This window comes from Bartonella taylorii, assembly GCF_023920105.1.
Taxonomy (GTDB): domain Bacteria; phylum Pseudomonadota; class Alphaproteobacteria; order Rhizobiales; family Rhizobiaceae; genus Bartonella; species Bartonella taylorii.
In genome coordinates this window covers 1,879,802-1,937,472 of the sequence record NZ_CP083693.1, presented here as the reverse complement: position 1 = coordinate 1,937,472, position 57,671 = coordinate 1,879,802, and the positions used below count along the sequence as shown (strand labels likewise).

General features: G+C 40.4%; 58 protein-coding genes (2 of these 58 running past the window's edge). 18 read left to right on the top strand and 40 right to left on the bottom strand.

Annotated features, from left to right (window positions below):
• From tolB to LBE40_RS08300, 11 genes are all read right to left on the bottom strand, one after another.
• Window positions 1-489, bottom strand: the 5' end (the start) of a protein-coding gene (gene tolB, locus LBE40_RS08350) for a Tol-Pal system beta propeller repeat protein TolB (RefSeq protein ID WP_420829878.1). It extends 834 nt beyond the left edge of the window; the window shows 489 of its 1,323 coding nt (coding positions 1-489); it begins with the start codon at window positions 487-489; its stop codon lies beyond the left edge, outside the window.
• 54 nt (window positions 490-543) lie between these two features.
• Entirely contained in the window at window positions 544-1,749 is a 1,206-nt protein-coding gene (locus tag LBE40_RS08345) for a hypothetical protein (RefSeq protein WP_004857716.1), read from the bottom strand.
• A 77-nt stretch (window positions 1,750-1,826) separates the two neighbouring features.
• Window positions 1,827-2,279 carry a protein TolR gene (gene tolR, locus LBE40_RS08340; RefSeq protein WP_004857717.1) on the bottom strand — a complete coding sequence of 151 codons (453 nt, stop codon included), beginning with the start codon at window positions 2,277-2,279 and terminating at the stop codon, window positions 1,827-1,829.
• 12 nt (window positions 2,280-2,291) lie between these two features.
• Window positions 2,292-3,011: a protein TolQ gene (tolQ, locus tag LBE40_RS08335; protein WP_004857718.1), complete on the bottom strand. Its 720-nt coding sequence runs from the start codon at window positions 3,009-3,011 to the stop codon at window positions 2,292-2,294.
• Window positions 3,012-3,154: 143 nt separating this feature from the next.
• The gene (ybgC, locus tag LBE40_RS08330) at window positions 3,155-3,595 is read right to left on the bottom strand and encodes a tol-pal system-associated acyl-CoA thioesterase (RefSeq protein ID WP_004857720.1); all 441 of its coding nucleotides are present in this window, start codon (window positions 3,593-3,595) and stop codon (window positions 3,155-3,157) included.
• A gap of 250 nt (window positions 3,596-3,845) precedes the next feature.
• Window positions 3,846-4,937, bottom strand: a complete 1,092-nt coding sequence (gene ruvB / locus LBE40_RS08325) for a Holliday junction branch migration DNA helicase RuvB (RefSeq protein ID WP_208432987.1) — start codon at window positions 4,935-4,937, stop codon at window positions 3,846-3,848.
• Window positions 4,938-4,949: 12 nt separating this feature from the next.
• Window positions 4,950-5,567 carry a Holliday junction branch migration protein RuvA gene (gene ruvA / locus LBE40_RS08320; protein WP_004857724.1) on the bottom strand — a complete coding sequence of 206 codons (618 nt, stop codon included), beginning with the start codon at window positions 5,565-5,567 and terminating at the stop codon, window positions 4,950-4,952.
• Between the two features lie 9 nt (window positions 5,568-5,576).
• Window positions 5,577-5,741, bottom strand: a complete 165-nt coding sequence (locus LBE40_RS08315; RefSeq protein ID WP_004857726.1) for a hypothetical protein — start codon at window positions 5,739-5,741, stop codon at window positions 5,577-5,579.
• Window positions 5,738-6,247 carry a crossover junction endodeoxyribonuclease RuvC gene (ruvC, locus tag LBE40_RS08310; protein WP_004857728.1) on the bottom strand — a complete coding sequence of 170 codons (510 nt, stop codon included), beginning with the start codon at window positions 6,245-6,247 and terminating at the stop codon, window positions 5,738-5,740. Before ruvC ends, LBE40_RS08315 begins: the two co-directional genes overlap by 4 nt.
• A gap of 287 nt (window positions 6,248-6,534) precedes the next feature.
• Window positions 6,535-7,053 carry a DUF1465 family protein gene (locus LBE40_RS08305; RefSeq protein ID WP_004857730.1) on the bottom strand — a complete coding sequence of 173 codons (519 nt, stop codon included), beginning with the start codon at window positions 7,051-7,053 and terminating at the stop codon, window positions 6,535-6,537.
• Between the two features lie 168 nt (window positions 7,054-7,221).
• Complete coding sequence (locus tag LBE40_RS08300; protein WP_040296777.1) at window positions 7,222-8,364, bottom strand: OpgC family protein; 1,143 nt, start codon at window positions 8,362-8,364, stop codon at window positions 7,222-7,224.
• Window positions 8,365-8,477: 113 nt separating this feature from the next.
• Here LBE40_RS08300 and LBE40_RS08295 point away from each other — a divergent pair, with 113 nt between their 5' ends.
• The 7 genes from LBE40_RS08295 to LBE40_RS08265 all read left to right on the top strand — a co-directional run bounded on the left by LBE40_RS08295 (window position 8,478) and on the right by LBE40_RS08265 (window position 15,141).
• Window positions 8,478-9,161 (top strand): thiamine phosphate synthase, encoded by a 684-nt coding sequence (locus LBE40_RS08295; protein ID WP_004857733.1) that lies wholly within the window; start codon window positions 8,478-8,480, stop codon window positions 9,159-9,161.
• 448 nt (window positions 9,162-9,609) lie between these two features.
• On the top strand, window positions 9,610-10,245 hold the full coding sequence (locus tag LBE40_RS08290; protein ID WP_004857734.1) for a hypothetical protein: 636 nt from the start codon (window positions 9,610-9,612) through the stop codon (window positions 10,243-10,245).
• Window positions 10,246-10,965: 720 nt separating this feature from the next.
• Window positions 10,966-11,367, top strand: a complete 402-nt coding sequence (locus LBE40_RS08285) for a helix-turn-helix domain-containing protein (protein ID WP_004857737.1) — start codon at window positions 10,966-10,968, stop codon at window positions 11,365-11,367.
• A 191-nt stretch (window positions 11,368-11,558) separates the two neighbouring features.
• Window positions 11,559-11,957 (top strand): hypothetical protein, encoded by a 399-nt coding sequence (locus LBE40_RS08280; protein WP_004857739.1) that lies wholly within the window; start codon window positions 11,559-11,561, stop codon window positions 11,955-11,957.
• A 371-nt stretch (window positions 11,958-12,328) separates the two neighbouring features.
• Entirely contained in the window at window positions 12,329-13,372 is a 1,044-nt protein-coding gene (locus tag LBE40_RS08275) for a tetratricopeptide repeat protein (RefSeq protein WP_040296848.1), read from the top strand.
• Between the two features lie 396 nt (window positions 13,373-13,768).
• Window positions 13,769-14,338, top strand: a complete 570-nt coding sequence (gene efp, locus LBE40_RS08270) for an elongation factor P (protein WP_004857743.1) — start codon at window positions 13,769-13,771, stop codon at window positions 14,336-14,338.
• An 11-nt stretch (window positions 14,339-14,349) separates the two neighbouring features.
• Window positions 14,350-15,141 (top strand): inositol monophosphatase family protein, encoded by a 792-nt coding sequence (locus LBE40_RS08265; protein ID WP_004857745.1) that lies wholly within the window; start codon window positions 14,350-14,352, stop codon window positions 15,139-15,141.
• A gap of 229 nt (window positions 15,142-15,370) precedes the next feature.
• Here LBE40_RS08265 and LBE40_RS08260 read toward each other — a convergent pair whose 3' ends face one another.
• Together LBE40_RS08260 and LBE40_RS08255 are read right to left on the bottom strand one after the other, a co-directional pair.
• The gene (locus LBE40_RS08260; protein WP_004857746.1) at window positions 15,371-16,807 is read right to left on the bottom strand and encodes a hypothetical protein; all 1,437 of its coding nucleotides are present in this window, start codon (window positions 16,805-16,807) and stop codon (window positions 15,371-15,373) included.
• Window positions 16,808-17,136: 329 nt separating this feature from the next.
• Window positions 17,137-18,927 (bottom strand): ABC transporter transmembrane domain-containing protein, encoded by a 1,791-nt coding sequence (locus LBE40_RS08255; protein WP_004857748.1) that lies wholly within the window; start codon window positions 18,925-18,927, stop codon window positions 17,137-17,139.
• 189 nt (window positions 18,928-19,116) lie between these two features.
• Here LBE40_RS08255 and rpmE point away from each other — a divergent pair, with 189 nt between their 5' ends.
• Window positions 19,117-19,338 carry a 50S ribosomal protein L31 gene (rpmE, locus tag LBE40_RS08250; protein WP_004856429.1) on the top strand — a complete coding sequence of 74 codons (222 nt, stop codon included), beginning with the start codon at window positions 19,117-19,119 and terminating at the stop codon, window positions 19,336-19,338.
• Between the two features lie 259 nt (window positions 19,339-19,597).
• On the opposite strand, the gene LBE40_RS08245 is transcribed toward rpmE, so the two are convergent.
• From LBE40_RS08245 to tkt, 5 genes are all read right to left on the bottom strand, one after another.
• Window positions 19,598-20,629: a class I fructose-bisphosphate aldolase gene (locus LBE40_RS08245; protein WP_004857751.1), complete on the bottom strand. Its 1,032-nt coding sequence runs from the start codon at window positions 20,627-20,629 to the stop codon at window positions 19,598-19,600.
• Window positions 20,630-20,736: 107 nt separating this feature from the next.
• On the bottom strand, window positions 20,737-21,930 hold the full coding sequence (locus tag LBE40_RS08240) for a phosphoglycerate kinase (RefSeq protein ID WP_004857754.1): 1,194 nt from the start codon (window positions 21,928-21,930) through the stop codon (window positions 20,737-20,739).
• Window positions 21,931-22,271: 341 nt separating this feature from the next.
• Window positions 22,272-23,279: a type I glyceraldehyde-3-phosphate dehydrogenase gene (gene gap, locus LBE40_RS08235; protein ID WP_208432974.1), complete on the bottom strand. Its 1,008-nt coding sequence runs from the start codon at window positions 23,277-23,279 to the stop codon at window positions 22,272-22,274.
• A gap of 15 nt (window positions 23,280-23,294) precedes the next feature.
• Window positions 23,295-23,453 carry a hypothetical protein gene (locus LBE40_RS08230; RefSeq protein WP_004857758.1) on the bottom strand — a complete coding sequence of 53 codons (159 nt, stop codon included), beginning with the start codon at window positions 23,451-23,453 and terminating at the stop codon, window positions 23,295-23,297.
• Window positions 23,450-25,456 (bottom strand): transketolase, encoded by a 2,007-nt coding sequence (tkt, locus tag LBE40_RS08225; RefSeq protein WP_004857759.1) that lies wholly within the window; start codon window positions 25,454-25,456, stop codon window positions 23,450-23,452. Before tkt ends, LBE40_RS08230 begins: the two co-directional genes overlap by 4 nt.
• A 335-nt stretch (window positions 25,457-25,791) precedes the next feature.
• Here tkt and LBE40_RS08220 point away from each other — a divergent pair, with 335 nt between their 5' ends.
• Both LBE40_RS08220 and LBE40_RS08215 read left to right on the top strand, forming a co-directional pair.
• Window positions 25,792-26,067, top strand: a complete 276-nt coding sequence (locus LBE40_RS08220; protein ID WP_004857761.1) for a DUF4164 domain-containing protein — start codon at window positions 25,792-25,794, stop codon at window positions 26,065-26,067.
• A gap of 12 nt (window positions 26,068-26,079) precedes the next feature.
• Window positions 26,080-26,457: a cell division protein ZapA gene (locus LBE40_RS08215; protein WP_252615200.1), complete on the top strand. Its 378-nt coding sequence runs from the start codon at window positions 26,080-26,082 to the stop codon at window positions 26,455-26,457.
• A 177-nt stretch (window positions 26,458-26,634) separates the two neighbouring features.
• Here the strand turns inward: LBE40_RS08215 and pyk are convergent, their stop codons facing one another.
• On the bottom strand, window positions 26,635-28,071 hold the full coding sequence (pyk, locus tag LBE40_RS08210) for a pyruvate kinase (protein ID WP_004857764.1): 1,437 nt from the start codon (window positions 28,069-28,071) through the stop codon (window positions 26,635-26,637).
• Entirely contained in the window at window positions 28,068-28,613 is a 546-nt protein-coding gene (locus LBE40_RS08205) for a DUF1036 domain-containing protein (RefSeq protein WP_004857766.1), read from the bottom strand. The genes pyk and LBE40_RS08205 overlap by 4 nt, the downstream gene beginning before the upstream one ends.
• Before the next feature lie 239 nt (window positions 28,614-28,852).
• Here LBE40_RS08205 and LBE40_RS08200 point away from each other — a divergent pair, with 239 nt between their 5' ends.
• Both LBE40_RS08200 and rimJ read left to right on the top strand, forming a co-directional pair.
• The gene (locus LBE40_RS08200; protein WP_004857768.1) at window positions 28,853-29,110 is read left to right on the top strand and encodes a DUF2312 domain-containing protein; all 258 of its coding nucleotides are present in this window, start codon (window positions 28,853-28,855) and stop codon (window positions 29,108-29,110) included.
• A gap of 641 nt (window positions 29,111-29,751) precedes the next feature.
• Window positions 29,752-30,306: a ribosomal protein S5-alanine N-acetyltransferase gene (gene rimJ / locus LBE40_RS08195; protein WP_252615199.1), complete on the top strand. Its 555-nt coding sequence runs from the start codon at window positions 29,752-29,754 to the stop codon at window positions 30,304-30,306.
• Between the two features lie 43 nt (window positions 30,307-30,349).
• On the opposite strand, the gene LBE40_RS08190 is transcribed toward rimJ, so the two are convergent.
• The 3 genes from LBE40_RS08190 to LBE40_RS08180 form a co-directional block, all read right to left on the bottom strand.
• Window positions 30,350-32,182, bottom strand: a complete 1,833-nt coding sequence (locus LBE40_RS08190) for an ABC-F family ATP-binding cassette domain-containing protein (RefSeq protein WP_252615198.1) — start codon at window positions 32,180-32,182, stop codon at window positions 30,350-30,352.
• The gene (locus tag LBE40_RS08185) at window positions 32,182-32,589 is read right to left on the bottom strand and encodes a glycine zipper domain-containing protein (protein ID WP_208432971.1); all 408 of its coding nucleotides are present in this window, start codon (window positions 32,587-32,589) and stop codon (window positions 32,182-32,184) included. The genes LBE40_RS08190 and LBE40_RS08185 overlap by 1 nt, the downstream gene beginning before the upstream one ends.
• A 103-nt stretch (window positions 32,590-32,692) precedes the next feature.
• Window positions 32,693-33,328, bottom strand: a complete 636-nt coding sequence (locus LBE40_RS08180) for a thiamine diphosphokinase (RefSeq protein ID WP_208432970.1) — start codon at window positions 33,326-33,328, stop codon at window positions 32,693-32,695.
• A 161-nt stretch (window positions 33,329-33,489) separates the two neighbouring features.
• On the opposite strand from LBE40_RS08180, the gene LBE40_RS08175 reads away from it, so the two are divergent.
• A complete protein-coding gene (locus LBE40_RS08175; protein ID WP_004857779.1) occupies window positions 33,490-35,028 on the top strand; it encodes a M48 family metalloprotease in 1,539 nt (512 codons plus the stop codon).
• 168 nt (window positions 35,029-35,196) lie between these two features.
• Here LBE40_RS08175 and LBE40_RS08170 read toward each other — a convergent pair whose 3' ends face one another.
• Window positions 35,197-36,108, bottom strand: a complete 912-nt coding sequence (locus LBE40_RS08170) for an RNA polymerase factor sigma-32 (RefSeq protein ID WP_004857781.1) — start codon at window positions 36,106-36,108, stop codon at window positions 35,197-35,199.
• Between the two features lie 566 nt (window positions 36,109-36,674).
• Between LBE40_RS08170 and LBE40_RS08165 the strand changes: the two genes are divergently transcribed.
• The 3 genes from LBE40_RS08165 to LBE40_RS08155 all read left to right on the top strand — a co-directional run bounded on the left by LBE40_RS08165 (window position 36,675) and on the right by LBE40_RS08155 (window position 39,508).
• Entirely contained in the window at window positions 36,675-38,255 is a 1,581-nt protein-coding gene (locus LBE40_RS08165) for a hypothetical protein (protein WP_040296778.1), read from the top strand.
• Window positions 38,256-38,276: 21 nt separating this feature from the next.
• Complete coding sequence (fdxA, locus tag LBE40_RS08160) at window positions 38,277-38,615, top strand: ferredoxin FdxA (protein ID WP_004857785.1); 339 nt, start codon at window positions 38,277-38,279, stop codon at window positions 38,613-38,615.
• 308 nt (window positions 38,616-38,923) lie between these two features.
• Complete coding sequence (locus LBE40_RS08155) at window positions 38,924-39,508, top strand: CarD family transcriptional regulator (RefSeq protein ID WP_004857787.1); 585 nt, start codon at window positions 38,924-38,926, stop codon at window positions 39,506-39,508.
• A 602-nt stretch (window positions 39,509-40,110) separates the two neighbouring features.
• On the opposite strand, the gene rpmF is transcribed toward LBE40_RS08155, so the two are convergent.
• The gene (gene rpmF / locus LBE40_RS08150) at window positions 40,111-40,290 is read right to left on the bottom strand and encodes a 50S ribosomal protein L32 (protein ID WP_004857790.1); all 180 of its coding nucleotides are present in this window, start codon (window positions 40,288-40,290) and stop codon (window positions 40,111-40,113) included.
• Between the two features lie 304 nt (window positions 40,291-40,594).
• Between rpmF and LBE40_RS08145 the strand changes: the two genes are divergently transcribed.
• A complete protein-coding gene (locus LBE40_RS08145) occupies window positions 40,595-41,497 on the top strand; it encodes a polyprenyl synthetase family protein (protein WP_004857792.1) in 903 nt (300 codons plus the stop codon).
• A gap of 337 nt (window positions 41,498-41,834) precedes the next feature.
• On the opposite strand, the gene LBE40_RS08140 is transcribed toward LBE40_RS08145, so the two are convergent.
• The 7 genes from LBE40_RS08140 to ispG all read right to left on the bottom strand — a co-directional run bounded on the left by LBE40_RS08140 (window position 41,835) and on the right by ispG (window position 46,984).
• The gene (locus tag LBE40_RS08140) at window positions 41,835-42,584 is read right to left on the bottom strand and encodes a hypothetical protein (RefSeq protein WP_338070533.1); all 750 of its coding nucleotides are present in this window, start codon (window positions 42,582-42,584) and stop codon (window positions 41,835-41,837) included.
• Window positions 42,566-42,994, bottom strand: a complete 429-nt coding sequence (locus LBE40_RS08135; RefSeq protein WP_004858402.1) for a hypothetical protein — start codon at window positions 42,992-42,994, stop codon at window positions 42,566-42,568. Before LBE40_RS08135 ends, LBE40_RS08140 begins: the two co-directional genes overlap by 19 nt.
• A 59-nt stretch (window positions 42,995-43,053) precedes the next feature.
• Window positions 43,054-43,761, bottom strand: coding sequence for a HesA/MoeB/ThiF family protein (locus LBE40_RS08130; protein WP_252615196.1), 708 nt, complete (start codon window positions 43,759-43,761; stop codon window positions 43,054-43,056).
• A 140-nt stretch (window positions 43,762-43,901) separates the two neighbouring features.
• Window positions 43,902-44,171, bottom strand: coding sequence for a hypothetical protein (locus tag LBE40_RS08125; protein ID WP_252615195.1), 270 nt, complete (start codon window positions 44,169-44,171; stop codon window positions 43,902-43,904).
• A complete protein-coding gene (locus LBE40_RS08120) occupies window positions 44,155-44,469 on the bottom strand; it encodes a hypothetical protein (protein WP_252615194.1) in 315 nt (104 codons plus the stop codon). Before LBE40_RS08120 ends, LBE40_RS08125 begins: the two co-directional genes overlap by 17 nt.
• Window positions 44,470-44,561: 92 nt before the next feature.
• Window positions 44,562-44,738, bottom strand: a complete 177-nt coding sequence (locus LBE40_RS08115; RefSeq protein WP_252615193.1) for a hypothetical protein — start codon at window positions 44,736-44,738, stop codon at window positions 44,562-44,564.
• Window positions 44,739-45,742: 1,004 nt separating this feature from the next.
• Window positions 45,743-46,984: a flavodoxin-dependent (E)-4-hydroxy-3-methylbut-2-enyl-diphosphate synthase gene (gene ispG, locus LBE40_RS08110; RefSeq protein WP_208432964.1), complete on the bottom strand. Its 1,242-nt coding sequence runs from the start codon at window positions 46,982-46,984 to the stop codon at window positions 45,743-45,745.
• A gap of 240 nt (window positions 46,985-47,224) precedes the next feature.
• On the opposite strand from ispG, the gene LBE40_RS08105 reads away from it, so the two are divergent.
• Window positions 47,225-47,509, top strand: coding sequence for a hypothetical protein (locus LBE40_RS08105; RefSeq protein ID WP_208432963.1), 285 nt, complete (start codon window positions 47,225-47,227; stop codon window positions 47,507-47,509).
• Window positions 47,510-47,755: 246 nt separating this feature from the next.
• On the opposite strand, the gene LBE40_RS08100 is transcribed toward LBE40_RS08105, so the two are convergent.
• From LBE40_RS08100 to LBE40_RS08065, 8 genes are all read right to left on the bottom strand, one after another.
• On the bottom strand, window positions 47,756-48,757 hold the full coding sequence (locus LBE40_RS08100) for an HlyD family secretion protein (RefSeq protein WP_004857804.1): 1,002 nt from the start codon (window positions 48,755-48,757) through the stop codon (window positions 47,756-47,758).
• A complete protein-coding gene (locus tag LBE40_RS08095) occupies window positions 48,754-50,415 on the bottom strand; it encodes an MFS transporter (protein WP_004857805.1) in 1,662 nt (553 codons plus the stop codon). The genes LBE40_RS08100 and LBE40_RS08095 overlap by 4 nt, the downstream gene beginning before the upstream one ends.
• Before the next feature lie 23 nt (window positions 50,416-50,438).
• Window positions 50,439-50,855 carry an ATP synthase F1 subunit epsilon gene (gene atpC / locus LBE40_RS08090; protein ID WP_040296852.1) on the bottom strand — a complete coding sequence of 139 codons (417 nt, stop codon included), beginning with the start codon at window positions 50,853-50,855 and terminating at the stop codon, window positions 50,439-50,441.
• Between the two features lie 72 nt (window positions 50,856-50,927).
• Window positions 50,928-52,538, bottom strand: coding sequence for a F0F1 ATP synthase subunit beta (gene atpD / locus LBE40_RS08085; RefSeq protein ID WP_004857810.1), 1,611 nt, complete (start codon window positions 52,536-52,538; stop codon window positions 50,928-50,930).
• A gap of 19 nt (window positions 52,539-52,557) precedes the next feature.
• Complete coding sequence (locus LBE40_RS08080; protein WP_004857812.1) at window positions 52,558-53,469, bottom strand: F0F1 ATP synthase subunit gamma; 912 nt, start codon at window positions 53,467-53,469, stop codon at window positions 52,558-52,560.
• A 20-nt stretch (window positions 53,470-53,489) separates the two neighbouring features.
• Window positions 53,490-55,025 carry a F0F1 ATP synthase subunit alpha gene (gene atpA, locus LBE40_RS08075; protein ID WP_004857814.1) on the bottom strand — a complete coding sequence of 512 codons (1,536 nt, stop codon included), beginning with the start codon at window positions 55,023-55,025 and terminating at the stop codon, window positions 53,490-53,492.
• Window positions 55,025-55,609: an ATP synthase F1 subunit delta gene (atpH, locus tag LBE40_RS08070; protein WP_004857816.1), complete on the bottom strand. Its 585-nt coding sequence runs from the start codon at window positions 55,607-55,609 to the stop codon at window positions 55,025-55,027. The genes atpA and atpH overlap by 1 nt, the downstream gene beginning before the upstream one ends.
• A gap of 539 nt (window positions 55,610-56,148) precedes the next feature.
• Window positions 56,149-57,671: the 3' portion of a primosomal protein N' gene (locus LBE40_RS08065; protein ID WP_004857821.1), read on the bottom strand. The gene runs 709 nt beyond the window's last position; 1,523 of the gene's 2,232 nt are visible here — the last part of the coding sequence; its start codon lies beyond the right edge, outside the window; it ends in the stop codon at window positions 56,149-56,151.

Sequence of the window (57,671 nt, the reverse complement as noted above, 5' to 3'; positions counted from 1 at the left end):
TTCCCCTGTCATCTCACTATAGATCTCATCTGCGATCATATGCGCAACACGTCGCCAACGTTCCGTAGCTGTATAAAAACGCCGTCCTTTGAGTTGTCGCTGTCCAAAAACATCCCACAAACGAAAATCAACCCTCAAGCGCCCATCATTTTCTCGTAAAACTTGCCCAGTAACCAAACCTTGCGCTTTTATTTGTTTCCAATGAGAAAAATGCGGTTGCCTGTTGGGATTGGCAATTTTTTCAGAAAAAGATGCCTTATCAAGCGGTAAAAAAAGGCCCGACCGTTCAAGATCAGCTGTAATTACAGCCGCTATTTTCAACCCAATAGAATCATTAGAAATAAAATCCGTGATTGCAATGGGAATGGGATTAAAGTCAGCACTAGAAATAGTGCCTTTCAGCTGTGCATAAGCAGATGAAAAAACTGAAAGCCACAAACCGCAAGTGATAATAAACCAAGAAAAAAATTTATGTCTCGTCTTAGTCATCATGGAATCTATCCTTTGCATTGAACGCATTGAGCGAAAAAATATATCTGTATCTCATCGTGTTATTTCTTGAAGGGGATCAACATTAAAATCGAACCCCTGCCCCCACAAATCATATTGATCGCGTGGAAGGTCTGTATAAGGTTGGCATGAAAAAACAGCCGCATACACCTGTCTTATCATAATGGCTTGCTGGCTTTCAGCGCCGCTTAAAGGCTCAACGATTGGATCTCCTATAACCATTCCCTCACGGTTGAGATAAAACCGCAACCGCACTATCGGACGGTTTTTTAAATCGCCACCAAGAGCCACAAGTTTAAGCTTCTGTTGAATACACCCCCCAGCAATACTGACCAAAGTTTGTGCCATTTTTGTGGTATCGTCAAGATTTTTTCTTGCTCCCAAAGCTTCTGGTTTACTAGAGCGTTTTGCCCCGCCTCCTTGGCTACGTGCACGATTGAGCAGATTATTTTCTTCCATTGCCAAAATATCTTCAATGTCCTGATCAGTCGTTGGGTGATTTTTCTTTTTCTCAATCTGCGCATTTTGGGATGCGGATTTTTTAGCAGATTTTGGTTTCAACTGCGGAAAAGGAGATTTATCTGGTAGCGCAATTTGGGGCATTTGTTTGTGTGCTAGTGTTGGCTCTATAGGCGCTTTTTTTATCGTTGGAGTAAATTTTTGCGGTAATATTATTTCTTCATTTTTCTGTAACTCTAAAGGCGCCTCAGGCACAACCTTGGAAGCAACCTCTTGAGGACTCTCTAAAGGCACCTCGGGCACAACCTTGGGAGTAACCTCTTGAGGAATCTCTAAAGGCGCCTCGGACACAACCTTGGGAGTAACCTCTGTCTTTGCTTCTGTTAATTCTTGTTGTGTAAGTTCTGGTGAAGGTTTTTCTAAAGCGCTCTCTTCTCCTGATGGCGGAGGTGTTGTTTCAATGGGCCGCGGTTTTTCGTCTCGTTTAAAGGGTGCAGGACTATCTATTTGTCCTTCTCCAAAATGATGCGCATCTTCTTTTTCTTGTGGTTTGGTTGTTGGTTTCACCGCTGGAATTTCATGCACAGGGGCATTCAATGCACCTTGTTGAGAAAAAAGCTCTTGGGACACAGGAGCAAGAGTAACCGGAACAGCTTCCAATTTTTGTGGCAAAGAGATGGGATTGATGAGATGAACAACCCCCAAACCAAGAAAAATCACGTGTGCTGCAAGGGATAAAACCAAGCCTCGTTTCATACTATGATAAGAGTCTTTATTCATATTCATGCCTTGCGTTTTTTATCTTCAATCGCTCTGCGCTGTTTTTACAGACATCGTGCGATAATTTATGATAAATCTTATTGAGCTAGACTTGCTAAAGCAACTTGTGAAAAGCCTGCCTTTTGAATATCAGCAAGCAGCCGTAACACTTGTTGATATTCAACGGTTTTAGCCGCACGCACAAAAATACGTTGGTCTTTTTGCGCAGGATCAGTTTCTAATTGGGCTTTGAGTTGTGCAATCAGAGCTTCAGGTGTATCGTAATAGTCTTGGTTAATGGCTAAGCGCCCTTGCGCATCAAGTGAAACCGTGAGTGGAGTGTGCTGCGTTTGCACAGGACCGGCTTGACTACGTGGCAAATCAAGAGGAACACCATTAACCAAAAGTGGAGCAGAGACCATAAAAATAATCAACAACACCAGCATGACGTCAACAAAAGGTGTAACGTTGATCTCACTCATCAGTTGGCTATGTGAATGATGCCGCCTGCGTGTGTTTTTTCGAGAAGAAGAAGCAACAGAAACGCCCATGGAGTACTCCTCTTATAATGGTGAATGAGATGTAGATGTACGTGTCTCATCAATACGCCGTGATATAATTGTTGAAAATTCATCGGCGAAGTTTTCTATTTGTGCGATGATCCGAGCACTTTCATGAACCAATTTATTATAGGCAATAACGGCTGGAATTGCTGCAAACAAACCAATAGCGGTAGCCAAAAGTGCTTCTGCAATGCCTGGCGCAACAATTGCAAGCGAAGTATTTTGAGAGGCTGAAATAGAAAGAAACGAACTCATAATACCAATAACCGTTCCAAAGAGGCCGATAAAAGGACCAGCCGATCCAAGTGTTGCGAGAAAAATTAGTTTTGATTCTATTTTTGCACTTTCGCGTCCCAAAGTAAGATCCATAGCCTTATCAATCCTACTTTGTAGGCTTATTGAGGTATGAATGCCTTTTTCGAGAGATTTTTTCCATTCCACCATTGCCGCCATAAAAACAGCTGATATACTATTGGTACGCTGAATTTTACACTCTGCATAAAGATCTTCAAGTGCTTTTCCTGACCAAAATGTACGTTCAAATTTTTTTATTTCACGCCGTATTCTCCGATAGGTCAAAATTTTATCAAAAATAATTGCCCAACTCCATACAGAAGCTAAAAGCAAACCAATCATAACAGCCTTAACGACGAAACCCGCTTGCATAAATAAACGCAATATTCCAATCACTTCTGGATTCGTTAATTCTACATACGGCATAATTTCTATCCCTCTAAATGAAAGGTGCATTTGTTAAAATTGAATAAAGCAGATTGTTTTATAGTTTCTAAATTTAAGAAAAAATTTTTACTCTCTCATCAATCAAAGAGCCAACACAATACCACTTTAAAGTGAGTATACTTTTAAACAAGAACTGTCGAAAAAAGACCTTTTGGTAAACGGCGCGGCTTTCCTATCTCATTAATAAGAGCAATTTCAACTTTTGCTGTTACCAACACCTCATCCTCACGCAGAATATATTGTTCCATGAAAAAGCGCGCCCCTTGAATACGATTAATGCGTGTTTTTATGGTTAAAAAATTATCGATTTGTGCTGATCGTGAAAATTTAATTTCCATATGGCGTACAACAAAAAATAGCTTTTCCCCCTCTACACCTGATGCTAACATTTTGTTATTAAAACCTGTATCCCGTAAAAACTCTGAACGTCCCCGTTCAAAAAATTCTAGATAGCGGGCATGGTAAACCACACCAGAAAAATCTGTATCAGCAACATAAACCCGCGCTTGAAAATCATGAAAAGCGTTTGTATGATTGCCCTTTAAAGAGGATGTTTCAGTCATCTACTGTGTTCCATAAAGCCGTTTGTATTGGCGAATACTCTTAAATGTCAAGCAGTTGAACGCATTTTTGTGTTGAAATCGTGAAAGCCGGCCTATAAAGCTTCCAAAAGCTCCAAATTTTTTCTGTAAAAATGGGCCCGCGAGCGGTTTATTTACTGTACATGCACTTAAGTTCGTACAGACAAAGCTTTTTTATGATTGCTCTTGCAAAGAAATATTTCACCAGGAAGTATTTTACAAGGGAGATATTTCAGTCATCTGCTTCATCCCATAAAGTTGTTTGGAGTGATGAATGCTCCTGATCAAGCAATTGAACGCTCCTTTGTGTTGAAACCTGAGACACTGGAGCACAAAGACCTAAATGGCTCCAAGCTTTTTCTGTAAGAATTCGTCCACGAGCCGTGCGTTGAATAAAGCCTTGTTGGAGAAGATAGGGCTCAACAATATCTTCAATAGCATCACGTGGTTCTGAAAGGGCAGCAGAAATGGTTTCAATTCCCACCGGCCCCCCTAAAAAAGTTTCCGCAATTAACCGCAAATAGCGATGGTCAAGTGGATCAAGACCAAGGTGATCAACTTCAAGACGCGAAAGTGCTTCATCAGCAACTTTGCGGTCAATTTTTTCCGCCCGTTTGACAAGAGCAAAATCACAAACCCGCCGTAAAAGCCGCCCTGCAATCCGTGGGGTTCCTCGTGCACGGCGTGCAATTTCATGGGCACCATCATCACTAATCTGCACCGAAAACAGACGTGCATTGCGCCGAACGATATATTCCAATTCCTCTATGGTATAAAAATTGAGACGGATTGGTATGCCAAAACGGTCCCGCAATGGTGTCGTTAACAACCCCAAACGCGTGGTTGCGGCCACCAAGGTGAATTTAGCAAGGTCAATTTTAACCGAACGTGCTGCGGGTCCTTCACCAATGATAAGGTCCAGCTGATAATCTTCCATAGCTGGATAAAGAATTTCTTCAATTGCCGGACTTAAACGATGAATTTCATCAATAAAAAGAACATCGCGTTCTTCTAGATTTGTTAAAAGAGCCGCCAAATCCCCTGCTTTAGCAATGACCGGACCTGAGGTAGAACGAAAATTAACCCCTAATTCTTTTGCCATAATCTGTGAAAGCGTTGTTTTTCCCAAACCAGGGGGCCCTACAAATAAAACATGGTCGAGTGCTTCTTGACGTGCTTTTGCCGCTTCAATAAATATTTTTAAATTTGCCCGTGCTGCTTCTTGACCAATAAAATCGTCGAGTACTTGTGGTCTTAAAGAACGATCTGGATCATTGGGAAGGGGGACACTACCAAGAAGGCGTTGATCTTCATCTTTATGCATTGTTACCTTGTACTAATTAGGAGGAGAAAGCAATTTGAGGCTATGGCGAATAAGCAGTGCAGAGGAAACAGTTTCCCCTTCAAGATCCTTCATCGCTAAAGCAAGAGCACGGGCTGCTTGATCACGCTCAAAACCAAGCTTAATGAGGGCGGAAAGAGCATCATTTGTTGGTTGATTGGTGACTTCCAGATGAGGGAGCGGAACAAAATGGACCGCATGTTCGTTAAAGGGCGGTGCTTTACTTTTCAGTTCGCCAACAATTCTTTCACTGACTTTTTTACCAACACCCGGAGCACGACTAATCATTGCAATATCATTTAAAGCAATCGCTTGCGCCAACTCATCAGGCGATAAAGTGCCCAAAATTGCTAAGGCAACCTTTGCACCCACACCTGGAACATTTTGCAAAAGACAAAACCACTCTTGTTCAGCTCTTGTAGCAAAACCAAAAAGGCGAATAGCTTCTTCCCGAACATGTGTTTCAATAAAGAGGCTTATACTCTCACCAAGAGCTGGTAAAGAAGGACGTAACCGGTTTGACACAAAAACCACATAACCGACCCCTTGAACATCCACAAGGATATGATCATCAAAGATATGCTCAAGGATACCTTTTAATTTACCAATCATACCATACCCTTAAACGATGAAAGATGTTGCTACAGTGCGTAGGGTGGCAAAGACAAGAGCAAGCTCATCAACAGCAATATTGCTATCAAATTCAGCACTAGGAAGCAGAACTTTTACCAACATAATATAAGCATCAAAAATGTATTCGGAAATATCTTTTAACTTACCAATCATGCCATAATCCTTGAACGATGAGAAATACTACTACGATGCGTGCTATGACAAAGAGCAAGAGCAAGTGCATCAGCCGCATCACTGCTGTCAAATTCCGCACGGGGAAGAAGAACTTTTACCATCATATGAATTTGTTCTTTAGCGCCATGGCCAACACCAATAACCGATTTTTTTACTTTATTTGGAGCATATTCAAAAACGGGCAGATTTGCTTGCGCTGGAGCAAGAAGCGCAATGGCACGCGCTTGACCAAGCTTTAAAGTTGCCGTAGCATCTTTGTTGACAAAGACATGTTCCACAGCAGCTTCATGGGGCATAAATTGATGCAAAATCTCGGAAAGTCCTTTGTAAAGTTGGCATAATCTGGAAGCAAGATCACACCGTACATCAGAACAAATCGTTCCTGCTGCAATAAATTGAAGGCGATTACCGGAGAGATCAATAACACCCCATCCTGTACGACGTAGTCCGGGATCAATGCCTATAATACGAATCGTCTCTGCCATAAATTTGAAGTCTATACACTTTTTCTCCCCTTGAACAGAGGTTAACAGCCAAGACAACAAAGGAAAAATATATCTTCCTCAACGGTGCACATAGATTCCATACGGGCTTCCAAATGCAGCAAATTACCACATTTCAATATCAACCATCTCTGCCATAAGTCTCATATACACTTTTCTACCCTTGAACAAACTAAGCAGCAAAAAGTACAGAAGAATATTGATCGAAATCTGTTTTGAAAGAGGAGGCACACCAATAGAAATGAAGAAGAAGCGAGGTACAAAAGCTCCTAAGAACGCCCAAATGCTGTCTTAATCAATTCGATTTGCTTGCCCACTGGATTGTCTTCTTCCAAGATATCAGAAGATCCACTTTCTCTACCAGCACGCATATATTGCATACGTGCTTCAAGACGCAATGAACGGGTGACAAAGTGGCGGAAGACCTCTGGTAACTCTTGCCAATGAGGACTTTCTAGTTTCAGCGTCGGTGTATGAAGCGATACTTTTGCAATCTCTTTTTGTATTTGTTCTGGTGTCATTTCCCCTTCGCGCTCTGCACGAAAAAGGAGGAGTTGAGAGGCGATTTGCATAAGCCGTGTGCTCAGATACATCGCCTCTTTGGCATACATTGCAGACATTTCTGCTGAAAGGGAACGTGCAGCTAATTTCCCTTCCGTATCAATATAAGTTGCAGTTTCTTCAATGAGTTTCATTGTCTCTTCATAGAGACGATTGAAAGCATTATCAAAAGCATTATGCTCAATCATGATAATGGGTTCATCATGGGGAAGTTTATGTGCACTCACGCTTTTATACTCCAATATCAGCACAAAAATTATGACACTCAACGATTAGAGAGTTAAAAAGTTTCTTTTCCTGCTGCGGTGAATGTCTTTTTTTAATTGAGTACCTCTTTTCAAATTTTTGCGCAATGTGCTTCTTAAGCTAAGGTTAACGCGTTAGCGCGCGCAGCGTTACAAACTGATAGGTTTCCTTGAAGAAAACCAGCGCAGAGATCGGCGTTTTTCATAATAATAGGCGACCCCAAACTGCAGAGCAATACCGCTTATAATGAGTAAGGTATCGGAAAAAAACGTTCCTGTCACCACTGTTTTGAAAACTTGTCCAAACATAGCAAAAACAGTTCCCATTACAAAGACAGGTAAACTGTGTTTTCCTAAAATTGCCAAAGGATTTTGAGGTGAGACACAAAACCACTTGTGCAAACGGGGTAAACAAAGAACAAGTACTGATAAAGCAACAATATGGAGCAGACGTGGCAAACTTAAAAAGGTTTTATTAAAATTAATCAATGGGGAAGACCAGCCAAGCCAGCCTAAAATACCCCACCAGTTGAAGCGCACCCATAAAAATGCCAACAAAAGATAGCCCGCAGAAAGAACAATCCAAAAAGGTTTAAAGGTGATTGTTTTCCCTTGTTTAAGAGATAAAGTAGCAGTCAATCCTATAATAAACAAGAATTGCCAAGACAAAGGGTTCAAAAACCATTTCCCCTCTAAAGGATAAGAATGGGGAGCAATTTCATAAAAACCGCAAACCAAGTACAGTATGAACGAGCTCAAAAGCAAAAGCCCTTTGTGTTTACAACTTAAATAAAGCGCAAAGGGTGCAAAAAGCATCAGAACAATATAAAGCGGAAGAATATTATTATATCCTAATTGGTGCCCAAAACTTAAGGTGCTAAAAAACGCGACAAAAGGCTGTGTGAGAAAGAGACCCACATTATTCATTGATAAAAGTTTTTCTGAACGCCACAATAAAAAGCCTGCAAAAAAAAGGCTGAGAGTTACAAAACTAGTAAAAAGATACGCCCCATAAAGCTGAAAAGCTCTCTGCCAAAGTTTGCGAACAATGAAAGTAAAAGACTTCTGATGTAACCGCACATGAAAACTTAATCCCAGAGAAATTCCTGAAAGCAGAACAAAGACTTCCGCTGCATCAGAAAAACCGAAGTTTCTATGTGTGAAAGACTCATAAAGAGTTCCAGGAATATGGTTGATGAAAATCGTCAATAAGGCTAAAGAACGAAAAACATCAATGCGTGTATCACGATGAGAAGGATGTGTATTATGATTAAGAACACCTTGGTATCCCATAAGTGGACCCCCATAAGCAATAAAAGTGATAATCACCTTTTAGCAAAGCGCGATTGTAAGATGTAATTTTATTTTTAAAAGTCAAGTTTATTTTTAAAAATCAAGGACTTTGTATGACAAAAGAAAAGAATAAACCGATTGATCCCCATCCTTGTCCTCAATTGGTTTTGACATTGGATGTTCGACGGACCATAGAGCCTAGCTTTTTGCGCCAAATCTTGCAAATCCAAACCCCGCAACCCCAAACCTCACAAAAAAAATCTTTTGCATGCGCTATTCTCTATGACTCTCAGGGTGATGAAGCTTTTTTACAAAAACAAGCACAACTTTACGCAGAGGATATTCAACAAAATGACACCGCCCTTCTCATCGCTGGTGACAGCCGAATTGCGGGACGAATAAAGGCTGATGGCGTGCATATAGAAGGTGACCTTAACGCTCTCGAAAGCCTCGAAAGCCATAAAAGAGAACAAAAAATCATAGGTTTTGGAAATTTACGCAATCGCCATAGCGCTATGGTTGCTGGAGAAGCCGGCGTCGATTACCTATTCTTTGGAAAACTCGGTGCTGATAAAAAACCCGACGCTCACCCCCGCAATGTCCAACTAGCAGAGTGGTGGGCAGAGATTATGGAAATCCCTGCTATCCTTCAGGCAGGAAGCGATTTTGCAACTTTTGATGAAGTCTTAAAAACCGCCTGTGAATTCATTGCTGTTGAGGAAGTCATTTTGGGGAATGACAACCCTTTGATAATACTCGAAAGAATAAAAGAAAAATGTGAAACCACCCCCTTGTAATGCGGGAAACATTCATACAAGCACCGACAAAAATCCTCACACTCACTGCTGCAATATCCAGTGAACACAGCGATAAGCAAAGGCTACGAAAATCCCTGCCATTGTTCAAGCAAGAAGCGATTTTGCACTCTTTGATAAAATCTTAAAAGCCACATATGAATTCATTACTGTGGAAAAATCACTTTGGCATACGATCCCCCCTCACTTTTACTTAAAATTATAAAAACAAGGGAGAAACCAAAGCAGTTTCAAAAAAACAGTACACTGCCTCAAATCAAATTAGAGATTTTAGTTACTATTATACTACTACTACTACTACTACTACTAATAATAATAATAATAATAGATTAGTTAATATAAAAAATAAATAATTTTTAATTAATTGATATTGTAAATATAACCAACAGTAATTACATGATTGTTTATTAATAATAGAGGGGAGATCCTAATGAATAAAATAGAAAATAACAAAAATGATGAAATTCCTAGTTTTCAACATGAATATGATTTCATTCGTAGTGTTTTTATAGATAGGTTTGTTTGGAATTGTGAATATTTTAAGAATATTTATGCACCAACGTATATAGAAAGTAATCTTTTTGAATATGGTATGATGGGTCTTTTTAAAGATGAAAAATACGGTTTCATGCTTTTACCATGTGTAGGTCAATCACAAAATCTAGATATATATGGTGAACCTGTTGAATACAAATGTACAGGTGATGGATATTCAAAAATTGTTAGTAAAGATGATATTGTACTTCTTACTAATAACAATATTGGTACAAGCCCATCTTCACAGGTTAGAGAGTACGCATCTCGCATAACGGAAATTTGCAATAATTGCGCAAATGCAAAAAATTTAGAGGTATTGTTGTTGCATAAACAAGAGATACGTAATGATATTTTTTCACGCTTGGGATTAAAATTTGCAAAATCTGACAAATTAGCAGAAGATATTTTATTAGCACATATAATAGCGAGAACACGGTTTGTTGAGGCTGCTAAAAAACGATTTAATTTTGACATTAGTTTTAAAAGCATATATGATTATAAGGAAGAATTATCCGCTCGCTTGCAGTAAAATCAAGCACCATTAATTGTCATTAGGATGTGAAAAATCATAGCAGTAAAATAACTATGCTTCGCTTTGATTTAATGAGAGGCTCTCTGCCTCTCATTAAAAAGCTGTAAGTTACAAAAACTTTTTTAATTTTTACTGCAATCTCCTAAAATCACTTTATCATTGAGAAAATATTTTTGGTTGCATACGTAACGACCAAAGGGACCTTGAAAACCCTAAAGTTCGAACACGCAGATTAATCCATTATAAATAAGCCCATACTATAGGTATCCTCGGGATTCCGGGAGATTTTGCCATGTCCAAGTGCTCTCAGCACTAAAAGCAAAAGGCTGATTCGGATTCAGTGTTTTCAGACTCCCGGAATACCAATGCGAGGGTGCTCGCACCCAGCAGGAAGCTTTAACAAACAAAACCCATGCGCAAAAATGCCACAGCTTTTCTCACCATTTTTGACTTGATGAAAAACGCAGCACCTCTCATGAAAAAAACACTGTTTTCATTTTTATTGTAAATCCCCTGAAATTACTTTATGACTTAAAAGGTGATTTTGGTCGTATACGCAACGACCAATAGGGAAAACAAGCCCTAAGCTCTAGCGTAAAAATGAACCCACTCTGTGGGTGTCCCGGGATTCCGGGAGATTTTGCTATGTCCAGGTGCTCTCAGCACTAAAAGCAGAATGCTGACTAGAGCTCAGTACTTGTTACTCCCGGAATACCAATGCGAGGGCGCTCGCAACCGGCGGGGGGCTCTAAAGTGCAAACCAAAACTCTCAACGACACTTTTGTAGGCAAGAGAATTCGTTTTAGGCGAAAAATGCTAAAAATGTCTCAAAAAGAATTAGCGCATGCTTTAAGTGTAAGCTACCAACAAGTTCAAAAATATGAAACAGGCTTAAATCGTGTAAGCGCAGGGCGCCTGAAAGATATTGCCGATATCCTGAGCGTTCCACTTACCTTTTTTTACACTGATGTCTTAACAAAACAAGAAACCCCATACCAACATGATGAGCTAATATCGAGCAGAGAGGAATATCTGCTTTTAAAAAGATTTAGAGTTTTAACATCTGTAAAACAAAGAGCAATTTTACAACTCATCGCTAATCAGAATGAAAACTTTTAATATATATTTCGTATGTTAAGTATAAACTTTAAGCGCTCTTGAAGATGATAGTAGTTTTTAAAAAACGAATGAAAAAATACCCCTTGATTGAGCACCGATATATTGTTAGTACAGCTATAAGCAAAGTTGCTCTTATTTTTCAATGTAAGAGCTTCCCAAGAGAGCCTAACAATAAATAGGGGGGAATTAAGATGTTAAAATATTTATTGCTACCACCGCTTGTGTTAGCAGCTGGCTGTGCATCTGTAAATGATCGTTTACCAAATTATGTTGATCAAAATGTTACGAAAAATACTGCAAAATTAATCGCTGACGATTTTGTTCGCAATCTCAAAAAACCTTTACCGCCAGCGACAACCACACTCATTATCAAGAAAAATAACACTGAAGACAACTTTACTCCTTTATTTGTTAGTCTGTTGCGACGGAATGGATACAGCGTGATCTATACAGATCAACCCCAAAAACAGCAAAACATGGGTGTGACTTTGACTTATAGAATAACACCAATGGATAAAGGTATAATGTCTGTTGTTTATTATGAGGTGGCTGGAGTAACACGTTATTATATACGTACTTATAATAGATGAATCCCCTGTTTAAGTAGACGTTCTCTATATTTTAGACGTAAAGACCTAAAAGCTCTCGCTAAAGAAAAGAGATTTGCACCTCAATAAAAACTCTTGTTTTTTAGCCAGAGTAAATAATTTATCATGTCTTGTAACAATATAAGGTATAGTAATTTATCGCTTTAGGATTTAAACATAAGGAAATTGATAAAACTCTAGTACCTTTAGAGCGCTTCGTTTTACATGGTTTTCTCAACAACAAAACACACCAAACAATATCTTTATCAAACATTTTCAAGTGATAATCCCTTGGGTATACTTGATATGATGAAAGAAAAATGTAAAAACTTCTTCTTGTTGAGGGGGAAGGAGAATTCGTGATAAAGCAAGGCATGATAAAAAAAAGCGTAGCGCTCTTCATTCTGATAATAATTTACTTTGCAAGTGCTGTTGCGAAATCTGCTGGCAATACTCAGGAGCTCTCAAATTTTGAACGTTCTTTCAATACGATTCAAGACAACACAAGCACTCAAGAACCTTTCCAACCGTTAAAAGCTGGAGAATATGATCAAGCTTATGACTATTACACCCAAGGCTATTATTTAAAAGCCTTTCGTGAAGCACTCAGACGAGCAGAACAAAATGATCCCATCGCACAGACTCTGGTTGCTCGGATTTATATAGAAGGCTGCGCCGTTGCTGCTGACGGTGCGCGCGCTGCTTTGTGGTTTGGACGAGCAGCAAAACAAGGCGAACCACAAGCGCAACTGCGCTACGGTCTTATGTTGTTTGATGGCCATTTCATTGCTCAAAATCAAGAACTTGGTGAAGAGTTTATCCGAAAAGCCGTAGATGCTAAGGTAAAGGAAGCCTATTTTTATTATGGACAATTGCTTCTTTATAAAGCCTCGCGTGAAAAGCAAAATCTTCCTGGTGTTTCTTCACAAAGCCGTGAAAATGAGGCGATAGAACAAGCATTAAAATGGTTCTTAAAAGGCGCTGCGCTTGGAGATTCTGAAGCCGCTTTTGCTGCATCAAAAATTCTTGCCTCAGGAACACTAACACGCCCAAGGGATGAGCGTAACGCCCGCAGACTAATGGAAGCAGCCGCCCAAAACAACCACTCTACGGCACAAATCCTTTTAGCACAATGGCTTGTGAAAGGTCGTGGTGGAGAAACCGATTTTCAACGTGCTTTTCATTTGCTCATGAGCAATGCCATCAATATGGTCCCACCAGCACAGGTTTCTCTCGCAAGGCTCTATCGCGATGGAATAGGCACAAAAGGCGATATAATCATGGCTGCGGCATGGTATATGCTTGCCAAACACGCTAAAATTCAAGCACCAGACCTTGAAATAATGCTTGAAGGTATGGACAATACACAATTGGAAAAAGCCCGCAAAGAGGCAATAAAGCTCCTTCCTATTTTTTAATACACACTTCAAAAAAATGATCTCGTTGACTGCCAAGAGATAAAATCCCCAAAAAATCTCATTCCCTCCCTCAATCCCATAAAATCCCCCTTTAATACTATAAAATCCCCCCCTTAAGACTATAAAATCTTTGTGCAAATTTTTAAAAGGCTTGCGTCTGAACGCTTTTTATGGTCTTGCAAAGAGTTAAAAAGCAAGAATACATAAAAGTTCTTTTTGGGGAGAACTTATCCAAGCTTTTCTCTCTGCAAACATGATGAGAAAACCCACTGTAAGGATAACGAAAGAGCTCACCAGAAAGACCACGAGAGAGCTTAGCGCAAAAACAACGAAAAACGGGGAACCGTAAAGGCGAAAAGAGCTCTCTTTTTGTAAAAATGGAATTGGATGTAAACGATGAAAATTAATGGCAATGAAATTCGTCCTGGAAATGTAATTGAGCATCAAGGAAGCTTATGGGTTGCTGTGAAATGCAATGCTGTAAAACCAGGAAAAGGTGGCGCATTTAACCAGGTTGAAATGAAAAATTTGATCGATGGTACAAAACTCAATGAACGATTTCGTGCCGCCGAAACCGTTGAACGCGTACGCCTTGAACAAAAGGATTTTACATTCCTTTATCAACAAGGTGATGCTCTAGTTTTTATGGATTCAGAATCTTATGAACAACTTGAATTACAAAAGGATTTTGTCGGTGAACGCGCTGCTTTCTTGCAAGACGGGATGACAGTAACCGTTGAACTCTATCAAGAAAAGCCTATTGGCATATCACTTCCCGATCAGGTCACTGTAGCAATTGCTGAAGCAGATCCCGCCATCAAAGGGCAAACCGTCACATCTTCTTATAAACCTGCTATTCTTGAAAATGGTATTCGCATCCTTGTACCACCTTTTATTAATGCTGGTGAACGTGTCATTGTCGACACCAACGAGTTAACTTATTTGCGTCGTGCAAGTGATAAATAAAGGAATAAAAGATGGCCCATTCTGCAATCATGAATGTCATGGTGCAAGCTGCAATGAAAGCTGGACGCTCGCTCGTACGTGATTACGGTGAAGTGCAAAATTTGCAAGTGTCTTTGAAAGGGCCAGCGGATTATGTAAGCCAAGCAGATCGTAAGGCTGAAAAGATTATTTTCAATGAATTAAGCAAAGCACGACCAAAATTTGGTTTTCTAATGGAAGAGTCTGAGGAAATCATTGGGGAAGATTCACAGCATCGTTTCATTATCGATCCTTTGGATGGCACAACAAATTTTCTCCATGGCATTCCTTTCTTTGCGATTTCCATTGCCTTAGAAAGTCAAGGAAAAATCGTTGCTGGTGTGATTTATAATCCCGTGAATGATGAGTTATTTACCGCTGAACGCGGTGGTGGCGCTTTTTTTAATGACCGGCGCTGCCGCGTTTCTGCACGACGCAAATTGGAAGATTGTGTCATTGCAACGGGCATGCCGCATTTTGGTCGTCCAAATCATGGCGCATATCTTATCGAATTGCGCAATGTCATGGCTGAAGTTGCTGGACTCCGCCGTTTTGGCGCTGCCGCCCTTGATTTGGCTTATGTCGCTGCTGGTCGAACAGATGGCTTTTGGGAAGATAATCTCCAGATTTGGGATATGGCTGCTGGAATACTGATGGTTCGCGAAGCCGGTGGTTTTGTCACGGATAAGGAAGGCGGTAGCGATATATTTCGCAAAAAAAATATCATCGCTGGCAATGAACTTATTCGCATGAAATTAGAAAAAACCCTCAAAAAAGGCATTTAAACCATCAAAAATGCCCAACAAAAACGGCAATGTTAAAGCACAATACCTCTCAACGTATCATCTTCATGCATAACGCTCTCTTGTTATAGCCCCCTCTCCTATATGGCAATATCTGCTGCCTATTTCTCCCAATGCTCTTCAAGTTTTTCACAAAAGCACGAGATGAGTGAAGCTCCCATAAATTCACCGATTAATACAGCTGTTCCCTACTCTCTTTCACTTTCAACCGTTATGACAGCATATGAACAAAATAGGCACAAGATTTATTATAATGAAAATCTTTGTCTTCAGAAAGAGCCTCTCGCAATTTGGTGTCAAAATGCTCTTTGTCTGCATTAATAGCCTCTTCCACTGCCTTTACCTTCTCATCACCGAAAATGATTTGTAATTTAATTCTCGCGTTTTCTATTTGTATAAGCTTACTCCAAAAGATCCGCTGATTATAAAATTTCTCACTTGATACCTTCATCCACTCTTTGGCGCCTAATTTATAAGCTTCTTCAAATGTTGGCGTCCCTTCAGCAATGGAAAAACCTTTTTCCTGCTTTTTGTCTTCCTTTTTACAGGCATCGATTTCGCTTTTAACCGTGGAGTGATCACAATTCTGGTTAAAGGCAATATATCCCGCTTTAACAATTCCAATAAGCCTATAATAATAAATAAAAGTTTCTCTTGCTGCTCCATAAATATCGGAAATACCACACAACAACGACAAGATATCCTTTTTATTAGTTAATAACCATTCTTCTTCACTGAACGAATGATCTACTGTTTTCTCTATCTCTTCATATTCTCTATTTGTATATATGCTATCCCCATAAACTCCTGTAGATTCTTGCTTTTCACATATGCTCTTAGACTGTTCTTGTTGTTCTCTCTTCAAAGTAGCTATCGTATCATCAATCACATACAACCACCAATGAAACACCAACATTGCAGGTTTATATTTTGTTTCTTTCGTAGAGGGATCTACCGTAAGAGGATCTGAAAACTCTTCATCAATTATCCCATTGTCTTTCATTAACCGCACTGTTTTCTGATAGTTTTTCTTAAAATGCTCAGTGCCCATTAAACGGTTTACTGTATCATTGATTTTTTCATAATGTTCAGAAGTAAGTTTCTTCTCCAGCGCCTTCTTATAAAGAGAAAGTATATATGCATGTCCTTTCTCACAGATACCCTTAACCATCGGATGTTGCTGTCCGCAGGCTTTAGAAATATGCCCAAGATTTTTTATTTCCAGTACGTCTCTTTCCCACTGTTTCACTCCCTCATCCCATTGTCTCAACCATTCTTGCGATATTGTTTGAGTTTCTTGAAAAAGCTTTTCTTCCCATTTTATAATGATATCTTTATATATCGCGCATTCTCGATCTTTTAGTTGCTTGAATTGTTCTTTCTTATAATTAACTAATACAAACATTAAATTCACAATAAAATACGCTATAACTGCCACACCTAATAAAGTAATCGTTGAAGCTCCAAAATACCAAAACACCCCCATTATAACGAATAAAATCATAACTCTGAATGCTACATCCCGACATTCCTTCCTTTCCCTCAAAACTATGAATGCTGCATTCGAACATTTCTTCATTTTTCTCCCAATGAATAAAATTATAGGCGACATTAGGCGGCTTATCCAATCTATGATAGCGTCATTCATTATTACGCTCTTTTCTTTTAACAATACTTGTACAATTCTCTGATCAATTCAGCATCATAGTATCATTATGTGGTATTTGGATTTATAAAATACTAGATATATAGTCTATAAAAATAAATAATACAAATTATAGGTTTATTCTCAAATAAGTATACAACAAGTTGTATTTAATGATAAGAAAAGCATTCTCACTCGAAAGAATTGCCTTGGAAAAACAAGTATATCGTACTCTAAAAGCATATAATATATTGAGCAAACCTCAAGCCAACACTATCCTAATGAAAACAGCTAATGTTTATAATAAAAGTTGCTCCTATTACGCCGATTCTTTACTCAGGTGAAAATTGCAATTTGGCTAAGTATGCATAAACCCCGTTTTGTGCGACGAGTTCGGCATGTGTTCCCTCTTCAACGAGGGCACCTTTATCCATCACGAGAATACGATCTGCTTTTAAAATCGTTGCTAAACGGTGTGCAATCACCAGTGTTGTTCTATTTTGCATTAACCCTTCTAAGGCTTCTTGCACTAGCTTTTCACTGTTTGCATCTAAAGCAGATGTTGCTTCATCAAGCAGCAAAAGGGGTGCATTTCTTAAAATCGCGCGTGCAATACCAATGCGTTGTTTTTGTCCACCAGAAAGCATAGTACCGCGTTCTCCCACTTGCGTATCAAAGCCGTTTGGTAAAGCTTCAATAAATTCAAGTGCGTTGGCTGCTTTAGCCGCAGCAATAATTTCCTCTTCATTGCTCTTTTCTGTACCGAAAGTAATATTATCGCGCAGAGTCCCATCAAAGATAGCGACATCTTGTGGAACATAAGAGATTGCACTGCGTAAATCTTGCAGAGAAAGGCGATTAATCTCCACGCCATCAAAGCGAATTTGACCACTTGTAGGATCATAAAAACGAAGGATCAAAGAAAAAATGGTACTTTTTCCTGCACCAGAAGCACCAACAAAAGCAACCGTTTCACCTTCTTTGACAGAAAAAGAAAGAGAGCGCAAAATCTTCTCTTGTGGTCTGGAAGGATAAGTAAAATCAACCTGATCAAAAACAAGCGCACCTCGGACAGGTTGTGCCAACGGTAAAGGATTTTGAGGAGCTAAAATTGTAGGCTTTTCTTGCAACAATTCGGCAAGCCGTTCAGCAGCGCCTGCTGCTTGTATTAATTCTGCACCCAGTTCCGATAATTGCGCAAAAGTAGAAGCTCCAAACACTGCGTAAAGAACAAATTGACCTAGTGTCCCACCAGTCATGGTGCCATTCAGAACATCCCGAGACCCAATCCATAAAACAGCAACCACACTGCTAAAAACCATAAAAATTGCAAAACCGGTAAAAAAGGAACGCAAAATGACAGAAGCACGTGCTGTTTGAAAAGCACGCTCTATCAACTGTGAAAAACGTGTCGAAACAAGTTTTTCAGCAGTAAAGGCTTGCACAGTACGAATGGCACTTACCTGTTCGGTTGCCAAAGCATTAGCATCTGCAAGACGATCTTGTGCCGCGCGTGTCCTTGTACGAACCTTGCGCCCAAAGATAACTAACGGAATGGCAACAAAGGGGATAGCAAGCAAAACAAGCGAAGACAATTTAGCATTGGTGATCACCATCATCACAACTGCTCCGATCACCACAATCAGATGACGCAAAGCAGTAGAGGCAGTTGAACCAACAGCCAATTTTATTTGCGTTGTATCTGTTAACAACCGCGAAACAAGTTCACCAGAATGGGACTTATCAAAAAAAGCAGGCGAAAGTTTCATTATATGCGAAAAAACATCACGCCGTAGATCGGCAACAATCCGCTCTCCCAAGGTGATAACACAATAATAACGACAAGCCGAAGCAAATGCGAGAAGCAATGCTAAGAAAAACAAAATAAAGAAATAAAAATTGATATGACCGTGACTTGAAGTGGAAAAACCATGATCAAACATTTTGCCGATAAAAACAGGCAAAGCCAGAGTGACAAGAGCAGCAACAGTCAAAGCAAAAAAAGCAAAGATAAACAACCAGCGATAGCGCACGAGATAAGGGCCAAAAGTTGCAAGCGAAGAAAATGAAGGTTTTGGAGTGGAAGGTTTTATAGATTTTTCTGAATGATTGAAGAAATTCATAGGATTTCGCTCACTTAAATAAAGGTTGTTTATAACTCTTGCTACAACTACGCACCTTGAACACTTGTTTTTTGACGCGTGCTCAGTTATAGAAAGAATAGTTTAATCAACTTACCAAAAAGACGAAGCAAGCGCACTCAAAAAAGAAAGCAAGTGTCATTTCGTTGTATAAAGCAGAAGGTTTGCCGCATGAAAGCGAATATTCATCCCAACTATCATAGGATTACCGTTGTTATGACGGATGGCACCCAATATACGACTCGCTCAACTTGGGGAAAAGAAGGGGATACCCTTAATCTGGACATTGATCCAAGAACCCATCCAGCATGGACAGGAGGGTCTCAAACACTCGTAGATCGTGGTGGTCGTGTTTCTAAATTCAAAAATCGTTTTGGTAACCTTGGCATGTAAAAGCCTAATGCTGGTTGTGAAAAATAAAAAACGGCCCATAAAGTTCCAATAAAATCGTTTGTGCCCAATAAAATTATTTGCACATTGCAAACAATGAGACTGCTTTGGGCTGCAAAAGCACGTAGCAAAGTTGCCAATAAAGTACCTCGCTTTGAAGCGGGGGTTTTTTTATGTGTTGAAAAAATGAGAGCTGATTATGCTTGAGTAAACCCTAACGATACAGAAAAAAGCCGTTCGTAAACACAAAACTTGTTATCCTTCAAGCACAACAGTGTTCGTGGTTTTTTGTCCATTGCCCCAAAGCTGCCAAATGGTTCATCCGTGCGCGATGACAAAAAGCCTTTTGTGCAACAGCAATATTTTCATGTTTTCCACCCCATGCCTTCAAAGCCGCCGCTTGCAATGCCCGTCCGTAAGAAAAGGTCAATTTCCAAGGCAATGTACCCAAAGCATTCATGGCGGATAAATGGGCAGTTGCTTCTTCATCAGATTGTCCCCCAGAGAGAAAAGCAATCCCTGGAACAGCAGCAGGAACAGTCCGTTTAAGCACCTGAACCGTCTTTTCCGCCACTTCTTCCACAGAGGCATTGCGTGCATCTTTTCCATCAATCACCATATTGGGCTTTAAAATCATACCCTCTAAAAGAACGCGCGCCTCAGACAACTCTTTAAACACCGCAGTTAAAACAGCTTGTGTCACCTCAAAGCAGCGCGCAATTGAATGCCCACGTGATGGCCCATCCATCAACACTTCTGGTTCAACAATCGGCACAATCTTTATCTCCTGACACAAAGCAGCATAACGCGCGAGAGCTTGTGCATTTTGGTTGATTGCTCCTCTGGTTGGGAGAGTGTGTGTATCAATTGCAATCACCGCACGCCATTTAGCAAAACGGGCTCCCAAAGCATAATAATCTTTCAAACGCTCTCGAAGCCCATCCAATCCTTCTGTAATCGTCTCGCAAGGAAAAGCCGCCAATGGTTTAGCACCGGTATCGACTTTAATCCCTGGCAAAGCACCCGCTTCACGAATAAGATCTGTCAACATTTTCCCAGATGATGCTTTTTGACGAATGGTTTCATCAAATAAGATGACACCAGAAATAGCACTTTCCATGGCTTCTTTTGCGCTAAAAAGCATTTCACGATAAGCACGACGATTATCTTCGCTGCATTCAACACCAATAGTTTCAAAACGCTTTCCAATCGTAGCAGTACTTTCATCTGCCGCCAAAATACCTTTACCCGTACAAACCAGAGCAAGTGCTATATCTTCAAGACGTTCATTCATAAAAAAAATCCTCTTTGTTCTGTCTTAATTTCTAAAAGTATGCAACACGACCAGCACGCCCTACACGACCTCATAACCATACGGCTTTTCTTCAAGCCTAAAACCCTTTAAACCTGCATGAGGGCGAAAATACCAGGCAAAACCTTACCTTCCATCCATTCCAAAAAAGCACCACCTGCCGTTGAAAGATACGTAAAATCATTGGCAACACCAGCGTGGTTAAGCGCAAAAACCGTATCTCCCCCTCCAGCAATTGAAACCAATTTCCCCTTTTGACTACGTTGTGCGGCATAGCGTGCAACCGCAATTGTTCCTTGATCAAAGGGAGGCATCTCAAAAACACCAAGGGGTCCATTCCACACAAGGGTAGCTGCTTCATCAATCACACCTTTAATATGCGCAATGGAGCGAGTACCAATATCTAGAATCATGCCCTCATCAGGAATATCTCCCATATCATAAAGACGATGCGGCGCATCTTTTTCAAAGCGAAATCCAACAATCGCATCCACAGGAAGTAGAAGTGCGCATTGGCATTCTTGCGCTTTTTGAATAACTTTTTTAACCGTTTCCATGAGTGCATGTTCACACAATGACTTTCCAACATGCATGCCTTGCGCCGCTAAAAAACTGTTGGCCATGCCACCACCAATCACTAAATGATCAACCTTTTCCACCAAATGATTGAGTACAAAAAGCTTACTGGAAACCTTAGCCCCGCCCACAATAGCAACCACTGGACGCATTGGATTACCAAGCCCCTTTTCTAGCGCCTGCAATTCAGCCTGCAGAGAGCGCCCTGCATAAGAAGGCAACAAATGTGTTATTCCCTCCACCGAAGCATGGGCACGATGAGAAACTGAAAAAGCATCATTGACATAGAGATCACCATTATGCGCCAAAGCCTCAGCAAAAGAACAATCATTTTTTTCTTCACCTAAATGAAAACGAACATTTTCAAGCAATAAAACACCACCATTTTGCAACGCCTCAATCGCCATCTGCGCTGCTGCTCCAATACAATCTGAGGCAAAAGCTACCGGATGGTTGAGTATTTTTTCCAACGTTTGTACAACAGGGTGCAACGAAAATTCTGGCTCCACCTGCCCTTTGGGGCGACCACAATGGGAAAGAAGAATAAGCTTAGCTCCACGCTTTTGAAGCTCAACAAGGGTCTCTTTATGTCGTTTGAGACGCGTTTCATCGCATACTTTGCCTTGCGCCATTGGAACATTAAAATCCACCCGCACAAGAACACGTTTCCCAGCAACATCAACATCATCAAGTGTACGAAAACCCATCACTGCTCCCTCTTCACTTTCTGTTGTTTCAAACAAAAACGCACCTGCTCAACTCTCCCCACACAATCTTTTCTTTGCTTTTTCGCAAAGAAACCCGTATTTGTGTTTTTTCGAACTTTATCTCGTTTAAAAACGCACTTTTAAAATTCTGCCTTTGCATGCGGCTTTAAACATCACGCATTACTATACCGAAACAAAACATAGCACGAGTTACTCAAGTAACATCTTCTCTCTAGCGCACAAAGAACAATCTTTACTCGTTTTTTTCAAAAAGAATACACCTTAATTTTCATTATAAAAATTTGACTTTTTTATAAAAAGAGAACCGAAAAGCCCTCTTTTTATATTGTTTTGGCGAAGGCCACAGCAGTATCGCTCATGCGGTTAGAAAAACCCCATTCATTATCGTACCAAACCAGAACACGACAAAATCTGCCATCGATCACCTTGGTTTGATCATTATGGAAAATAGCTGAATGTGGATTATGATTAAAATCACAACTCACAAGCTTTTCCTCCGTATAATCCAAAATACCTGCAAGTGCACCGCGTGCAGCAGAACAAATGGCAGTGTTTATTTCTTCAACTGTTGTGGAACGCTTAGCGGTAAATGTCAAATCAACAACGGAAACATTGGGGGTTGGAACGCGAATTGATACACCATCGAGCAACCCTTTTAATTCTGGCAATACCAACCCTACAGCCTTCGCCGCACCTGTTGACGTAGGAATCATAGAAAGAGCGGCCGCACGTGCACGATAAAGATCACGATGCATTGTATCCAACACAGGTTGATCACCCGTATAAGAATGGATTGTTGTCATAAATCCCTTTTCAATTCCAACCGTGTTGTGCAAAACTTGCGCAACAGGCGCCAAGCAATTGGTTGTGCAAGAAGCATTAGAAACAACCCTATGCTCTTTGCTCAAAGACTGGTGATTCACCCCATAAACCACTGTAAGATCTGCGCCTTCTGACGGCGCAGAAACAAGAACGCGCTTTGCCCCCGCATCCAAATGCGCACTTGCTTTATCTCGCGTAGTAAAAATGCCCGTACATTCTAGAGCAATATCGATATCCAAAGCCTTCCAAGGCAATTGTGCTGGATCACGCTCTGCGTATACCTTTATCAAACCACACCCGACATCAATGGAATCACCCACAACCTTGACGGGTCCAGGAAAACGCCCGTGGACTGAATCATAGCGCAACAAATGGGCATTAGTTTCCACTGCTCCCAAATCATTAACAGCCACAACTTCAATATCGTGTCGTCCACTTTCCACAATGGCACGCAAAATATTGCGTCCGATACGCCCAAACCCATTAATTGCAACGCGAACAGTCATTTCACATTTTCCTTATCAATTTTTATAGCGCAACAAATGGGCATTGGTCTCCACCAACCCCAAATTATCAACGACAACAGCCTTCAATCTCTTTATCAGCCATTTGTCCACCATAGCGTATAATATTTTACGCCCGACACAATAAAATCCATTAATTGCAACGCGAACAGTCATTTTGCATTTTCTTTATGGATCTTTCCAAGCTCTTTTTCAACGGCAGCCACCACATTCTCACAAGTGATACCGAAATGCGTATAAAGCGCATCAATCGTCCCGCTTGCACCAAACCCATCCATACCAATAAACACACCATCACTGCCAATAAAACGGTCCCACCCTTGCCGAACAGCAGCTTCAATAGCAACTTTAATTGGAGCATCCCCAATGAGGGCACGCTGATAGGAGAGAGATTGCTGCGCAAAGAGTTCAAAACAAGGCACAGAAACCACCCGCGTTGGAATACCTTTTTCCTCTAAAACAGCATGCACCTTCACCGCAATTTGCAATTCTGAACCGGAAGCAAACAGAGTCACCTGCGCATCATCACTAGCTGTTAGTAATTCATAAGCGCCAAGCATACAAAGATTTTCTTCTTCATACTCTTGCCGCAAAAGTGGTAAATTTTGTCGGCTCAAAGCCAAAGTAGAAGGTGTCTTTCGTGCTTTCAAAGCCAATTGCCAACACTCAACTGTCTCCATAGCATCAGCAGGGCGAAAAACCAGATGATTGGGCATTGCGCGCAAGGAAGCCAAATGCTCCACGGGCTGATGTGTAGGACCATCTTCACCAAGACCAATGGAATCATGGGTCATGACATAAATCACCCGCAAACCCATGAGAGAGGAAAGACGCATAGCAGGACGCATATAGTCAGAAAAGCATAAAAAGGTTCCCCCATAAGGAATAAAGCCTCCATAAAGGGCAAGACCATTCATCACAGCTCCCATAACATGTTCGCGAATTCCATAATGCAGATAGCGCCCTGAAAAATCTTCAGCAGAAATACTTTTCATCTGGCTGCTTTTGGTATTATTGGACCCAGTCAAATCAGCAGAACCACCAATGGTTTCACTAACGACTTCATTGATAACTTCAAGAGCCATTTCTGAAGCTTTACGCGTAGCAACAAAAGGACGCTCTTCACTGAGGCGCTGTTTATAATCATCAATAGCGCCATCAAATCCACCTAGGAGATCACCCCGCATCAACCTTTCAAACTCCACCCGCTCTGACACAGGAAGATCAGCTAATTTTTCTTCCCATTTCTGCCTTTTTTTAGCAGCATTGAGGCCGGCCAAACGCCAATCATCAAGAATATCAGCTGGAATAACGAAAGGCTCAACATCCCACCCCAAAGCGATACGGGTTTCAGCAATTTCTCGTGCTCCTAAAGGAGCTCCATGGACTTTATTGCTTCCCGCTTTATTTGGTGCTCCAAAGCCTATAGTTGTTTTGCAAGCAATCAAAGTTGGTTTATCACAATTTCGAGCAGCCTCAATGGCACGTGCCAGTGCTGCTTGATCATGCCCATTGACTTTATGTGCCTCCCAACCAGACGCTTTAAAACGCGCTATCTGATCTGTACTGTCAGCAAGAGAAATCTCTCCATCAATGGAAATATTATTATCATCCCACAACACAATAAGTTTATTAAGTTTTAAATGTCCAGCAAGAGAAAGTGCTTCTTGGGAAATCCCTTCCATAAGACACCCATCCCCCACCAATGCGTAAGTGTAATGATTGATGAGATCACCAAAACGCGCATTCTGCAAGCGCTCACCAAGCGCCATCCCTACAGCATTAGCCAATCCCTGTCCAAGGGGGCCAGTGGTTGTTTCGATTCCTGCAACATGCCCATATTCTGGATGCCCAGCAAGCTTTGACCCTAATTGGCGAAAATTTTTGAGATCCTCAAGGGAGATATCCTCATAACCAGACAGATACAGTAAGGCATAAAGCAACATAGACCCATGTCCAGCCGACAGCACAAAACGATCACGGTTGGGCCAATGAGGATTTTTAGGATCATGTGCAAGAAACTTTGTATAAAGAACGGTAGCAATATCGGCTGCCCCCATTGGCAAACCAGGATGACCAGAATTTGCTTTTTCAATCGCGTCAATAGCAAGAAAACGGATAGCATTGGCCATCTGATTTTGTTGTTCAGTATTTGTCATGAATGATAGACCATTTCGTTAACCACTTTATTTGATTGCTTCTTCCATATTCTCTTAAATTTTTGAGAAATACTGTTTTTAATCCTCAGCGTGAGACTTTTTGTCATCACTTAAGATAACATGAATAACATTCCCCTCACACATCCTTTATACACAGTACATTTATGCCAATACTCTCAAAAAATCCAGCTTTTAATTAACATGTATCCCCTGCTTTGCTTGCTAAAATGTCCTACATACTTAAAAATAAAATTCACGCAAGAAAAGAAAATGAGTGATTCGTTTTTGCATAAAGGACTGATAAAGGATACAATCACCCAAAGGATAAGAGCATCATGAGCCAAGAAACTACGGTTCTGCCACAAGCTTTAGAGCAACTGGAAAAAGCATTAAGAACCTTAGAATTCACCATTATAAACCGCAATGCCGTTATTGATAAAAACAACGAATGGGAAGAAGAAATTCAACGAATGAACGCTGATCGTAGCCATCTTGCCCAAGCGCTTGACAAAGCTGAAGCCCAAGTCGAGCGACTAGAAGCAGTAAATAAAGAAGTTTCCAAACGTTTAATTAAAGCGATGGAAACGATTCGTGTCGTAATTGATAGATAAAGGTTTAAAGACATGGAAACCGTTTCGGTCACAATTGATGGTAAAAATTATCGCATGGCTTGCAATAAAGGACAAGAAAGCCATCTTATTGAACTTGCAGCTCGGTTGGATCAATATATCGCACATTTGAAGAAAAGTTTTGGTGAAATTGGTGACCATCGTTTATCCGTTATGGCAGGCATTATGATTATCGATGAAATGGAAGAAATAAAACGAGAAAATAAAAAACTACAAGAAGATTACGAGACTCTTTTACGTCTCCATAATGAAAGGGATCGTACCATGGGAAAAATTGTAAGAAACACAACGGAGCGAATTGAAAAGCTCACCAATCAATTGCTCAAAGATGAACAAAACAATATCGATTTTCAAAAACAAGACGACTTATGAACGCGCATCAGTGTTCTTACCAACCAACGAAATAACGCTCAAAGACCAGCATGGTTATCCCAGCATGATTGTACCAATATAATTATCATGGTGAAAAAATCGTGCAAATTGCAAAAGCAGTAGATACACAAACTGCTCTCTCAAGAAAGAGCAAAACAGAACAAGTAAATGTTGCTGCTAAATGCCTTTCGTTCCATCTTGAGAAACAGAAGCGATACGCAATAAGTTAGTAGCACCGGGTGTACCAAGGGGAACACCTGCTGTCACAAGGAAGCGATCTCCTGCCTGGCAAAAGCCTTCTTGAAAAGCAATCGCCGCCGCCCGATCAACCATATCCTCTAAATCACATGCATCTTCAGTGACGACGCAATGCAGCCCCCAAACCAAAGCCAATCGCCGCGCAGTTTCCACGATAGGAGATAAAGCAATAATAGGCCTGTTCGGGCGCTCACGTGATGCACGCACACCCGTGGTCCCTGAAGCGGTATAAGCAATGATGGCTGCTAATGCAAGTGTTTCAGCAATCTGGCGTGCCGCAAGAGAAATCGCATCTGTACCTGTTGTCTCTGGAGCAGGATGCTGTGCCCCAACCTGAGCTGCATAAGTGTGATCTTGTTCAATTTGCCGAGCAATCCGATCCATCATAAGAACAGCCTCTTCAGGATAAAGACCAGACGCAGATTCAGCAGACAACATCACAGCATCGCTTCCGGCATAAACAGCTGTAGCGACATCAGAGACTTCCGCACGTGTTGGAACAGAGGATGTAATCATTGATTCGAGCATTTGTGTAGCCACCACAACAGGCTTTCCAGCTAAACGACAAGCCTTTATTAGCTCCATTTGAATGGCAGGCACTTTTTCCAACGGCATTTCCACCCCTAGATCTCCCCGTGCAATCATAACACCATCGGAAATCTCAATAATTTTTTCTATATGTTCCAAAGCTTGCGGTTTTTCGATCTTAGCCATCAAAGCCACTTTGCTTTTCGTTAACCGGCGCACCTCTAGTATATCTTCGGGACGTTGAATAAAAGAAAGTGCAACCCAATCAACCGGTTGTTCTAAAAGAGCTTGAAGATCAGCCTTATCCTTTGATGTCATCGAACCAAAAGGCAAAACTGTATCAGGAAGACTCACGCCTTTTCGATCAGAAATATGCGTTCCAGCAATCACACGACACTGAACAGAATGTCCATCACAAACTTGCACATACAATTCCAACTTTCCATCATCAATCAACAGCCGATCCCCCGGTTTAACAGCCGTAAGAACATCTGCGTGCGGAAAAAAAACACGTTGTGCATCACCAAGCACATCATGATTATCTAAAGTAAAGTTCTGCCCAACACGCAAATCCTCTTGACCTTTAGCAAAACAGCCAATCCGCAATTTCGGCCCCTGTAGATCCACTAAAATGCCGATTGGTCGTTGCGTATTTTTTTCAACCTGCCGTATGCGCTTTACCAAATCACACATTGTTTTACGGTCCGTGTGACTCATATTCAGGCGAAAAACATCCGCTCCAGCCATAAAAAGCTTTTCAATCATCTCAATGGAAAAAGAAGAAGGGCCAAGAGTAGCAATAATTTTTACCTTACGTGCACGCTTCATGGTGAAGAATCTCCTGAAAGACGAGAAGAATGTACAACCGAATCACCAAACAAAGACTCATCAGTCAAATGCACCATCCAACTTATTTGATTGCCTGTATCAATTTCTTTAAACTCAGCCTTTTGATAACCTCGTGGGAAACAATCATGAACCCCTTGAATGGTAAACTGACTATCTTGCACACACATAGTTACAGAACCTGGCCAGTTCCCTTTTTTCTGTGCACCCTCGGCATAAAAATAATAAAACCGCGAAGCAAGAGGACCATCGATTAAGGTTTTACACTCTGTTACGGGCACCATCCACCACCCTTCGCTTACCCACCCTGAAAGCGTACGATAGCCAAGGGCGACACCAACAGCCTGTTGGGTCATATTACAAACTCTAAAATCAGCTTTTGCAAGACTAACAGGCAGAAAAAAGAGCAGAACACTCAAGAGAAAAATTTTCAGTCTTTTCTGCAATACGCATTGCTGCTTTCTGGTCTGTTTTTTACCAACCATAAAACTCCCTTTATGACACAAGTCCTTAAAACGAAACATACATCCCTTCTCTTCTTTTTTTCCAAGAACTTTTCAAATGTACACAGAGATATTTTTATTCTTTTCTTGTTCTTCTTACCCTTTTGTCAATGTACATTTTCAAACTTTTACAAAATATTTAAAGACAATTTGTAAAAAAAGTGTACAGCTTGATTCACTTTCTGTTTTTCAGGCTTTTCCAACACAAATTTATCGTTGATAAAAAATAGTTTAACATAGACAATCCGGAGAAACATGCAATGAACACAGTAACTGATCAAACACACGCTATATCCGTAAACCAATTACGTGCTTTTATTGAACGTATAGAACGTCTAGAAGAAGAAAAAAAAACCATTTCTGAAGATATTAAAGAAGTTTATGCCGAACTGAAAGGATCTGGTTTTGATAGTAAAGCTGTTCGGAGCATTATACGGTTGCGTAAAAAAGAAGAGCATGAACGCATGGAAGAAGAAGCAGTGATCCAACTTTATAAAAACGCGCTTGGGATGAGTTAGCACAGGCGCGTGTCTTTTTTATCTTTTTACATAAAAATTCAAGTTCCAACATGTATCATCTTTTGCACACAAGAACTTCTCTTCCAGCGCTGTCAACAGACACTCAAAACGCGCTTTATCGCAGCAATCCAGCGCTGGCTCCGAGAACCTTTGTTGAGTTTTTTCATTTCATTCTGCAAAGCAGCAATTTGTTCAAGAAATTTTCCAACATAACAACCCTGCCTGTGAAATAATTTGCAAAGCGCTGTTCTTTCCCCCAAAAGCTGATAAACGAGCGAAAGAAGAGAATGTAAAAAATGAATAATCCCCATAAATTTTTACCAGAAGTTTTCGCAGTTCATGCAACTTGCGACAAGAATATCAGCAATATGTAGCACAATTTAGAAATAAATCCCTAAAACGGCATAGAAGATCACATACGTTCTCTTACACTCAGAAGAGTTCTTACATTTCAATCGGTCGCCAAAACGCGAAATGAGGAAATAAGGGAGGGGGAAACGGGGTTAGAACAAAAGCATTGTGCTATACTATATTGTATTTTGCACAAATCGAATGGCAAGAGCTGATACAAAAACCAGCATGGGACGCAAAAAATTGCACGAGAAATATGCGGGGTCATACACTTTTATGAGGAGAAGACTATGGAAATCAAAACAAAACGAACAATTTCCAGATTGATCAGTTTAGAAGATGCGGGTGAATTGTCTTCCTATTACCTTCGCAATGCGAACTATTTACGTCCCTTTGAACCAGTAAAATCTGATGATTACAACACTCTAACAGCTTGGAAAATACGAGCAAATGCGTTCGCTTGTAAGAGCATTCAAGAACGAGCATACCGATATGCTATACGATTAAAAAATGAAAACACAATCATCGCCGTCGTTAACTTTACAAATGTGGTTCGTGGTGTTTTTCAAGCCTGTCATCTTGGTTTTTCTCTTGATGAACAACAACAAGGTAAAGGCCTCATGTTCGAGATTTTATCTACCCTAATCGTTCATGTCTTTCGTGTCTATAGCTTGCATAGAATTATGGCAAACTATATGCCCGAGAATATTAAAAGTGGAATTTTGTTAGAGCACCTTTGTTTTGAGAAAGAAGGCTGCGCCAGAGATTATCTGATGATTGCCGGAAAATGGAGAGATCACATTCTAACCTCTCGGATTAATGATTCTTACGTTTGCGTCAAGTAGTCGGGATAAGGTATTTTTACAAAATATTAAAATAAGATAATATTCAGGCCTCACGAGATCCCGAAAACTTTTCTTTTTCTACGTCTTCGCGCAAAAGTTCAAGTTCCAACCATTCTTCTTCCTTTTGCATACAAAGCATTTGTTTTTCTTGAAGCATTGTAGAGAGACGCTCAAAACGAGCTTTATCACAGCTATAGAGCGCTGGATCAGAAAGTTCTTGTTCAATTTTTTTTATTTCATCCTGCAAAGAAGCAATTTGTTCAGGCAATTTTTCCAGTGCATAAACTTGCTTATAAGACAATTTGCGAGATACCGCTTTTTCCCTCGATGTTCCCTGTTTTGAGTGATTTTGCACATAAGGCTTTGATAACTCTTTACGCGCTAACACAGCTTGCTTGCTCTGCGCCATCATATCACTATAACCACCAGCGTATAAAATCCAGCGGCCATCGCCTTGGGGCGCCAACACATGCGTTACAGTTCGATCTAAAAAATCTCTGTCATGGCTGATCAACAATACTGTCCCCGCAAAATCAGCAATAAACTCTTGTAACAAATCCAATGTTTCCATATCCAAATCATTGGTCGGTTCATCGAGAATCAAAAAATTTGCTGGACGCGAAAGCAGCCTTGCAAGCATGAGTCGCGCTCTTTCTCCACCTGAAAATTCTTTGAGGGGGGTGCGCGCTTGTTCGGGTAAAAATAAAAAGTCTTTCATATAAGAAACAACATGCCGCTCTTGCCCATTGATCACAAGAGTATCACCCCTCCCTCCTGTGAGATAATGCGCTAAAGTTTCTTCTCCATTTAAAGTACGCTGTTGATCAAGCAACGCCATGGAAAGGTTATATCCATGCTTCACCGTCCCACTATCGGCCGCTTCTTTGCCGATCAGAATGGAAAGTAATGTTGTTTTTCCAATACCATTGGGACCCACCAAACCAATTCGATCACCACGTTGAATCCGCAAAGAGAAATCTTTTACAACAACGTGATCACCATAAGATTTTGAAATTCGTTTTGCTTCAAGCACCAATTGACCGGAATTATGGCTTTTAGCAGCTGTCAAAAGTGCATTTCCCGGTTGCCCTTTATAGGTTTGATGCTGCTGTCTCAATTCTTTTAACGCCCCCAAACGGCGCACATTACGTTTACGCCGCGCTGTTACCCCATAGCGCAACCATTGTTCTTCACGTGCAATCTGTCGCCCCAATTTATGTTGTTCTAAAGCTTCCTCTTCAAGAGCCTTATCACGCCAATTCTCAAACTCCGAAAAACGCTTCTCCAACCTCTTTGTGGTTCCTCGATCAAGCCACACCGTTGAACGCGTAACATTTTCTAAAAATCGCCGATCATGCGAAATCACCACAATGGCGGAACGCAAAGAACACAAAACACCCTCAAGCCATTCAATAGTTGGTAAATCAAGATGATTGGTTGGTTCATCCAACAAAAGAATATCTGGTTTCGCTGCAATAGCCTGCAACAATGAAACACGGCGCTTTTCCCCACCAGAAAGCGTTTCCAACCTCTCAGTTCCTGAAAAACCAAGATTTGCCAGAAGTGTGTTTATCCATTGCACATCAGGCGCATCATCCAGACCAGCTTCCACAAAGGCGCGAATATTTTCAAAGCCTGAACAATCAGGATTTTGTGAAACATAACAAACAGTGACCCGAGGATGGCGAAAAATTTCCCCACCACTTGGCTCACTCATCCCAGCCGCAATTTTTAGCAGCGTAGACTTTCCACAACCATTACGGCCCACCAATGCAATACGCGCCCCTTGCTCAACCGACAAGCAAGCTTGGTTGAGCAAAGGAGCTGATCCAAAAGTTAGGAAAATGCGGTCAAGCCGCAGCAGCGGCAACGCCATTAACGAACGCGTTTATGACAAGGTGCATGATACATGACACCTCTTCCATCACGGTAAGTGCACAATTTTGGTGTATGCGGCGCGCGTACTTTGTGAGCACAAGGTGCTTGATAAACCTGTCCTCTATGGGTACGATATGTGCACATTGGTGTCTGCGGAACAACAATCTGTCTTTGCTGTCTTTGTTGATTTACAGCGGCTCCTGTCACTGTTCCTGCAATCGCACCAAATGCTGCACCCGTAAGCGCTGCCCCAGGCGTGCTTCCAGCAATTGCTGTTCCAGCTAAAGCGCCTATTGCTGCTCCGCCTACACCGTAACGCGCAACACGTTGATCATTAACAGAACAAGCCACCGTACTTAAACCCATGGCTGAAACAACTGCCACTTTTAAAATTGACTTTAACATATAAAAAACTCTCCTTCTCGAGATTAATACATAAATATATTATTCATGCCGGCACTTAATCACCATGTCCCCCTCTGCCTTATTCAAATACACCGGAAGAGCTTTATGGAATAGGTACAGACGCCAATAATATAGCTTTTCCAGAACCTAATTGGCAAGAAAAGGTTCCACAAATACGGTTAGAAACTGTCAAAGAAGACCCAAATGATACATTTTTATCACAAAGCGGCCATTTGACACCTGAGAGAGTTAATCCTTGTAAATCAGAAAAACCGATAATACTAAACAAACAACCCTCAGGTAAATCACATGAAAAAGACTTTGGCAAAACCGGCCAACCTTCTTCAAGACCGCTCGTCAATAACACTGCAATGCCCTTTTCGGCCATCACCAATGCTTGCGTCATATGAGAAAGACTATGATCACTTCTTTCACCACCAAAAGCACCACACAAAATAAGCTGTTTGGCACCATTTTGCAGAGCTCTTTCACATGCCAGAGCACTATCGGTCATATCTTTATCAGAAGGAAAAAGCTCACGTGGAATATGACGATATTTGTCTATGAGAGACTGATCAGATGAATCGAAATCTCCCAACCACAACTCAGGAATCACATTCAGCGCTGCTGCATGACGCATTCCACCATCGGCAGCAATCACTCGACTGTTGCGAATTTGGCGATGCAAACGATCAGTGACACAAACATTTCCATTTAACAATACTGTAAATGTTGTCATGCCATACTCCGCCTTTCGTAAGATTTCCTTTTATAGCATTTCTTATAAAAATAGACGTTTTTTATAGATAATAACCGTGATAAAATCAAAAGAATCCTTATCCTAAAAGCTTCTTTCCAAAAAGCTCCGTTATTGTAAAAAACACATACTTAAAGATACAAATGAAATTTGCCAAAATACAATCAGAAAACCCGGTGCACCTAGAAAACACAGTACACAACGATCAAAAGTGCCCAATTTTTCAACGAAATTTTCTTTTTCGCAATAGACTGTATAAAGTAACTCTCATAAGCTTAATGCTTCTCCTTTCTGCTTGTCATACGCGCTTCTCCTCCAATAATATGCTTTCTTCTTCAGATTCTAAACGTACCAGCAAAAACAATATCTATGTCACATTAAGCGCACTACAACACCTCCGTATTTTACAAATATATGGCGGTGCATACTATGATGCAAAACTTGAACGCCTCTTAGCAAATATTGTGCGTAAACTCACTGTTGTATCACAAACCCACCAAAGCTATTCTGTAACAATTTTAGACTCCGAGAGTATCAACGCCTTTGCCCTCCCAAGTGGCTACATCTACATAACGCGCGGTATGCTAGCATTGGCCAATGATTCTTCAGAAGTTGCAGCAATTTTAGCCCATGAAATAGCCCATATTACTGCCAATCACGGCATTTTGCGCCTGAAAAAAGAAGCCGAATTGAAGATGACAAATCATATGTCACCACACCTGCTTTCTTATAAAGGAAGAAAACTTCACAACTCCATTAACAACAAACAACAACTCGCACAATTTTCACGCAATCAGGAACTGGAAGCCGATTCAATTGCACTCGAAATGCTCAAACGAGCAGGATATGATCCATTTGCATCGCCGCGTTTTTTACAATCACTAGAAGCCTATAATGTCTTTCGCAATAGCTCTGGAACCTCAAATACTTCCTTAGACTTTTTAGCAACACATCCAACCACTCCGCAACGGATTCGCCGTGCGATAGAAAAGGCACGGAAAATAAGTATAGCGAACATAAAAAACACTGATCGCGATTCTTTTCTCAAAAGCATTGATGGCATGATTTTTGGTGGTAACTCTCATACAGGTTTTGTACGAGAAAACCAATTTATCCACCCACAATTGCGTATAACTTTTTCCGTTCCACACAATTTCACAATAGAGACTTCAGGGCACACTGTTTGGGCCAGCGGGATGGGTAAAACTGCTATTCGTTTTGATGCACTACCGCATCCTAATGAAATCTCTGCGAGCGATTATTTAAAAAGTGGCTGGATTGTAGGACTTGATGAATCCTCTATCCGCCCAACAACAATCCAAGGTCTTCCTGGAGCGCACGCCCATGCGGCCAATAAGCAATGGCAATTTGATGTAGTTGTCATTTTATTCAACAAGCACCTCTTTCGTTTCCTTACCGCGTTCCCACATGATTCTCAAAATTTTAAAGCGGTTGCCGAAAGAACCGTACAAAGTTTTCATCCCCTTACATCATCACAGTTAAAAAAGCTAAAACCCTTGAGAATCCGTGTTGTGCCCGTTAAAGAAGGAGACAGCATTGCAAACCTTGCTAATAAAATGCAAAACACAAAACATAAAGAAAAACTTTTTTGCATTCTCAACGCATTCTCCCCAACTCAAACTTTACGCGTAGGTACAAACGTTAAAATTGTCACAGAATAATCCCCCATACTTTTCTCCCCTTTATGTTTCTCTCCTATTCCCTTTGCTTTACCTTCTGAGACATTTCCCCCGCGCCGATCTGGTCAATCTTTGAACCCCGCTTCCCGATAGCTCACCTCTCATTGCACAACCTCACTTCAGATTGTCTGCTCGAGAAATCTTCAATGCTTATATCTCATAAGCATCCGCTGAATGAACGGTAAGGAGAGCAGAACGTAGCTTTTGCAAAGCGCGTGCTTCAATTTGACGCACCCGCTCTTTCGAAATTCCCAACTTTTCACCCAAAACTTCTAAAGTAGCTCCCTCTTCATTCAAACGACGAAAACGAATAATTTCAAGTTCCCGTTCATTAAGAATTTGCAACGCATCATAAAGCCATTGTGTACGCCGTTGTCCGTCAATCACTTGCTCAATTAAAGCATCAGGAAGAGGGCTATCATCCACGAGAGCATCCATTTTAGCAATGGAATTCTCACTATTCTCAGAAACAGAAACGCTCAAAGAATTATCGGAACTAGAAAAACGAAAATCCATCGTTTCAACATCACGAACTGAAACGCCGAGTTTTTCAGCAATCGTGCGAAAAATATCTTGTTTTGTCAAAGCACTATCATCTTGTACCAATTTCGCCCGTAAACGTCGTAAGTTAAAGAAAAGCGCTTTTTGCGAAGAACTGGTTCCCCCTCGAACAATAGACCAATTTCGTAAAATATAATCTTGAATAGAAGCACGTATCCACCATGTTGCATAAGTCGAAAAACGCACCTCCCGATCAGGCTCAAAACGCGCAGCAGCTTCTAGCAACCCCACATAACCTTCTTGTACCAGATCCCCCAACGGCATTTTAAAACGTTTAAAACGGTTAGCAATCGCAATCACCAAACGCATATGTGCCGCTGCAATTTGATGCATAGCGTCATCATCGCGTTTATCTTTCCATCGCAGAGCCAAATCATGCTCTTTTTGTCGTTCAAGATAAGGCGCTTGCATAGCAGAACGCATCATATTACGTCCCAAGCTTTTATCTGCGTCGCTATAATTTTTACTGTTTTTGTAAACAGCATTTGAAAGATTACCCATAATAACCCCTTGCGATTAAAATTATCAAAATTGATTTGGCAACGACATCATCATTCTTTCTCAAAAAAAAGAACGTAAAAGTTGTAATTTTTATACCACTACTTTAGCGTGTAAATTTATAATCGCAATTGTTTTTTTATTATTATTGTAAAACTTATTGTCAGAAGACACAGATTCATGAGCGAAACGGCGATATAATATACGCCTCTCACCAGCAAGAAATGTGCGAGAAAGCTTTGTCCTCACCTGTTGATGACAAAACAAAAAAACAAACAAGCCCGCAAAAATAAATGTTGTTTTGTTTAATTATCGACGTACTTACCTTTTGCGCAAAGAATTTATTTTACACTTCCAACTTCACAACGCAATTAATGCGTGTAATAAACATGTATAACACGTCAAAAATGAATAAAAAGAAAAATACCTAAACCTAAAGGGAAAAAGAAGCATCAAAAAACAACAAGAATGATTGAAGAAAATATAACAAACGTGTTAAAGGAGCAGCATAATGATAGAATTTTCAAGAATAAGCTTTTACCAGTGTAGCACTGAGAAAGAAAATGATCATGGATAGCAAGATTGTTCAACAGAATGAGATTCTTCAAGATGATATTCTTATTGAAAAACACGGAAGTGGCAAATTTGAAGGTTTTCGTTTTTATGCCAATAAGAACAATACTGCTCAAGCAACTAACACGCAAAACTTAGCAGATGTAGAAAATGAGAATTTGATTCTTGCCTTTACTAAACGTGCAATGCGCTTTTGTGCTTGTGCCAATGGAGATTTTACACTCAGTTCTGATGGAATCGTGCGTTGGATTGGTCAACCGGTAGGACAACTTGTTGCAACGGAGAATCTTTTAAAACCCAAACTCATTATTTTAGCAGATGCGCAATTAACGGGGGAAGCTCGCGATAATGTAATGAAACGCCTAGAGCGTTTTGTAAATTTTCATTTTGAAACGGCTTTAAAACCCCTGTTTGATTTGCAAAATGCTGATAGCTTGACGGATTCAACAAGCAGCCTTGCCGCACAACTTGTCCACTCTTTAGGAATCTTGCCCCGTCGAGAAGTTGCTGAAATCGTCAAAGGTCTGGACCAAGAATCACGAGCAGTGCTCCGAAGGCTAGGTGTGCGTTTTGGTGCTTTTCATATCTATGTTATAGGAATGCTTAAACCAGCCCCTGTCCAAGCCATTACTCTGCTATGGAACCTTCAAAATGAAGGCCATGACCAAACTGGTTTGGGTGAAATTTTTGCGGCTTTGTCTGCAGGACGGACTTCTCTCGTTGTTGATCCTACATACAACCGCCAATTTTATCAATTAGCCGGTTATCGAATCTTAGGGCAACGTGCTGTACGCGTTGATATTTTAGAACGCCTTGCAAACCTTATCCGCCCCGCACTTCACTGGAAACAAGGGAGTGAACAAAAACCCGAAGGCGCCTATGATGGCAAAAGTTTTTTTGTCACATCCACAATGATGTCTATTCTTGGAGCCAATGGAACCGATATGGAAGAAATTCTTAAAGGACTCGGTTATCAAGCGCATGCCGTGAGTAGCACTGTTTTTGAACAAAATCTCCTCGCATACGAAGCCTCTTCCCATGCATGTACGACAGCACAAGATGTTCCTGCGGCAGAATGTGTTGGTGATCAATGGCAAACAATGAAAGCCTCACAAACAACACAAGAAGAAAACAGTGTCTTAACCACTTGTGTTGAAACACAACCCAATATCGTAGCCAACATAGATTGTTTACCAGCAGCTGAACCTGTTGGCGACTTTGCCAAGCAAAAACATATCACAGTAGAAGATAAAGTTATTTTACTATGGCGTTATCATTATCATTCTCACAACCACGCGCACAAAAACCGTGATAAATCTGGACACAGATGGCAAAACAAACCGAAAAAAGCTTTTAAGAAAGGGGCAAACGCGAATGAAAACACCCCGCAAGAAGCACCAGCGCATACCAAACACTCTTATAAATCGGGAAAATCTCACAGCAAACGTGTAAATAATAAACCACCTCGGAAAGAAACGCGTCCTAACCCTGATTCACCTTTTGCAAAATTAGCTGCACTACGCGATCAACTCACAAATAATAAAAGCACACATACACTTTCTTCCAAAGATCACTAAAATAACAAATGGAGTTTGATCTTGGCATATGTAGTAACCGACAACTGCATTCATTGCAAATATACTGATTGCGTTGAAGTTTGCCCTGTTGATTGTTTTTATGAAGGTGAAAACATGCTTGTCATTCATCCCGATGAATGTATCGATTGTGGTGTCTGCGAGCCAGAATGTCCAGCAGAGGCTATTAAGCCTGATACAGAGCCAGGACTAGAAAAATGGCTAGAGCTCAATCTTCATTACGCAACCAAATGGCCTAATTTAACCACCCGAAAAGACCCGCTTCCTCAAGCAAAAGAAATGGATGGTGTTCCAGATAAATTAGAAAAGTATTTTTCAGAAAATCCAGGAAGCGGTGAATAATAACCTACGGTCCACACAGCACTCCTAAAAAAATTGAGAACATTCTCTTGTAAAAACAAAAATTCTTAAGCGAAATGATTGATTCTTTTGAATTTTGATGTTAATACTATTTTAACATGATCATCTTTCTAAGTATTTTCTCTTTGCTTGTTGCTTGTAAAGCAAGGTGTTTTTTGTTGAATTTAAAAGTACTCAACTTTTATGCTCATTAAATTCGTATAATATACTTGGTCAAAGAACATTCAACGTTCAGGTTTATAACCTGCTTTCCGGTACATTTTTTGGTCATAAAGGGAGTAAACTAAAATATGGCATCCCAACACGGAACGTCCTCCAATGCTAAAGGATTTGCAACCTCTGAATATATCGTCTACCCTACCCATGGAGTAGGGCAAATTATAGCGATTGAAGATCAAGAAGTTGCAGGGCATAAATTAAAACTCTTTGTTATTCATTTTGCGAAAGATAAAATGGATGTCAAAGTACCGATTGCGAAAGCTATTTCTGTTGGAATGCGCAAATTATCTGCTGTTGATTCTGTTGAACGCGCATTAAAAATCTTGCACGGAAAAGCACGCGTTAAACGAACCATGTGGTCACGTCGTGCTCAAGAATATGATACTAAAATCAATTCAGGTGATCTCATTTGTATTGCCGAAGTGGTGCGTGATCTTTTTCGCTCAAATCTACAGCCCGAGCAATCTTATTCCGAACGCCAGCTCTATACCGCTGCACTAGAGAGAATGGCCCGTGAAATTGCTGTTATTAATAATCTTTCCGAAACAGAAGCCATAAATCTCATAGAGATGCATCTCTCAAACAAGCCAGAGCGCGAATTTAAATCCGAGAGAGATGAAGCTAATACAAATAGCAACACTGTATACGCTGCGTAATAAGAAGCTAAGATATTTTTTATAATAAAAACAAACCAGCATCTCGCTGGCTTGTTTTTATTCATGATCTTCATAAATAAAAGAATCTTTGACAGGAAATCCGCTAAGTTACTTCATCTCAAAATATTTTGGTGGAGTTGTCCACGATATGAATAACATTACAGAGTCATCTTATATCAAAAAATGATATTTTAATCTTCCTGTTGTAACCCTCTTTATCGAATATATCTTAGATGCACTCTGTCACTAAGCTTATTAATAGCAATCAAGGATTTTGATTCTTCACAAAGGACATAAGCCCCATAAATTGGTACGCACAACCTTCCAAATCATTCTGTCAAGATGACAAGCAAATCAACGTTCTCCACACCGATAAAAACAAGAGAATTCTTCCCTAACCTCACACAGAGCACTCTTCACACAAAGTGTATGCACAACAAATCAACCTCCTTGCCAAGATAACAAGAAAGCCGCAAAGCTACCACGCAATGAGGAAACCCTATTTCCAATACCCTTTTAACAAGAGAACCGAAAAGCACATCACCTGTACAAGCGCTCGCCTACAATAAAAATAGGCCTTAACCTAGTAAGGAAATAAAATCTCAATCTTTAGGGGGTAAAACTGAACGTCCGCGATACATCCCAGTCTTCAAATCAATGTGATGAGGGCGACGTAATTCACCAGAATTTTTATCTTCGATATAAGTTGGCGCCTTCAAGGCATCAGCCGAACGGCGCATACCTCGCTTCGAAGGAGAGGTTTTTCGTTTAGGTACAGCCATAAAGAGACACTCCAAATCCACTAAAAAAGAAGAGGCAATGTCAAAAATGACAGAGCCTTTGTCAAAAAATTAGAAAATCTGATAGTCTTATACACTGATTAAAAAGAAGAGGCAACGTCAAAAATGGTAATACTATTATCAAAAATGACAGTTTTAGACACTGATTGAAGCCTTCTCATGAGATTTTCATACAATTTTTGTTTGGCTTTAACAAAGACTTCCGCTTACAGTGGGTATAAATTTTTAATAAAAAAGCCTCTCTTGAAATTCCAGAACCCCGTTTTCAAAAATAAAGGAAGCACAAATGCATGAATTTACCACCCTTCTTGCAGAACATGCGCACACCGTTGAAAAGCGACTTGATACACTGTTAAGTGATCAAGTTCAAACTGGTGAAATTGCTCGTCCTGAAACCCTCATCAAAGCCATGCGCTACGGTGTGCTGAATGGTGGAAAACGCCTCCGTCCTTTTCTTGTTATGCAAAGTGCGGCACTTTTTGATATCCCTGCTGAACACTCTCTTGATATTGCATGTGCCTTAGAATGTGTCCACTGTTACTCACTCATCCATGATGATCTTCCCGCCATGGATAACGACACACTCCGACGCGGAAAACCCACAGTTCATAGAGCATTTGATGAAGCAACAGCAATTCTAGCAGGCAATGCTCTGCTAACATTTGCTTTTGAAATCATTGCCCATAAAGCCAGTACACTCCCCTTTGACACCAGAATAAAACTGGTCACAGCTCTTGCACAATCTGCAGGAATTGGTGGTATGGTAGGCGGACAAATGCTAGACCTTGAAGCGGAAAAAAAACCACAAGAGAGCACCAACATTATCACTCTACAACGCATGAAAACAGCCGCTCTGATAAGCTTTGCTTGCCAAGCAGGCGCAATTATCGGCAATGCATCCAAAGAATTCACAGAAAAACTTGCTGCTTTTGGAACATATCTTGGTTTAGCCTTTCAATTGACGGATGATCTCCTAGATGTCACGGCCAAAAGTGAAATCCTAGGAAAAACAGTAGGTAAAGATAAAACAGCACATAAAGCAACTTTTGTTCGTCTTTATGGCATTGAAGAAACACAAAAAAAGCGGGACGAACTCATCGCTAAAGCAGAAGTACTTTTACACCCCTTTGGCGCTAAAGCAAAACCACTTCAACAAGCTGCTCGCTTTAGTGCAACACGAAAAAATTAATCTCAGTCTGCTCCATTGTGCACCACCATCTTTACTTAATAAAAACACAAGGCAAACACTATTATTCTATTTATCAACTCTCAATGTTGCCAATAACCCTTGGCGCTTAAAAGCATTCATGAGAGATATTTATTCCTTTCTTAAACGATTTTTATACACCACCCTCCTTTGTGACGAGAAAAGATATGATTTTGATTGATTCAATATACACCAATTTAAAATGAAAAAATCCCACAATAAGCCGAGACTCCTATTCAATATGGATAGCAAATTATCACTATAAATCAAAACGTTGTCCTACTCTTAAACCACATAAAACGCTTGTGATAATGATAAGTTAATATTCGCGCTGAGACCTTTTTAGAGTTCCTTCTAAAAAAAACACTGCAAACAAGTAAATAAACAAATATATACCCAAAATGTAAACTAATGACAAAAAACCAAACATACTTACCATATACGCACTAAGATAAAAAAACACCAATAGGCTCATCCTCCCAACAGTTGACAAGAAAGATTCGTATGTGGCCCTAAGATTATCGCTAATACTATCGTGCAGGACAACTTCTACACGAAGATATGTATACTTAATGAGATAAAAAATCATACAGACTAAAATAACAGCAATTTCTTTTTTGGGCTCAAAGAAGGCAACTGTAAAAATCGTAGCAGCCGAAAGAAACAGTAGTAGAATAAAATTCACTCCCTCACTTAGTTTTGTAAAGAGAAAACTAGCCAGTAGCTGAGAGAGCAATATAAGAGAAAATGTCATACCAAGATAAAAATAAGTTACATTGATATCATAATCTTTAAATATCCACTGCCAATACTGCGAAAATATATTGAAAAAAATAAGTGAAAAATAAAAACATAGAGATATGTAAGGAACTTTAACAAAAATGGATAACATTTCTCTTGCGTCAGAAATGAAAGAATTCGCTTTTATTGTTTTTTTCTCTCCTTTTAGATCATCCAAAAAAAACAAACCAAAGATTGTTGTAATCATCATTAAAAACGCAGATATATACCATATATATTGGCTAGAATAATCGGCAAAATATGCGCCTATCAAACTAAATATAAACATGCCAATGTAATTATTTGAGAGCTGGAACCGAGCACTTTTTTAGTAGATGTAAATTTTGTTTTTGCATATTGAACAAGTAGGGCATTATAGGCACCAGCAATCAATGTAAGCGATAATGCATTAAAAGTTTCTGCCAAAAGAAAACCATAAAAGCTTGTAGAAACTCCCATGAGAAAGAGCCATGTGGCTGCAAAAGCTGCTGCTAAAATTATAGATATTTTATAACTTTTTCTATCGGCAAAATATCCAAGAGGAATATCTGTAACCATCATAATAAAAGCTTGAAATGACTTAATTATACCGATATCGATAAGAGTTAACCCTTTTTCAAGCATATAAAATACAATAAAGGCGCCTGTTAAAATCCTTATACCGTTAAATAAAAATCCAAATGCTAATATACTTTTCATTTACGCACCAATAGCGCCAATAAAGTAATGTACTAATTATTTTATATAAATATAAAAGCTCACATTTTATTACAAATATGGAAAGAGCCGCTATATGGATCTCCAGTCCTATCAATTTGATATCCGGAAAAATTAATGAATAATGTTTTTTCTATAATTTGACATTTGTCAAAATCCGTTAAATATTTCACTGCTTCAAGAGCAGCCAAAGAACCAGCAACCGCATTATATGGATCTATCAAAGTATTCATATAGTTTTGCTTAATATTTTTAACAAATTCAAACGCATTAACATCCTTCATATGATTCTGATTCACACATGCATAACATCTGGTTTTACCTGAAATAATAAGTGGCCCAATAATAGCATTTACCGTAGCCGAACCGACATATAATAACGCACCCCTCATATTGAAAGCGGCTTCGTTCATCAAATGAAAAACATCGGATCTTGGATTATCTGCTGCGGATATAACAAGATCAGCTCCTTCAAACAGACGGCATGCCTTCTCTACACTATCTATTTTTTCATCATAGAACGCATATTGAGTTGAAGGGCTAATATAGGGAGCTTTATCTCTAACAACATCAACCTTTTTTTTCCCTAAGTCATTATAATTATAGAGTATTTGCCTAGACAAATTTGATTCTTCAACAATATCAAAATCATAGCTTTTAATGTGTCCTACACCCATTGCAGATAATGTATAAAAAACATAGCTCCCGCATTCACCCAAACCAACTATAGTTATCTTAGCATCTTTCAATTTGGAGTTAGCTAAAAGAGCATTGTCAAAATTACCTGATACATGCTTAAATAAGTTAATTTGCCTATCAAATCTGTTATATTCGCTCTCACTAAGCCCAGCTTTTCTTATAGAATCCTCCTTAGAAAAGGGAGGTTCTATTATTCTATTATTCTATTATCAAGCATATATTTTGTTAAATATAAAAAATCTTCGCTTTCTGCAGTATCTAGGTTACATTTTAATATTATATCACCTATGGTATTATCTGCGTCAAAACACGCCAAAGCCTTTATAACATTCGGCGATGTACCACTCATATCAAGGGCTACAACGTTACGTATATCTGCCCCTATCAAAACCTCATCCCCTTCTTGTCTCGCTGATATAGTATACGAGTAAACATACTTGTTTTCATATAGCGAATTCATTTTCAAATCTCCCCCTAGCCAGCTGAAGATCTACATGACTCAACAAATCATGCAAATCTCTTGTGTTATCAAAATTAAAATTATCAAAACAAAATTTACGCCCATGATACTCTTCAAGATATTTTATATGGAGCCTTATAGCATTCATTTTTTCATCTATTGATAACTCGTCCAAGCTTATATGATGAAATCTACGAAAAAACGCAGCATCTCCTTGAATATGTGCTAATTCAGCAGAAGTCGTTGCTACAATAAGCTTTAAATTCTGTTCGAGCATAAAAGGTTTGAATAAATCCATAGCGCCAATACCCCCATCACTTTTGGTATGAGCAATTGAATGCCCTTCATCAATAAACAGGGCGACATTTTCATATGGAGAAACAGTTTCTATTAAAGCCCCAATTTTTCGTTCAAACTCCCCCGCAATCCCGTATCAGATATCACGCTTCCTAAATTAACTTCTAATATAACATATCCATTCACCATAGACTTAGACTGATTAAGCCTACAAGCAAGCTCACGCACAAAAGAAGTCTTTCCACATCCAGCAAGAACAAGAAATGACAATGCTTTTCTTATAAGCACAAAACAAAGAAACCATCGCCATCCTTATTACATCTTCGCGACCGATATATGGAGATCTCCTCCCTAAACCAAGGACATTCAAATTAACTCCACATTTTCTCATATCGCTAGCCAACAGCACCGCATCTTCATTCTGTAAATACATTTTACCTCAAACTATAAATAGAAGGGGTCATACAACCCCTTCCAATATTTTTAGTTACGACAATAAAGAGTCACAAATCAAAGATTTTACTTTAGCAGATGTAGAGGAATAAGACTTAATCTTCGTTCCTAGTACCACTTTAGTATTTGATTCTACTTTCATTTTAACCTCCTCGTTTAAAATAACATTTGGAAGAAATATCTCTCCCAAATTTGTCCTTACATTCATTTATATCAAAATATGTCAACAAATGTTTTTGGTCGCTTACTCAATTATAAATTTCTCAAGCCAATGCTTTTTTATAGCGTCTCAAATCTGCGATATTTGTCCGAAGCAGTTTTTTCTAAGATAAATGCCTCCAACTATCTGCACGGTTTATGATTTTTTGTATTTTTTATGGACTTGCATAGAGCTGTTATGGCAATATAAGGTGTTTTTTTGAGATATTGAGGCATTTGAAAAAATAAATATAGAACACAATGGTCCGCAAACAATAAAACTTTGATTTAAAAATTAAACAATGTAGTTTTGAAAGGAACTCAAATTATCCCATTAATTGGGAAAAATTCTAACAGCACTATCCAGCTTTACAATGAAACCCATAAAAATGCTGGAGATAATGTTACGTTTAGTTTGCTGATGAACCTGTTTGAAGACAGTGTTATCTAGGAGAGATGCTCGAAGACAATAAAGATGCGCTTCAACTTATGAACGGTCATCTTGTTCTCAACATGCAACGAGTGAGGATTGGATATTAATTCACAAGCAAAAGCACAATCTTCAATGAAGAAAAAACACAAAAACCATCATTGATCGAAAAAATGAACTCCAAGAATTTATTTCAACCTTGCCCAAAGCGTGTATGAATATAATCACTCAAGAGAGATTCAAATTCCTCAGCAATATGTTCTCCACGCAAAATCTTCACCTTTTTTCCTTCAATAAAAACAGGTGCTGCTGGACTTTCACCCATTCCGGGTAATGAAATTCCAATATCAGCATGTTTTGATTCTCCTGGTCCATTGACAATACATCCCATTACAGCAACTTTTAAACTTTCAACACCAGGGTATTTTTCACGCCAGACAGGCATATTTTTGTATAAATTCGCTTCAATTTTTTGTGCCAATTGCTGAAATACCGTCGAGGTTGTGCGCCCACATCCAGGGCAAGCCGCAACGACAGGCAAAAATTGCCGAAACCCCATCACTTGCAAAAGCTCTTGAGCAACCCTCACTTCTCGTGTCCGATCTCCACCGGGTTCAGGTGTTAATGAAATACGGATCGTATCCCCAATCCCTTGTTGTAACAAAATTCCCAAAGCAACAGAGGAAGCAACAACACCCTTTGTTCCCATCCCTGCTTCTGTCAATCCCAAATGGAGCGCATAATCACAACGCTCTGCCAAGGTACTATAGACCGCAATGAGATCTTGAACATCACTAACTTTAGCAGAAAGAATAATTTTATCGCGTCCCAACCCAAGCTCTTCCGCAAAAACAGCCGAATGTAGAGCCGATTGAACAACAGCCTCCCGCATCACTTCAACGACAGACAAAGGTTTTTCCTGCTTAGCATTTTCATCCATAAGCTGCATCAACAACACATTATCAAGAGACCCCCAATTCACACCAATACGAATAGGTTTACGGTACTGACAGGCAATCTCGATAATTTCCGCAAATTGGCGATCTTTTTTTGCACCAAAACCAACATTTCCAGGATTGATCCGATATTTTGCAAGCGCCTGCGCGCACGCAGGATGTTCTGATAAAAGCTTATGACCAATATAATGAAAATCCCCCACCAATGGTACAAAAAAGCCTAACCGTTCCAATCGCTCCCGTATTTTTGGCACAGCAACAGCAGCTTCATCACGATCAACGGTGATGCGAACCAATTGCGAGCCAGCTTGCCAAAGAGCAGCAATTTGTGCAACGGTTGCATCAATATCAGCAGTATCCGTATTCGTCATTGACTGAACAACAATCGGACACTCACCTCCAACCATCACATCGCCAACCGCAACACCAACAGACCGACGACGCTCAAGAGGTTTAGATAAGGAATACGCTGTGTTCATCAAGTCCTCAAATTTTCAAAACTTGGCATCTATCGACCATCATTTATGATCATGTTTTGCCAAAATACAATTTAAAAAATGAATGAAAGACAGTGCTTCATTAAGCCAAAACTCTCGATTTTTACCTCACCGATAAGCAGCACCATCAATGCAACCTTTCAATTTTTAAGCCGTTATAGCAAAACCCCAAACACAATTCCCACTGTCGTAAAACAGTATAACACATGAAGGAGGAAACCCATGAGTCTATTTTCAACTCGCGCCAAAAATGCTAGAATTAAAAAACGCATCGCACAATTAAAAAATCAACTCGTCCCAGCGAGTCCTTGGCGTTCTTATAATGACGGCTTTGAAAACATCTCTGATATGTTTGACACATGGAAACAAAAAAGCCGTCACGCACTTTACCATCTCAACGAGCATGCTACACAATTAAAGAAAAAAGCCAAAGAAAACCCCAAAACAACTCTCGCATTAACTGCAGGGTTAATTTTAGCTGGTTTCTTGCTGATACGTAAAAATTAAAAACACGATCAACAGTAAAAACCTTCAATGCCCACTTTGAGGTGGGCATACTTCTGCATCTCGGAAAAAAAAGCATACAGAGTTTCAGGTCCATTTTTATACAATAAGAATTTTATGAATCCAACAAGCTCTTTTAAAAATACAAAAAGCTGAATTATGACAAGCCAAATAAAATCCTCCAAGGTAAATGCCCACTTGCTATAAGTAAAGGACATAGAAATCAAATAACTCAAAAAACCCAAAATCTTAGCCTCCAGGAGTACGTTGTGAAGTATCTACATAGGTGACCACAGACATTCCAGGGATGAGTTTTTCAATCCCCTCCTGTCCAGGATCTAAAGCAATACGCACCGAAATACGTTGCGCAATTTTAATGAAATTACCAATTGTAGTATCTGTTTTTAACAGTGAAAATTCTGAACCTGTCGCAGGTGCGAAACGGACCACACGCCCTGTTAATTTCTTATTATTCAATGCATCAACGGAGAAAATAACCGGTTGCCCAACGCGCATCTGAGAAAGTTGTGTTTCCTTATAATTGGCTATAATCCAAATGTCATCAGAAATAACGGATACCAATTGCGTACCAGGCACAACATATTGCCCTACCCGTGCATTAACTAATCCAACAGACCCTGTTCTAGGAGATAAAATCTTGGTGTGGTCCAGATTGAGTTTAGCCAATTCAACACTAACCTTTGCCCCTGCAACATCTGACTGTAAACTTTGCCGTTCAAGATCTAATTGTTTTTGCAATTGGCGTTTTGTTTCAAGTGTCGCCAACAATTGCGAAAGAGGGCGAGAAACAGAACTAGTAAGATCAAAGTTTAACTTCTTGTTTTCAGGAAGAACATTGGAGAATGCTCGTGAACGCGTCAGTTCAGCTTCTGTTGTATTAATTTCTCCCTGCAAAATCTGAGCCTGCAACATAACACTTGCAAGTTTTGCATTTTTTGAATCTAGAACAGCCTGTGCTCTCGCAAACTGTTGACGAAAAAGAGAATCATCGAGTTCAAATAAAAGCATTCCCTTTTCAACTCTCTGATAATCTTGCACATAAACCCGTGCAATCACCCCGGAAATCTGTGAACTAACCAAGGTAACATTGCCTTTAATGGAAGCATTATCGGTTATCTGAATCGTACTCACAAAAGGGGGAAGTTTCCAAGCCCATAAAATGAGCAAAACACCTGTAATCCCTGAGAGAAATGCAACAAGCGTTGCTCTTGACCGTAATGCTTTTATCATTTTTTATTCCCCTCTTCACTGACATAATCCCGATTGTCAAATGCAGTCAAAGAGTATGACTTGACAAATATTTTGACAAGAAAAATAGCAAAGACAACCATTGCTATATAAAAGTAAAGTCGAAAAACATCATCATAAGCAAAAATATTTGCTGTTAACCTAAACTTTTCAATCAATTTAGACACGTCTTGCTCTTCCCCTAAGATAGGTGGAACAGCAACACTAGAAGAAGGCGAAAATAAGGCGGACATCTCAACCGAAATACGTGGATCCGTAACAACAATATTTTGTGTTAAAAATTCAAAATTCTTATGGGCGAAAAAAACCTGCAGGCTGCCAAAAAAAGCCGATCCCATTAATCCACCCGTCACTTGCGTCAAAAGAAAAACAGCAATAAAACTCAAGACGTAACGTGGTCCTCGCTCACCAGCTGTCACAAACCCCTTGAAAAGAGCAGGAGGCAAAAAAAGTGCATAACTAAAACTAACCAACCCTTGACTTAACATCATATCTTGCGGACGCGTTAAGTGGTTCACATGACTATCCAAATAAGCCCCAAGCGCCAAACAGCCTAAAGATAAAAGATAAAAATAATCCTCACGTCCAGCACGTAAAAAAAATACACAAGCCGCTCCCCCTAAAAGGGTCCCCAATATAACCGCAAGATACATGGGTGCCATCTCACGATTTAACAAACCAAAAAGATTAAAAAAACCTGCTACTAAGGTTGATCGTTCTAATAAAAAAACATGAAAAACCAATAAAATAAGAACAGATTGTAGCATTTCTTTACTGAAAAGCCAGCGTAAATCAATTAATGGTTTTTCTCTATTAAGCTCAAGAATGATTGCCGTAACCAAAGAGAGAACAGCCAGTGCCAATCCCCAACCAATCCACGGTGCCTCATACCACCAATACAACTTACCAACAGACATAATAACCGCATTGAGTCCAAGACCAAATGCAATCAAACTATAACTCACCCAATCTAACTTCTGAATAACCTTGCTGCGAACAACAGGAGTAAGGGGAAGAGAGAAGATACATCCCAAACTGATGAGAACTAAACCCATTTCCAACGCTGAAAGACTCAAAAATCCACCATTTTCCAGCAAATCAGGGGAAATCAACCGTGATAAAGGAGCAGCTAAAGCGGCATTCATATAGTTCAAACTAAGAGCAATAGTAAACTTCTTTGCTGGTGCAAAAGCCTCCATCATATAAAGGAGCGCTAAGGAAGCTAATGGTGCCGCAGCAATACCAGCAAAAAAACGAATAATCAGTGCAGAACGCAAATCCGTAACAAAGAGCTGTAAAATACAAACTAGAACGAAACCAAGAATTGATAATTCAGCAAAAGCACGAAGCCCAAACTGATAACGAATTTTGATCAACATAATCGCAACACTTACATTTGGTGCCATATAGGCAGCAACCAACCATGTGGTTTCTGTTAGAGTTGCATGAAAATCGCCAGTAAGATAAAAAATGTTAGACTGAACAATATTCGCCCCTAAGCCATAAGCCCACTGCAAAATAAAAGAAGCGAAAATATAAACAAAACATTTTGGCAAAGGCCCTGCAAAAATACGACCTGGATGGGGAAAAGGTTTTCCTCCTCTTTTAGCAGACATAACCGTACTCTTTTTTCCGCTCATGTCGCCTTTTCCTGTATACCCTGTTACGCCTCTGTCAATACAGTATCAACAGCTGTCAGTTGATGAAAAAAATCTTCTACCTTATGCTTTGCCTCATCACTTGCATCCCCTTCCAACGTCGTCCGAACCTGCAAAATCTGCTGTTCCAACGTGTTAAAAGAAAGATGTTCAACAGCCACAACCTTCTCTACCAGAAGCGAGCATCCCGAAGAAGTAACATTAGCAACGCCCCCATAAACAGCAAATAGCTTTTCCCCCGAAGAAGTGAGAACGCGGACACTCCCCAATACAACGCTAGCCACCAATGGTGCATGATGCGCCATCACTGTGAGTGCACCCGACTCTGAAGGAAGAACAACAGATACCACCTGTTCTGAAAACACAAATTTTTCAGGTGATACAATCTCAAACAAAAAACACTCTACTTTATTGTTCTCCACAAAAACCTCCACGAGGTTCAACACTAAGACCTCTTGTGCTCTTTACAACAAGCATTCGTTACAGATTTCCTCTTATGAAGAAGCTTCTGCAATGAGACGCTTTCCTTTTTCAATGGCTTCCTCAATCGACCCAACCATGTAAAAAGCTGCTTCCGGCAAATCATCATAATCGCCAGCGCAAAGACCTTTAAACCCTTTGATTGTATCCTCTAAAGATACAAGTTTTCCAGGCGAGCCAGTAAAGGCTTCAGCCACATGGAAAGGTTGCGAAAGAAAACGTTCAATTTTACGCGCCCGCCCTACTAACAACTTGTCATCTTCAGAAAGTTCATCCATTCCAAGAATAGCAATAATATCCTGTAGCGCTCTATAGCGTTGCAAAATGGTTTGAACTTGACAAGCAACAGTATAATGCTCTTCACCTACAATCAGTGGATCCAACATGCGTGAGAAAGAATCAAGCGGATCAACTGCGGGATAAATCCCCTTTTCAGCAATCGAACGCGAAAGAACCGTCGTTGCATCCAAATGGGCAAAAGATGTCGCAGGTGCTGGATCCGTTAAGTCATCAGCTGGAACATAAATAGCCTGAACAGAAGTAATAGATCCCGTTTTTGTACTGGTAATACGTTCTTGCAAAGCCCCCATATCCGTTGCCAAAGTTGGCTGATAGCCCACAGCAGAAGGAATACGCCCTAAAAGCGCTGATACTTCAGCCCCTGCTTGGGTAAAACGGAAAATATTATCCACGAAGAAAAGAACATCTTGGCCCTCATCACGGAAACTTTCTGCTATGGTCAATCCTGAAAGGGCAACACGGGCCCGCGCTCCTGGTGGTTCATTCATCTGCCCATAGACAAGCGCGCATTTTGAGCCCTCTGTTGAACCATTATTGTCTTTTGGATTCACATTCACACGGCTTTCGATCATTTCATAATAAAGATCATTTCCCTCACGCGTACGTTCTCCAACACCGGCAAATACGGAATATCCCCCATGCGCTTTTGCAATATTATTGATAAGCTCCATAATGAGAACGGTTTTACCAACACCAGCTCCCCCGAACAAACCAATTTTACCACCTTTAGAATAAGGTGCTAACAAATCAACGACTTTAATACCCGTGACAAGAATTTCCGATACCGTTGATTGCTCAACATATGCAGGAGCGTCTTGGTGAATAGAACGTGTTTTAGTCGCAAGAATTGGGCCAACATTGTCAACCGGCTCTCCAATCACATTCATAATACGACCAAGTGTTGCTTCTCCAACAGGAACACTAATCTGCGTTCCTGTATCAAAAACCTTTTGACCACGCGTCAACCCATCCGTCGTATCCATGGCAATGGTACGCACGGTATTTTCACCCAAATGCTGCGCAACTTCTAAAACCAGCCGATTGCCTAAATTATCTGTTTCTAACGCGTTAAGGATATTTGGCAACGCACCTTCAAACTGCACATCAACAACAGCACCGATAACCTGCCTAATCTCACCAACAGCTCCTTTTGCCTGTACAGCTTCTTTTGCACGGGTCTCTTTAGAAGAAGACCGCACAGAACTAGAAGAATTCTTTATGCCAGCTTGAGATTTTGAGGCGGTTTTTTGCGCGCCTGAACGAGCAGTTGTCTTCTTTTTCTCAACTTTTTCTGCTCCTTTGCTTGACGTCACTGCTTTTACCATTAATCCTTACCTTTTCAATTTAAAGCGCTTCAGCGCCCGCAATAATTTCGATCAATTCTGTGGTGATTTGTGCTTGACGCTGACGATTATAAGCCACTGTCAATTTATTAATCATTTCACCGGCATTGCGCGATGCATTATCCATAGCACTCATCTTCGCCCCCATTTCACCGGCAACATTTTCAAGCAAAGCCCGAAAGATTTGCACAGAAAGATTGCGCGGCACAAGCTCTTCCAAAAGAGAAACAGCATCGGGCTCATACTCATAAACAACTGATTGTGAACCTTTACTTTTGTCATTTTTTTCAACGATAACCTCTCCTTCGACAGCCTCTTTGGGAGAGAGCGTTGGAATCAAGCCAAAAGCTGTTGGACGCTGATTGATCACGGAAACAAATTCAGAATAAAACAGCGTACACACATCAAATGCTCCCTCATTGAATAAATCAATGATCCGCTGACTGATCATCGCAGCCTCTGCAAAACTAATCCGCTTTACAGAATGCAAATCAATGTGATCAATCATCAAAGCCTTGTAATCACGCGCTAAAATATCAGCGCCCTTTTTTCCCACGGTTAAAATCTTAACAATTTTACCAGCAGAAAGCAGTGTCTTAATTTGTTCACGCGCACGACGGGCGATTTGCACATTAAAAGCACCACAAAGACCACGCTCTGCAGTACATACCACCAAAAGATGCACATCATCTCGACCCGTACCCCGCATGAGAGGAGGCGCATCAATCCCATCAACATCAGCCGCAACATTGGCTAAAATAGCAGCCATCCTCTGAGCATAAGGACGCGCAGACTCCGCTGCCTCTTGCGCACGGTGCAACCTTGCCGCCGCAACCATTTGCATGGCTTTGGTAATCTTTTGTGTTGCCTTAACCGAGGCGATACGGTCTCTAAGATCCTTCAACGACGCCATTCAAGCATTCCATCAATTCATCACGAAAAATTCTTTGCATAAGTCTTAAGCACAGTTATCAATTTATCCTTAATTTCATCGGTTATCTGTTTTTGATCAGCAATCGCCTTCAAAAGACTTTGGTGATCATTGCGCAGAAGCGTTAAAAGCCCCTGTTCAAAGCGCGCAACATCAGAAACAGCTAAAGAATCCAGGTAACCATTCACACCAGCAAAAATAACAACAACCTGTTCTTCTGTCTTCAATGGAGAAAATTGTGGCTGCTTCAAAAGCTCTGTTAAACGCGCACCACGGTTTAAAAGACGCTGCGTTGAAGCATCCAAATCAGAACCAAATTGTGCAAAAGCAGCCATTTCGCGATATTGTGCCAATTCACCTTTGATCGAACCAGCAACTTGCTTCATCGCCTTAATTTGCGCAGCGGAACCAACACGCGACACAGAAAGACCAACATTCACAGCAGGGCGAATTCCTTGATAAAATAAATTGGTTTCCAGAAAAATTTGCCCGTCAGTGATTGAAATCACATTTGTAGGAATATAAGCAGAAACGTCATTTGCTTGAGTTTCAATGACGGGTAAAGCCGTCAAAGATCCAGAACCATTTTCAGCATTCAGTTTAGCAGCACGCTCTAAAAGACGCGAATGAAGATAGAAAACATCACCAGGATAAGCTTCACGACCAGGTGGACGACGAAGCAAAAGAGACATTTGACGATAAGCAACAGCCTGCTTTGAAAGATCATCATAACCGATCAAAGCATGTTGCCCATTGTCGCGGAAATATTCACCCATCGCACATCCAGCAAGAGGCGCAATAAATTGCAATGGAGCAGGATCAGAAGCGGTAGCTGCTACAATAATGGAATACTCGAGCGCTCCACGCTCTTCCAAAATTTTAACAAATTGCGCTACCGTTGAACGTTTTTGACCAATGGCGACATAAATACAATACACTTTGTCCTGATCGTTTCCAGCACCTTTTTCGTGAAACGGTTTCTGGTTTAAAAATGTATCGAGCAAAACTGCTGTTTTTCCTGTCTGTCGGTCACCAATCACCAATTCACGCTGTCCGCGTCCAATAGGAATAAGCGCATCAATGGCTTTTAATCCCGTCGCCATGGGTTCATGCACAGATTGACGCGGAATAATCCCTGGAGCCTTAACATCAACACGACGACGCTCTGTTGCCTTAAGTGGTCCTTTACCATCTATAGGATTTCCCAATGCATCAACAACACGCCCAAGCAAAGCTGGTCCCACAGGGACATCCACAATAGACCCAAGCCGTTTAACGGTATCACCTTCACGAATATCACGATCCGACCCAAAAATCACAACCCCAACATTATCGATTTCCAGATTCAAAGCCATACCACGCACGCCATTTGAAAAGGAAACCATTTCCCCTGCTTGGACATTATCCAAACCATAAACACGGGCGATACCATCACCCACAGAGAGAACCCAACCAATTTCTGAAACTTCAGCCTTTTGGTCAAAGTTTCTGATTTGCTCTTTGAGAATTTTTGAAATTTCAGATGGTCTAATATCCATCAGCTGACCTCTTTTTTCAATGCAAGCTTAAGCGAAGATAATTTTGTTTCAAGAGACGTATCAATCTGAGACGACCCCACACGAATGATTAATCCACCGAGAATTGTTGGATCAACAAGGATATGTAGCAAAATTTTTCCCCCAACGACACCTTCCAAAGCCACGCGCAACTCTTGTTCTTGTTGAGAACTCAGTGAGCGTGCAGAAACAATCTGAGCCGAAATTTCCCTACGAGAGAGAGCAACACGACGTTGAAAAGCATGTAAAATACCAGTCAAAGCACAAAGCCGACGGTTTAGTGCAATAACACGCAAAAAATTACCAACAATCTGACCAGCGCCCTCATCAGCAAATTTGATGCGCTCACAAACAGAACACATTACCTTAACCTGTTCTTTTACTGAAAAGAATGGGCTCTGCACAAAGCGTTTCAAATCCTCATTTTGATCCAAAACAAGCAAAAAAGATGCTACTGCTTTTTCAACCTTTTCCACAGTCCCTGCTTCTTGAACGAGATCAAAAAGCGCTTGCGCATAGCGTTGGTCCACCAATGGCAACGGTATAAGAGAAAATGAATCCGACACGAAATACCGCCTCTTTCCCTTGAGCGAATCTCTGATAGTTACCAGACGAAGATAGTTATCAGATGAAATAAATCAGACATCCTAAATTCTGAGAATAACCTTCTTAGAACCTAGAACAAAAAACTTCTCGGTTTCTAGCATAGACATAACCGACTCGCAACACTCCAAATCGTTGCTTTCTGAAAATTTTAAATAAAATATTCAAAATATTTTTTTATAATACACAAATCAGCACCACAGTTTTTTTGTGTTTCTTTTTGGCATCCCCACATAGATTTTAAAATATCTTTCTCTATCATTGCATAATCACTCTGAAAACAGAAACAAAATGCTCTCTTTGCAGTTTTTAATGCTCTTCCACCAAAAGAGTTAACAAAAAATGTACCATTTCAAACTTATAAGCAAGCAATAATAACCGACGTTCTCTTAAAATCAAAGAGGAAACGCATCTTTTTGCTTAAAATTACCCCTCCTAGAGCATCTTTTAAGCAAATAAGCCTCCCCGTTACTTCCCCTCCTCGTTACTTCCCTTGTGTTTTCTAAAGAAAACTTTGCGGATCAATATCAATCTGAACCCGAACCGAAGAAGGTATTTTGGGTGCACTTGAAAGCATTGCACGAATAAACCCTTGTATATCAAAAGAACGTTGCCCTTGCAGTAAAAGCCGAAAACGATAACGCCCACGAATGAGAGCCAATGGAGCTTCCGCAGGTCCCATTACCGAGATATTTTTTTCCCTCGGTGCAACTTGACGCAACGCACGCGCATAATGTTCTGCTGCTTGGCGCTTTTCTGAAGACACAATCAAAGAGGCAAGTCGCCCATAAGGTGGCAGATGATAGTGCTGACGCATAGCGATCTCATGAGTGTAAAAATCCTCACCTTGCCGCGAAATCAGGGCTTGTATTACTGGATGATCGGGTTGATAAGTTTGCAATAATCCTAAACTCTCTAACCCCATACGCCCTGCCCTACCTGTAACCTGAGATAAGAGCTGAAAGGTACGCTCAGCAGCACGTAAATCGCCATTGGCAAGACCAAGATCCGCATCAATGACCCCGACCAGAGAAAGTCCTGGAAAATGGTGTCCTTTCGCAACCAACTGCGTTCCAATAATAATGTCAACATCCCCATTTGCCACCGCTTCCAATTCGCGCCGCAACTGACTAATCCCGCCTTTGAGATCCGTTGAGAGAATCAATAACCGCGCCTGTGGAAAAAGCCCCCGTGTTTCTTCAGCAATTCTTTCTACCCCTGGACCACAAGCGACAAGATGGTCTAATGTCCCACATTCGGGGCATGCTTCTGGAAGCGGCTGATGGTATCCGCAATGATGGCATTTAAGCTGTCCTTGTAATCGATGCTCTACCAACCAACTTGAACAATCGCTACAATGAAAACGATGCCCACAAACCCGACACAAAGTGAGAGGTGCATAACCACGCCGATTAAGAAAAAGCAGCGCCTGTTCACCTTTCTCAACCGTTTGTTTTAAAGCCGCTTCAAGAGCAGAGGAAATAAAACGCCCCTTTTGCACACCTCCCTTTTGCACACCTCCTTGACGCATATCAACCACCCGCAATTGCGGAAGTGCGGCCGCTTTAAAACGTGATGGCAAATGGACCCGTTGATAACGCCCCCACAAGACATTTGTCTGACTTTCAATCGAAGGAGTCGCTGAGGATAAAATAACAGGAAAATGCCCAAAAGAACCCCGTGCAACTGCCATATCACGCGCATGATAAAAAATGCGCTCTTCTTGTTTGTAAGCACTATCATGTTCTTCATCAACAACAATTAACCCAAGCTCTGGAAAGGGGAGGAAAAGCGCGGACCGCGCTCCAGCTACAACCCGCACAAGCCCTTCTGCAACATGTCGCCACACACGTTCTCGACGACGTGGTGACAAATCTGAATGCCATTCCGCCGCCGCTGCTCCAAAGCGTGCATGAAAGCGATCTAAAAATTGTTGTGTTAAAGCAATTTCCGGCAATAAAATCAAAACCTGCTTACCACCTGTAAGCGCTTGAGCAACCGCTTCAAAATAAACCTCTGTCTTTC

Coding starts and splice junctions, on each gene's coding strand:
- LBE40_RS08230 (WP_004857758.1), bottom strand. CDS start 23,453: ATGACTGTTCGCGTTGCAATTAATGGATTTTATTGTGTCGGGCGTAAA.
- LBE40_RS08300 (WP_040296777.1), bottom strand. CDS start 8,364: ATGGGATACCAAGGTGTTCTTAATCATAATACACATCCTTCTCATCGT.
- atpD (WP_004857810.1), bottom strand. CDS start 52,538: ATGGTAAAAGCAGTGACGTCAAGCAAAGGAGCAGAAAAAGTTGAGAAA.
- LBE40_RS08165 (WP_040296778.1), top strand. CDS start 36,675: ATGGATAGCAAGATTGTTCAACAGAATGAGATTCTTCAAGATGATATT.
- LBE40_RS08100 (WP_004857804.1), bottom strand. CDS start 48,757: ATGATAAAAGCATTACGGTCAAGAGCAACGCTTGTTGCATTTCTCTCA.
- pyk (WP_004857764.1), bottom strand. CDS start 28,071: ATGAAGCGTGCACGTAAGGTAAAAATTATTGCTACTCTTGGCCCTTCT.
- tolQ (WP_004857718.1), bottom strand. CDS start 3,011: ATGCCGTATGTAGAATTAACGAATCCAGAAGTGATTGGAATATTGCGT.
- LBE40_RS08125 (WP_252615195.1), bottom strand. CDS start 44,171: ATGAATTCGCTATATGAAAACAAGTATGTTTACTCGTATACTATATCA.
- LBE40_RS08185 (WP_208432971.1), bottom strand. CDS start 32,589: ATGTTAAAGTCAATTTTAAAAGTGGCAGTTGTTTCAGCCATGGGTTTA.
- LBE40_RS08245 (WP_004857751.1), bottom strand. CDS start 20,629: ATGAATGAACGTCTTGAAGATATAGCACTTGCTCTGGTTTGTACGGGT.
- LBE40_RS08140 (WP_338070533.1), bottom strand. CDS start 42,584: ATGTTTATATTTAGTTTGATAGGCGCATATTTTGCCGATTATTCTAGC.
- tkt (WP_004857759.1), bottom strand. CDS start 25,456: ATGACAAATACTGAACAACAAAATCAGATGGCCAATGCTATCCGTTTT.
- LBE40_RS08290 (WP_004857734.1), top strand. CDS start 9,610: ATGAATAAAATAGAAAATAACAAAAATGATGAAATTCCTAGTTTTCAA.
- rpmF (WP_004857790.1), bottom strand. CDS start 40,290: ATGGCTGTACCTAAACGAAAAACCTCTCCTTCGAAGCGAGGTATGCGC.
- ruvA (WP_004857724.1), bottom strand. CDS start 5,567: ATGATTGGTAAATTAAAAGGTATCCTTGAGCATATCTTTGATGATCAT.
- LBE40_RS08260 (WP_004857746.1), bottom strand. CDS start 16,807: ATGAATGACGCTATCATAGATTGGATAAGCCGCCTAATGTCGCCTATA.
- atpA (WP_004857814.1), bottom strand. CDS start 55,025: ATGGATATTAGACCATCTGAAATTTCAAAAATTCTCAAAGAGCAAATC.
- LBE40_RS08170 (WP_004857781.1), bottom strand. CDS start 36,108: ATGGGTAATCTTTCAAATGCTGTTTACAAAAACAGTAAAAATTATAGC.
- LBE40_RS08155 (WP_004857787.1), top strand. CDS start 38,924: ATGGCATCCCAACACGGAACGTCCTCCAATGCTAAAGGATTTGCAACC.
- LBE40_RS08280 (WP_004857739.1), top strand. CDS start 11,559: ATGTTAAAATATTTATTGCTACCACCGCTTGTGTTAGCAGCTGGCTGT.
- LBE40_RS08255 (WP_004857748.1), bottom strand. CDS start 18,927: ATGAATTTCTTCAATCATTCAGAAAAATCTATAAAACCTTCCACTCCA.
- rpmE (WP_004856429.1), top strand. CDS start 19,117: ATGAAAGCGAATATTCATCCCAACTATCATAGGATTACCGTTGTTATG.
- gap (WP_208432974.1), bottom strand. CDS start 23,279: ATGACTGTTCGCGTTGCAATTAATGGGTTTGGGCGTATCGGACGCAAT.
- ybgC (WP_004857720.1), bottom strand. CDS start 3,595: ATGACTGAAACATCCTCTTTAAAGGGCAATCATACAAACGCTTTTCAT.
- LBE40_RS08120 (WP_252615194.1), bottom strand. CDS start 44,469: ATGGATTTATTCAAACCTTTTATGCTCGAACAGAATTTAAAGCTTATT.
- LBE40_RS08240 (WP_004857754.1), bottom strand. CDS start 21,930: ATGGGTTTTCGTACACTTGATGATGTTGATGTTGCTGGGAAACGTGTT.
- rimJ (WP_252615199.1), top strand. CDS start 29,752: ATGGAAATCAAAACAAAACGAACAATTTCCAGATTGATCAGTTTAGAA.
- LBE40_RS08135 (WP_004858402.1), bottom strand. CDS start 42,994: ATGAAAAGTATATTAGCATTTGGATTTTTATTTAACGGTATAAGGATT.
- ruvB (WP_208432987.1), bottom strand. CDS start 4,937: ATGCATAAAGATGAAGATCAACGCCTTCTTGGTAGTGTCCCCCTTCCC.
- LBE40_RS08205 (WP_004857766.1), bottom strand. CDS start 28,613: ATGTTTCGTTTTAAGGACTTGTGTCATAAAGGGAGTTTTATGGTTGGT.
- LBE40_RS08105 (WP_208432963.1), top strand. CDS start 47,225: ATGAGTCTATTTTCAACTCGCGCCAAAAATGCTAGAATTAAAAAACGC.
- LBE40_RS08275 (WP_040296848.1), top strand. CDS start 12,329: ATGATAAAAAAAAGCGTAGCGCTCTTCATTCTGATAATAATTTACTTT.
- LBE40_RS08080 (WP_004857812.1), bottom strand. CDS start 53,469: ATGGCGTCGTTGAAGGATCTTAGAGACCGTATCGCCTCGGTTAAGGCA.
- LBE40_RS08285 (WP_004857737.1), top strand. CDS start 10,966: ATGCGAGGGCGCTCGCAACCGGCGGGGGGCTCTAAAGTGCAAACCAAA.
- LBE40_RS08220 (WP_004857761.1), top strand. CDS start 25,792: ATGAGCCAAGAAACTACGGTTCTGCCACAAGCTTTAGAGCAACTGGAA.
- LBE40_RS08295 (WP_004857733.1), top strand. CDS start 8,478: ATGACAAAAGAAAAGAATAAACCGATTGATCCCCATCCTTGTCCTCAA.
- LBE40_RS08190 (WP_252615198.1), bottom strand. CDS start 32,182: ATGGCGTTGCCGCTGCTGCGGCTTGACCGCATTTTCCTAACTTTTGGA.
- LBE40_RS08200 (WP_004857768.1), top strand. CDS start 28,853: ATGAACACAGTAACTGATCAAACACACGCTATATCCGTAAACCAATTA.
- ispG (WP_208432964.1), bottom strand. CDS start 46,984: ATGAACACAGCGTATTCCTTATCTAAACCTCTTGAGCGTCGTCGGTCT.
- tolR (WP_004857717.1), bottom strand. CDS start 2,279: ATGGGCGTTTCTGTTGCTTCTTCTTCTCGAAAAAACACACGCAGGCGG.
- LBE40_RS08145 (WP_004857792.1), top strand. CDS start 40,595: ATGCATGAATTTACCACCCTTCTTGCAGAACATGCGCACACCGTTGAA.
- LBE40_RS08345 (WP_004857716.1), bottom strand. CDS start 1,749: ATGAATAAAGACTCTTATCATAGTATGAAACGAGGCTTGGTTTTATCC.
- LBE40_RS08265 (WP_004857745.1), top strand. CDS start 14,350: ATGGCCCATTCTGCAATCATGAATGTCATGGTGCAAGCTGCAATGAAA.
- ruvC (WP_004857728.1), bottom strand. CDS start 6,247: ATGGCAGAGACGATTCGTATTATAGGCATTGATCCCGGACTACGTCGT.
- LBE40_RS08180 (WP_208432970.1), bottom strand. CDS start 33,328: ATGACAACATTTACAGTATTGTTAAATGGAAATGTTTGTGTCACTGAT.
- efp (WP_004857743.1), top strand. CDS start 13,769: ATGAAAATTAATGGCAATGAAATTCGTCCTGGAAATGTAATTGAGCAT.
- LBE40_RS08175 (WP_004857779.1), top strand. CDS start 33,490: ATGAAATTTGCCAAAATACAATCAGAAAACCCGGTGCACCTAGAAAAC.
- LBE40_RS08315 (WP_004857726.1), bottom strand. CDS start 5,741: ATGATTGGTAAGTTAAAAGATATTTCCGAATACATTTTTGATGCTTAT.
- LBE40_RS08095 (WP_004857805.1), bottom strand. CDS start 50,415: ATGAGCGGAAAAAAGAGTACGGTTATGTCTGCTAAAAGAGGAGGAAAA.
- LBE40_RS08215 (WP_252615200.1), top strand. CDS start 26,080: ATGGAAACCGTTTCGGTCACAATTGATGGTAAAAATTATCGCATGGCT.